General features: G+C 37.6%; 44 protein-coding genes (2 of these 44 cut by a window edge). 19 read left to right on the plus strand and 25 right to left on the minus strand.

The genetic code is table 11. The annotated features are described in order from the left end of the window. From B9T28_RS04960 to B9T28_RS04975, 4 genes are all read right to left on the minus strand, one after another. Window positions 1–307, minus strand: the 5' portion of a protein-coding gene (locus B9T28_RS04960; protein WP_086202844.1) for an acyl-CoA dehydrogenase family protein. It extends 836 nt beyond the left edge of the window; the window shows 307 of its 1,143 coding nt (coding positions 1–307); the start codon lies at window positions 305–307; its stop codon lies beyond the left edge, outside the window. A gap of 232 nt (window positions 308–539) precedes the next feature. Next, window positions 540–2,213, minus strand: a complete 1,674-nt coding sequence (locus B9T28_RS04965) for a ShlB/FhaC/HecB family hemolysin secretion/activation protein (RefSeq protein WP_086202845.1) — start codon at window positions 2,211–2,213, stop codon at window positions 540–542. 3 nt (window positions 2,214–2,216) lie between these two features. Continuing rightward, window positions 2,217–7,883: a YDG domain-containing protein gene (locus B9T28_RS04970; RefSeq protein WP_086202846.1), complete on the minus strand. Its 5,667-nt coding sequence runs from the start codon at window positions 7,881–7,883 to the stop codon at window positions 2,217–2,219. A gap of 193 nt (window positions 7,884–8,076) precedes the next feature. Further along, window positions 8,077–9,417 carry a dicarboxylate/amino acid:cation symporter gene (locus B9T28_RS04975; protein WP_086203041.1) on the minus strand — a complete coding sequence of 447 codons (1,341 nt, stop codon included), beginning with the start codon at window positions 9,415–9,417 and terminating at the stop codon, window positions 8,077–8,079. Between the two features lie 424 nt (window positions 9,418–9,841). Here B9T28_RS04975 and B9T28_RS04980 point away from each other — a divergent pair, with 424 nt between their 5' ends. After that, window positions 9,842–10,837: a glycosyl transferase family protein gene (locus B9T28_RS04980; RefSeq protein ID WP_086202847.1), complete on the plus strand. Its 996-nt coding sequence runs from the start codon at window positions 9,842–9,844 to the stop codon at window positions 10,835–10,837. Between the two features lie 122 nt (window positions 10,838–10,959). Here B9T28_RS04980 and B9T28_RS04985 read toward each other — a convergent pair whose 3' ends face one another. Both B9T28_RS04985 and B9T28_RS04990 read right to left on the minus strand, forming a co-directional pair. Beyond that, window positions 10,960–11,226, minus strand: a complete 267-nt coding sequence (locus B9T28_RS04985; protein WP_086202848.1) for a YeaC family protein — start codon at window positions 11,224–11,226, stop codon at window positions 10,960–10,962. Window positions 11,227–11,228: 2 nt separating this feature from the next. Continuing rightward, window positions 11,229–12,134, minus strand: coding sequence for an NAD(+) kinase (locus tag B9T28_RS04990; RefSeq protein ID WP_086202849.1), 906 nt, complete (start codon window positions 12,132–12,134; stop codon window positions 11,229–11,231). Between the two features lie 187 nt (window positions 12,135–12,321). On the opposite strand from B9T28_RS04990, the gene mrcB reads away from it, so the two are divergent. Both mrcB and B9T28_RS05000 read left to right on the plus strand, forming a co-directional pair. Next, on the plus strand, window positions 12,322–14,721 hold the full coding sequence (gene mrcB, locus B9T28_RS04995) for a penicillin-binding protein 1B (RefSeq protein WP_086202850.1): 2,400 nt from the start codon (window positions 12,322–12,324) through the stop codon (window positions 14,719–14,721). 23 nt (window positions 14,722–14,744) lie between these two features. Then, window positions 14,745–14,951 (plus strand): hypothetical protein, encoded by a 207-nt coding sequence (locus B9T28_RS05000; RefSeq protein WP_086202851.1) that lies wholly within the window; start codon window positions 14,745–14,747, stop codon window positions 14,949–14,951. A 124-nt stretch (window positions 14,952–15,075) separates the two neighbouring features. On the opposite strand, the gene B9T28_RS05005 is transcribed toward B9T28_RS05000, so the two are convergent. Continuing rightward, window positions 15,076–15,975: an NUDIX domain-containing protein gene (locus B9T28_RS05005; RefSeq protein ID WP_086202852.1), complete on the minus strand. Its 900-nt coding sequence runs from the start codon at window positions 15,973–15,975 to the stop codon at window positions 15,076–15,078. 138 nt (window positions 15,976–16,113) lie between these two features. Here B9T28_RS05005 and hemP point away from each other — a divergent pair, with 138 nt between their 5' ends. Continuing rightward, the gene (gene hemP / locus B9T28_RS05010; RefSeq protein WP_086202853.1) at window positions 16,114–16,284 is read left to right on the plus strand and encodes a hemin uptake protein HemP; all 171 of its coding nucleotides are present in this window, start codon (window positions 16,114–16,116) and stop codon (window positions 16,282–16,284) included. A 165-nt stretch (window positions 16,285–16,449) separates the two neighbouring features. On the opposite strand, the gene tfpB is transcribed toward hemP, so the two are convergent. Both tfpB and tsaA read right to left on the minus strand, forming a co-directional pair. Next, a complete protein-coding gene (gene tfpB / locus B9T28_RS05015; RefSeq protein ID WP_086202854.1) occupies window positions 16,450–18,207 on the minus strand; it encodes a type IV pilus assembly ATPase TfpB in 1,758 nt (585 codons plus the stop codon). Window positions 18,208–18,474: 267 nt separating this feature from the next. Further along, entirely contained in the window at window positions 18,475–19,200 is a 726-nt protein-coding gene (gene tsaA / locus B9T28_RS05020; protein WP_086203042.1) for a tRNA (N6-threonylcarbamoyladenosine(37)-N6)-methyltransferase TrmO, read from the minus strand. Between the two features lie 105 nt (window positions 19,201–19,305). Here tsaA and B9T28_RS05025 point away from each other — a divergent pair, with 105 nt between their 5' ends. Both B9T28_RS05025 and B9T28_RS05030 read left to right on the plus strand, forming a co-directional pair. Next, a complete protein-coding gene (locus tag B9T28_RS05025) occupies window positions 19,306–20,085 on the plus strand; it encodes a ferredoxin--NADP reductase (protein WP_086202855.1) in 780 nt (259 codons plus the stop codon). Between the two features lie 128 nt (window positions 20,086–20,213). Further along, window positions 20,214–21,023: a DUF2071 domain-containing protein gene (locus B9T28_RS05030; protein WP_086202856.1), complete on the plus strand. Its 810-nt coding sequence runs from the start codon at window positions 20,214–20,216 to the stop codon at window positions 21,021–21,023. Window positions 21,024–21,394: 371 nt separating this feature from the next. Here B9T28_RS05030 and B9T28_RS05035 read toward each other — a convergent pair whose 3' ends face one another. Then, window positions 21,395–21,961, minus strand: a complete 567-nt coding sequence (locus B9T28_RS05035; RefSeq protein WP_086202857.1) for a TetR/AcrR family transcriptional regulator — start codon at window positions 21,959–21,961, stop codon at window positions 21,395–21,397. Between the two features lie 256 nt (window positions 21,962–22,217). Here B9T28_RS05035 and B9T28_RS05040 point away from each other — a divergent pair, with 256 nt between their 5' ends. Then, window positions 22,218–23,057 (plus strand): hypothetical protein, encoded by an 840-nt coding sequence (locus tag B9T28_RS05040; protein ID WP_086202858.1) that lies wholly within the window; start codon window positions 22,218–22,220, stop codon window positions 23,055–23,057. A 100-nt stretch (window positions 23,058–23,157) separates the two neighbouring features. Here the strand turns inward: B9T28_RS05040 and B9T28_RS05045 are convergent, their stop codons facing one another. Then, the gene (locus B9T28_RS05045) at window positions 23,158–23,790 is read right to left on the minus strand and encodes a cation efflux transmembrane domain-containing protein (protein WP_086202859.1); all 633 of its coding nucleotides are present in this window, start codon (window positions 23,788–23,790) and stop codon (window positions 23,158–23,160) included. A gap of 89 nt (window positions 23,791–23,879) precedes the next feature. Here B9T28_RS05045 and B9T28_RS05050 point away from each other — a divergent pair, with 89 nt between their 5' ends. After that, the gene (locus tag B9T28_RS05050) at window positions 23,880–24,284 is read left to right on the plus strand and encodes a MerR family DNA-binding protein (protein ID WP_086203043.1); all 405 of its coding nucleotides are present in this window, start codon (window positions 23,880–23,882) and stop codon (window positions 24,282–24,284) included. Between the two features lie 967 nt (window positions 24,285–25,251). Here the strand turns inward: B9T28_RS05050 and ahpF are convergent. The 8 genes from ahpF to cxpE form a co-directional block, all read right to left on the minus strand. Beyond that, on the minus strand, window positions 25,252–26,817 hold the full coding sequence (gene ahpF, locus B9T28_RS05055; RefSeq protein ID WP_086202860.1) for an alkyl hydroperoxide reductase subunit F: 1,566 nt from the start codon (window positions 26,815–26,817) through the stop codon (window positions 25,252–25,254). A gap of 479 nt (window positions 26,818–27,296) precedes the next feature. Continuing rightward, window positions 27,297–28,211: a hypothetical protein gene (locus B9T28_RS05060; protein WP_086202861.1), complete on the minus strand. Its 915-nt coding sequence runs from the start codon at window positions 28,209–28,211 to the stop codon at window positions 27,297–27,299. A gap of 28 nt (window positions 28,212–28,239) precedes the next feature. Next, window positions 28,240–29,367, minus strand: coding sequence for a toxic anion resistance protein (locus tag B9T28_RS05065; RefSeq protein ID WP_086202862.1), 1,128 nt, complete (start codon window positions 29,365–29,367; stop codon window positions 28,240–28,242). Window positions 29,368–29,375: 8 nt separating this feature from the next. Further along, window positions 29,376–30,158 (minus strand): tellurium resistance protein, encoded by a 783-nt coding sequence (locus B9T28_RS05070; RefSeq protein WP_086202863.1) that lies wholly within the window; start codon window positions 30,156–30,158, stop codon window positions 29,376–29,378. Window positions 30,159–30,333: 175 nt separating this feature from the next. Further along, the gene (locus B9T28_RS05075; protein ID WP_086202864.1) at window positions 30,334–32,745 is read right to left on the minus strand and encodes a CSLREA domain-containing protein; all 2,412 of its coding nucleotides are present in this window, start codon (window positions 32,743–32,745) and stop codon (window positions 30,334–30,336) included. A 9-nt stretch (window positions 32,746–32,754) separates the two neighbouring features. Continuing rightward, on the minus strand, window positions 32,755–34,575 hold the full coding sequence (gene rbtA, locus B9T28_RS05080; RefSeq protein ID WP_086202865.1) for a rhombotarget A: 1,821 nt from the start codon (window positions 34,573–34,575) through the stop codon (window positions 32,755–32,757). A gap of 112 nt (window positions 34,576–34,687) precedes the next feature. Continuing rightward, window positions 34,688–35,395 carry a DnaA regulatory inactivator Hda gene (gene hda, locus B9T28_RS05085; RefSeq protein ID WP_086202866.1) on the minus strand — a complete coding sequence of 236 codons (708 nt, stop codon included), beginning with the start codon at window positions 35,393–35,395 and terminating at the stop codon, window positions 34,688–34,690. 16 nt (window positions 35,396–35,411) lie between these two features. Next, on the minus strand, window positions 35,412–36,614 hold the full coding sequence (gene cxpE, locus B9T28_RS05090) for a chloramphenicol efflux transporter CxpE (protein ID WP_086202867.1): 1,203 nt from the start codon (window positions 36,612–36,614) through the stop codon (window positions 35,412–35,414). Window positions 36,615–36,748: 134 nt separating this feature from the next. Between cxpE and purM the strand changes: the two genes are divergently transcribed. Continuing rightward, the gene (gene purM / locus B9T28_RS05095) at window positions 36,749–37,816 is read left to right on the plus strand and encodes a phosphoribosylformylglycinamidine cyclo-ligase (RefSeq protein WP_086202868.1); all 1,068 of its coding nucleotides are present in this window, start codon (window positions 36,749–36,751) and stop codon (window positions 37,814–37,816) included. A 10-nt stretch (window positions 37,817–37,826) separates the two neighbouring features. Continuing rightward, on the plus strand, window positions 37,827–38,459 hold the full coding sequence (gene purN / locus B9T28_RS05100) for a phosphoribosylglycinamide formyltransferase (RefSeq protein ID WP_086202869.1): 633 nt from the start codon (window positions 37,827–37,829) through the stop codon (window positions 38,457–38,459). A gap of 138 nt (window positions 38,460–38,597) precedes the next feature. Here purN and sthA read toward each other — a convergent pair whose 3' ends face one another. Continuing rightward, window positions 38,598–40,013 carry a Si-specific NAD(P)(+) transhydrogenase gene (sthA, locus tag B9T28_RS05105; RefSeq protein WP_086202870.1) on the minus strand — a complete coding sequence of 472 codons (1,416 nt, stop codon included), beginning with the start codon at window positions 40,011–40,013 and terminating at the stop codon, window positions 38,598–38,600. Between the two features lie 199 nt (window positions 40,014–40,212). On the opposite strand from sthA, the gene lipA reads away from it, so the two are divergent. Beyond that, complete coding sequence (gene lipA / locus B9T28_RS05110) at window positions 40,213–41,226, plus strand: lipoyl synthase (RefSeq protein WP_086202871.1); 1,014 nt, start codon at window positions 40,213–40,215, stop codon at window positions 41,224–41,226. Window positions 41,227–41,407: 181 nt separating this feature from the next. Further along, window positions 41,408–41,794 carry a carboxymuconolactone decarboxylase family protein gene (locus B9T28_RS05115; protein ID WP_086202872.1) on the plus strand — a complete coding sequence of 129 codons (387 nt, stop codon included), beginning with the start codon at window positions 41,408–41,410 and terminating at the stop codon, window positions 41,792–41,794. 124 nt (window positions 41,795–41,918) lie between these two features. Here the strand turns inward: B9T28_RS05115 and B9T28_RS05120 are convergent, their stop codons facing one another. Then, window positions 41,919–43,262 carry an amidohydrolase gene (locus B9T28_RS05120; RefSeq protein WP_086202873.1) on the minus strand — a complete coding sequence of 448 codons (1,344 nt, stop codon included), beginning with the start codon at window positions 43,260–43,262 and terminating at the stop codon, window positions 41,919–41,921. 249 nt (window positions 43,263–43,511) lie between these two features. Between B9T28_RS05120 and B9T28_RS05125 the strand changes: the two genes are divergently transcribed. Continuing rightward, window positions 43,512–44,021 carry a tetratricopeptide repeat protein gene (locus B9T28_RS05125; RefSeq protein WP_086202874.1) on the plus strand — a complete coding sequence of 170 codons (510 nt, stop codon included), beginning with the start codon at window positions 43,512–43,514 and terminating at the stop codon, window positions 44,019–44,021. Window positions 44,022–44,172: 151 nt separating this feature from the next. Here the strand turns inward: B9T28_RS05125 and B9T28_RS05130 are convergent, their stop codons facing one another. Continuing rightward, a complete protein-coding gene (locus B9T28_RS05130; RefSeq protein ID WP_086203044.1) occupies window positions 44,173–44,712 on the minus strand; it encodes a cysteine peptidase family C39 domain-containing protein in 540 nt (179 codons plus the stop codon). Between the two features lie 249 nt (window positions 44,713–44,961). Between B9T28_RS05130 and ahcY the strand changes: the two genes are divergently transcribed. The 5 genes from ahcY (at window position 44,962) to B9T28_RS05155 (ending at window position 52,186) form a co-directional block, all read left to right on the plus strand. Then, a complete protein-coding gene (gene ahcY / locus B9T28_RS05135) occupies window positions 44,962–46,344 on the plus strand; it encodes an adenosylhomocysteinase (RefSeq protein ID WP_086202875.1) in 1,383 nt (460 codons plus the stop codon). Window positions 46,345–46,501: 157 nt separating this feature from the next. Further along, complete coding sequence (gene metF, locus B9T28_RS05140) at window positions 46,502–47,338, plus strand: methylenetetrahydrofolate reductase [NAD(P)H] (RefSeq protein ID WP_086202876.1); 837 nt, start codon at window positions 46,502–46,504, stop codon at window positions 47,336–47,338. An 81-nt stretch (window positions 47,339–47,419) separates the two neighbouring features. Continuing rightward, window positions 47,420–48,139, plus strand: coding sequence for a 16S rRNA (uracil(1498)-N(3))-methyltransferase (locus B9T28_RS05145; protein WP_086202877.1), 720 nt, complete (start codon window positions 47,420–47,422; stop codon window positions 48,137–48,139). A 441-nt stretch (window positions 48,140–48,580) separates the two neighbouring features. Then, window positions 48,581–50,860 carry an NADP-dependent malic enzyme gene (locus B9T28_RS05150; protein ID WP_086202878.1) on the plus strand — a complete coding sequence of 760 codons (2,280 nt, stop codon included), beginning with the start codon at window positions 48,581–48,583 and terminating at the stop codon, window positions 50,858–50,860. A gap of 84 nt (window positions 50,861–50,944) precedes the next feature. Then, a complete protein-coding gene (locus B9T28_RS05155) occupies window positions 50,945–52,186 on the plus strand; it encodes a multifunctional CCA addition/repair protein (RefSeq protein WP_086202879.1) in 1,242 nt (413 codons plus the stop codon). 204 nt (window positions 52,187–52,390) lie between these two features. Here the strand turns inward: B9T28_RS05155 and B9T28_RS05160 are convergent, their stop codons facing one another. After that, window positions 52,391–53,191, minus strand: coding sequence for an alpha/beta hydrolase (locus B9T28_RS05160; protein WP_086202880.1), 801 nt, complete (start codon window positions 53,189–53,191; stop codon window positions 52,391–52,393). Window positions 53,192–53,236: 45 nt separating this feature from the next. Next, the gene (sppA, locus tag B9T28_RS05165) at window positions 53,237–54,253 is read right to left on the minus strand and encodes a signal peptide peptidase SppA (protein ID WP_086202881.1); all 1,017 of its coding nucleotides are present in this window, start codon (window positions 54,251–54,253) and stop codon (window positions 53,237–53,239) included. Window positions 54,254–54,389: 136 nt separating this feature from the next. Between sppA and B9T28_RS05170 the strand changes: the two genes are divergently transcribed. After that, window positions 54,390–55,340 (plus strand): lysophospholipid acyltransferase family protein, encoded by a 951-nt coding sequence (locus tag B9T28_RS05170; protein ID WP_086202882.1) that lies wholly within the window; start codon window positions 54,390–54,392, stop codon window positions 55,338–55,340. Here B9T28_RS05170 and B9T28_RS05175 read toward each other — a convergent pair. Then, window positions 55,329–57,671: the 3' portion of a DNA internalization-related competence protein ComEC/Rec2 gene (locus B9T28_RS05175; protein WP_086202883.1), read on the minus strand. The gene runs 105 nt beyond the window's last position; 2,343 of the gene's 2,448 nt are visible here — the last part of the coding sequence; its start codon lies beyond the right edge, outside the window; the stop codon is at window positions 55,329–55,331. The genes B9T28_RS05170 and B9T28_RS05175 overlap by 12 nt on opposite strands.

Genomic DNA, 57,671 nt, shown 5'->3' on the forward strand with positions numbered 1-57,671 from the left:
TGGCAATATGTAAAATGTATGGTGCAGCAATTTCAGAATGACATGAGATTGCAGTGGATAATGCACCATAGCCTGCGCGTGAAGATTCTTCGACCAGCATTAATGAATATTCGGTTGGAACACCATAGCCGCCATATTGTTCAGGTACATCTACACATAAATAACCATTTTCCCCTAACAGTGACCAAACCGAACGTGGCATTAAGCCTTCACGTTCCCATTGCTCATAATGTGGAGCAATATGATCATTCATAAAACGCTTAAAGTTATCGCGAAAAAGTTCTAAATCTGCATCATACGCTAGCATTATTTTCTATTCCTTGTTGCCATTGTTGTTTAATTTTAACTCTTAGCATCCTAATCATTTTTTGACCCGTTGTCATGACCGCATGTGATCACTTTTTTTTGGCAGTTAAGCCAACTCAACACTTGAATTTTCATTTTAAAAAATAAAAAAAAGGAAGCCGAAGCTTCCCATGCGTATTGATACTTTATTGTTATTATTTGGCGATACCTTACACATTCACCATTGATGCAACTTAAAAGTTTTTGCGGAGGTTTAACCAGTACTGATTGTCATCGCGATCTTTTAGCTGACTTGGAGTATTGCCAATTGGAAATGCAACTTCAGCATTGGCTTGAATATTCCAAATACTATTCCAATTAAAACCGAGTCCAGCACTACTAATTCTAGTTCGATTAGAACCACTATTCGCCTGCCATTTTTCCGCATTTAAGATCACTTCTGCCGTATCCACAAAGATTTTTGCACCCACTTGGTTTTTCGCATTACTGAATAACGATTGACGTAGTTCAGTTGTTGCATAGTATCCGCTGGATCCTGCAAATTGGCTGGCTTCATATCCACGTACATTAAATGGACCACCACTCAAGTATTGTTCAGCACTGTCGAGATTGTATGGACTATATTGTCCGTAAAGCCCAACATAAGCTTGAGTACCTTTTTTGCCTAGGTTCTGTAGGCGAGATAGATTAAGTCCGACATTGTAAAAGTCACCTTTAGTTTTTGCCGTTTGCTCATCTAAAGCCGCTGCATCCGCATTTTTAAATTTTACCCGTCCATAACTACTTGACGCACCAAATTGTGTTAAGCCACCACCTACCCATTGATCAAAGTGAGAACTATCTAAACGCGCTGTGATTAAATCAATATCACGCTGCTTGTAGTATTGATTCAGCTGAATATCATCTTCTAACTGTTTATGGTCATATTGTAGTGTGACTAAAGTTTCTGATGTATTGGTCAGCAAAGCCGGTTGTGTGATCCACACACTGGTTTGTGCTGCATGACCTTTTGCATCAAGTACTTTTAAGCCCTTACCCAACTTATAATCAAGATAGGAATAACTCGCACCTGCACGTGTCCCCATACCGTTAAAAGTAAAAGCATATCCCACTTTGCCATAATTCATATCCGAACCAGTGGTCATGCCATCCAAACTCAACTCATCACCTAAGCCAGCTAAGTTGTTTAATGCTATACCTGCACTAAAGCAGGCTTTGCCTGTGTATTCATTGCCAAAGTTATCTGCACCCACATAGCCTGTGATTAAAGCCGTATTTTTTACTTCGACATTCAATTGGCTACTGCCTGTGCTCGCTCCAGGCATAAGTACATTTCGAGTAGTAACACCACTGAGTCGATTTAGCAGTTTCAGTTGGTGTTCCATCTGCTGGCTATCAATTTGTGTCCCGACTTCCAACGGTGCAACAGTGGCATCGATTAACCAATTTCGAGTACGACTTTGGTTATTTATTTGGGTTTGATCATAACGTGCTTCAAGAATTGCGATTCTGACAACACCTTGATGTAAAGTCTGTTGCGGTAAGTAAGCACGACTATAAGAGTAACCCTTACTTTGATAATACTGGGTGATGCGTTGTACAACTTCATTGAGCTGTGTCAACGTTAAGCTTTGACCTTCTGCATCTGCAACCAATGCATGCAATTGTTCAGCACTAAAACGATGATTACCTTCAATGACCATTTTTTGTATTGGAATTTGCACATTTGAATCGGATGGATTCATCATCACTGGGCCGCTTTCAACTTCTACCGCAGTCTGTGGCAAAGGTAATACTGGAGGCTGCTGTTGTTGTAACAACTGTCCAGAATTGGGTACAGGTGCTGCTACCACAGCCATCGAGCACGCACTAATGGATAAAGCAAGTAAAGTATATTGACGTTTCATGAATTAGTGCTCCCCTGTTAATGTACGTATGCCTGTGGTATTGACACCACCATTTCTGACTTCTAGGTTGATGTTATCCATGTTCACATTAGTTGTCGGTAAGTATTGTGGACGTCTTAGTTGTATTGCTTGCAGATACGCTTCTGGGGTAACCATGCTGATAGCTGCTGTGGTTTGGGCAGTTGTATCGACCAAATAATAGTTTCCAGCATCTGTACCGCTTAAACTAAGACCAGTAATTTTCACATTTTTATTTTGTCCTGTAGCTGAACTTTCAAATTGCCCCATACTACTTTTCACCTGCAGATCATCACCCGCAAAGATGCCATTAAATTGAGCATTTGAAGTATTTAAAGTCACATTCGGGTGTCCGTTATAAATACGGTTATCCGCGGTAATACCTGTAATTGAATAAATATTGGCTTTTGTGATATCTGCTGTCGTTTGAGCAGTATTTACAACCAATTCATAATTATGTGAATCTGTTCCGCTTAAGCTAATATTGGAAATATCAACTCTTTTATCTGTACCAACATTTTTATCCGTGAATTGTCCTGTTGCAGTGGCAACACCAAGTTGATCGCCATGAATGATGCCATCAAATTGCGCCGATCCAGTATTCAATACAACATTCGTACTTGCGTCATAAACCCGATCATTGGCTGTAATGCCTGTGACTTGGTTAATTTTCGCTTTAGCAATATTGAGTGATCCATCCACGAAAGTTAAATCATAATTGGTGTCCACCCCAGATGCCTTGTTGAGATAATTACCTGCATTTTTAGCAGTGATCGATGCATTTATACCAGTAAGTACAGATTCATCTTCACCATTGACCAAACCACTTGCAGTAAAACCAGATACTGTTTGATTTTGCCCATTATAAATCGTGTTGTTACTATTTGCAGTCACTGTCGCTTTCGCTTGAGTAATGGTCGCTTGTGTAGATGTCTGAACTTGATCAAGTTGATAGTTCCCCGCATCTGTTCCTGATAGTGTAATGCCTGCAAGATTAACCTGTTTACCAGTTCCTACATTTTTATCGCTGAATGTCCCAGTAGCACCTGTTAATGTAAGATCATCCCCCGCAATTATTCCATTAAATGTTGCACCATCAGTATTTAATGTTGCAGTATTTTTTCCATCGTAGGTTTTATTATTCGCTGTAATTCCACCAATATTAAGGTTGGCTTTACTGATGTCAGCAGTACTGCTTGCTGTGCTATTCACCAGATAATTACCTGTATCTGCACCACTCAAGCTTATACCGTTGATGGTCACAGTTTTACCAGTTCCTGCATTTTTATCGCTAAATGTCCCAGTAGCACCTGTTAATGTAAGATCATCCCCTGCAATTATTCCATTAAATGTTGCACCATCAGTATTTAATGTTGCAGTATTTTTTCCATCGTAGGTTTTATTATTCGCTGTAATTCCACCAATATTAAGGTTGGCTTTACTGATGTCAGCAGTACTGCTTGCTGTGTTATTCACTAGATTATAGTTGCCTGCATCTGCACCACTCAAGCTTATACCGCTGATGGTCACGGTTTTACCAGTTCCTGCATTTTTATCGCTGAATGTCCCAGTAGCACCTGTTAATGCAAGATCATCCCCTACAATTATTCCATTAAATATTGCACCATCAGTGTTTAATGTTGCAGTATTTTTTCCATCGTAGGTTTTATTATTCGCTGTAATTCCACCAATATTAAGGTTGGCTTTACTGATGTCAGCAGTACTGCTTGCTGTGTTATTCACTAGATTATAGTTGCCTGCATCTGCACCACTCAAGCTTATACCGTTGATGGTCACAGTTTTACCAGTTCCTGCATTTTTATCGCTGAATGTCCCAGTAGCACCTGTTAATGCAAGATCATCCCCTACAATTATTCCATTAAATATTGCGCCATCAGTATTTAATGTTGCAGTATTTTTTCCATCGTAGGTTTTATTATTCGCGGTAATGCCTGTAATTGCATTAATTACAGCTTTATTAATCTTTAAAGTTGCAGTATTAGCAATTAAATCATAACCTTGCTGATTAGAATAATAATTTGCTGAGTAATCTCCCGCATTACGACCACCAGCATTTCCACTAGATACAAGTAAATTATTATTTAAACCATTGACTGTCGCCAAGGTTTGATTTTTTCCATTATATGTCGTTGTTTTATTGATTGTATTTAGATCAAGTGTTGTTAAAAAATTTCTAAGCAATGGTGCAGTTTGCCCATCGTAAATACGCCAAACTGTATTTTTTCCACCTAAATAACTATTTGCATCAATAAAGGTAAAATTTGTTCCGTCTCTCATCTCAGCAGTGGTTAATCCAACCGTATTATCAGAACCTGAATAAACCCCTTCACTTGCTCCTGTTGTCTCTTTATTCCAATATGCATTAGATACTGCTCCACCTGTTCCTAATGCTACGACTCCCCCTGCCGCTACAGAGACATCAACCACTCCAGTAGCATAGACATTATTTATAGTCCCATTATTATTACCGACCAATCCACCTGCGAATTGTGCAGATACTTCCCCTGTAGCATATCCATTGCTGATACTTCCATAATTATTATAACCAACCAATCCTCCAGCAAATTGAGTAGATAGAACTTTATTGGTCGCATAAGTATTTTCTATTTTTGCATTACTTCCCATATTTTTTCCGACCAGCCCACCCGCTGTTCCACCTGAGGACGTTGCAGATACTGTACCTGTAGCATAAGCAGAATTGATTGAGCCACTATTCAACCCTACTAGACCACCTACATACTTTCCTCCTGTGATACGCCCTCCCTCAACACCTACATTTTTGATTTGGGAATTTAAACCTGTATAACCAAACAAACCCACATAATCATTAGTACTATTATTAATAAAAATATTATTAATGCTTTGCCCCAAACCATCAAATAAACCTATAAATGCTTTGGATGTATCATTCTCTACATTATAGATTCCTGTTCCAATCGGATTAAACCCAGCCCCACTATTCCAATTCACCGTATCAGATGCATCAATATTATTTCCAAGCAGATATTTTCCACTCAGATTTTTATTCATATTCTGTAATTGATTGACATTTAAAATAGCCGTATACAAAGCAGGTCGATTCGTTGAATCTATTATTCCTGTAGGTAAATCATTTTTATTAAACACTTGGTTGTTTGCTAAACCAAGTAAGTATGGCGTCGTTTGATTATTCCCATTGCCCCAAACTGAACCAAAATCAAAACCGGAAAAATTATTTTTATCAAACATTTGAGTTGTGGTTAAACCTATAACATTTGACAATGTACCCGAATTATTACCAACAGCTTGAGTTTGACCCACAGTTTCATTATTCCAAAAGCTATTCGATATCTCTACACCACCACCACCTCCGATAATAGAACCAACTCCACTTGTTCCATTTACACCACCTGTAACATAAGAATTATTAATTTTTATAGAAAAATTATTAGAATTATAAACAGCACCTGCAATACCACCAATATAGTTGCTAACATTACTGATTCTTCCAGAAAAATAAGTATTATCAATTACAGTATTACTATTAAGAACACCAACTAGACCACCAACATAATTTGCAGTATTTCCACCATCAATTTTTGCATTTGAGAATGTATTAGTTAGTGTTATTAACGCTGATGTATTTCCATTTGAAAATTCTAAAGCACCAACAACCCCACCTATATATGAACTACCTGATTTCACACTTCCAGTTGTATAACTATTTTGTATCTTACTATTCCCATTTAAATATCCAGCTAAAACACCTGTAAAACTAGCCCCTGTAATATCGGCTTCTGTTATTCCTACATTTAAAATTTGTGCTGACGTACCACTTCCAATTAATCCTATATAATCTGAATTGGGCTTATAGATGAAGATTTTGCTTATTATATAATTTAATCCATCCAAAGTACCTGAAAAAGATGTTGTTGGTGAAGAATACCCTCCATCCCCAATCGGATTAAATCCAGCCCCACCATTCCAATTGACCGTCCCACTGGCATCAATATGATTCGCAAGAGCAAAGTTACCATTTAACTGGGTTCCCATACCTTGCACACCATAAATATCGGTCAATTTCCACGGTGTTGCAGAAGAGCCATCTCCACCTATCGCGCGGATAAAACTACCACCATTCAAACGAAAATCTTTAGCATAGAAACTTGGTAATACAGGCGCATTTTGTAGCCAGTTACCTTTATTTAAAGTGAAAGTTCCAACATTAATTGCATCCTTCGCTGAAATATTATTGGCTGCATTTAAGGTCAGACCACCACTCGTTGCTGTGATTTTTTTATTTAAAATAATGTCCTTATCGGCTTGCAAAGTCAGCGTGGAATTACTTGACCAAGCTAAATCGGCATCAACTGTGATATTACCGTCTTGAGTACCAACAGCAGTTCCACCTGTATAAACTGTTACACCTGTCGTTGCTAAAGCATTGATTAAAGTTGTTGCGTTAATAACCGTATCATCTTGGTTTGCTACAAAACCTGTACCTGTGTCTGTTGCATTGGAAATAACAACATTATGAGGATCAATGAGCCAATTTCCTGTTTTCCCACCTTCTGAAAGAGTAGATATTTTAATGTCTTTATCTATATTTACTTTTGCAGCACTGGTTTCTATAAATCCACCATTCTGACCATTTTTACCTTCAGCTTTTAATGTTCCACTAACATTAGTTTCACCATTTTGCATATCACCCAATAAGATGATTTCACCTTTGGCATTTTGAGTTGAGCGGTTGGCTTCAATGATCCCACTGTGGTTGATCACAGCTTTGCTTAGACTACCTTTGGCTTTAGCGGTTAAATACACCGCACCATTTTCAGCAATAATCGCACCGCCATTGTCCACCAAGCCTTGTAATACCCCTAAATCGACCTGATATTGGGTAAGTGAACCATTTTGTAGCGCTAAAGTGACTTGACTGGCTGATGTTAAATGGGTAGTTCCATTCGGCGTAGTAATTGTTCCTGTATTTTTGACATTAGGTGCAATCAGGGCAACTGTTCCACCTTGTAAAGTATTGATCGTACCGTGATTTTCAATTGTTGCTGTACTATTCGCATCACCCTTTAAGGTGTATTTACCCTTTTGAATATCGGCATCATTTAACTTTAAGGTTGAAGCAACCAAACCACCAACATTCACCTGAGCCGTTTTTGAAAAAACCACACCGTTCGGATTCAGTAAAAACACTTGTCCATTGGCATTGAGTCGCCCCATAATTTGAGAGGCATTACTGTCCATTACATGATTAATGGCTGTAGATGACTGGTTTGGCTGATTAAAATTGACGATGGCATCTTTGCCAATATTAAATGCATTCCAGTTGGTACTTAGATTTTGGCTATTTTGATTGATATTAAGGGTATTACCATTTTGGGAAAATTGAGCGCTACCCGAATTAATTTGAGCACCTGTGGGTAAAGTATGGTCTTGTATCGCCGCATGGATAGATAAAGGCAAAAGTGCCACACTACTAAATAAGACGACACCTACAACCTTTGAGATCAAGCTCGTTTGTTGATCCACTAATATTTTATTCTGACTGCTCCCACCACTATGGTTTTTTGCCAATTCAGAAACAGCTTGCCAGCAAGATAGTTGTGTATTCCATATCACTTTATATATTTTGTTCATTCTACTACCCAAAATTTAATGATTAAATATTAACCATTCAATCAAAAATACTTTGGAGCGTACATACCTGAAATCAGGTATTCCATTCTTTTAAAATGACTTTTTGGTGACTTATGTCACACTTTAACTCACCTTCTATCAGAAAAAATAAAAGGAAGCCGAAGCTTCCTTTATATAGGAAAGACAATATTACTTATGCAGTAACATTTTCTTCTGACATTTTACGATCCACTTCTTCTGGATTGTTTAATGCTTCATTTAATTTTTCTGTATCCAATTGGCCGACCCATTTCGCGACTACAATAGTTGCCAAAGAGTTGCCAACCAAATTGGTTAAAGCACGCGCTTCAGACATAAAGCGGTCAATTCCTAAAATAAGTGCCAAGCCAGCAACAGGAATATGACCCACTGCAGACAATGTCGCCGCCATGACAATAAAACCAGATCCTGTTACACCCGCAGCCCCTTTAGAGGATATTAATAAGACCACTAACAGTGTAATTTGATGTGAAAGATCTAACTGCGTATTGGTTGCCTGTGCAATAAAAATCGCTGCCATAGTCAAATAAATAGATGTACCATCTAAGTTAAATGAATAACCTGTTGGAATGACCAAGCCAACAACAGACTTTTCACAACCTGCAATTTCTAACTTCTTCAACATGCGCGGCAAGACCGACTCTGAAGATGATGTCCCTAATACAATTAATAATTCTTCACGAATCATACGAATCATTTTGAGAATGCTAAATCCGCAAAAACGGCTAATACTTCCTAAAATAATAAAGATAAACAGCAAACAAGTAATATAGAAACAGATAATCAGTTGTGCTAATTGCGCAAGGCTACCAATACCATATTTACCAATGGTGAATGCCATTGCACCAAATGCGCCAATAGGTGCAAGTTTCATAATCATATTTACAATGTTAAAGAACACATGTGAAATTTGATCAATAAACTTCAATACAGGTTTACCTGCATCACCTAATTTGTGCAGTGCAAAACCAAATAAAATTGCAAACAACAAAACCTGAAGAATTTCACCTTCAGCAAAGGCGCCAACGACAGTATTTGGAATAATATTCATCAAGAAATCGAGCGTAGACTGAGACTCACCTGATGCCACATATTTAGAAATCCCTGAGACATCTAAAGTTGCAGGGTCAATATTCATACCAACACCTGGTTTAGCAATGTTAATCACCAATAAACCAATCAAAAGTGCAATGGTAGAAACAATTTCAAAATACAGTAACGCAATACCGCCCGTTTTGCCCACAGACTTCATGCTTTCCATGCCTGCGATACCACTGACCACAGTACAGAAAATTACAGGTGCAATAATCATTTTGATTAAGCGAATAAAGGCATCACCTAACGGCTTTAATTGCTCACCTAGACCTGGTACATGTTTTTCAACACCATTGATCAGTTGCGTACCACTTGGGTAAAAGTGACCTACTAACACACCGGCAATAATAGCAACAATCACTTGAAAATAGAGTGACTTATATAAAGGTTTTTTAGCCATAATCATAACTTCGTCTTATATTCCTGCATGCAGAAATATCCATTTTTTTGCCTATTCTTACGAATACACAGCCCTGAATCTTTTTACGAAGTGCAAAAAGACAATGAGTTTTTGTGAAAAACCCGACTTAAGATGAAAACAAAGAAAAATTTATAAATGAAATAGCCAACTCTGCAAATAATCATTTAGAAAAAGTATTAAATACAAAATGTCAGGCTAAGGAGATCATCAAAATTTAAATAAATTCTATAAGCGGAAAGTTTACTTGAATTCAGATCAAAATTAGTTAATAAGAGTCCTTTTTGCTTATTTTTCACACAAAATCCATTCAGACATTAGTCTAATATGGATATTCTTTTTTTCTTCATTTTATTTTTATGGCATAGTGTTGAAATTCATTTTCATACGAAATACTCGAATACTCATGGATAACAAAAGAAACCTTTATAAAGACTATGAACATCCATTTGCACAATATGTTCGTATTGTCGGCAAAGGTAAAAATGGCGCGAGATCATTAACTTATAATGAGGCATACCAAGCATTCAGTATGATTTTAAAGGGTGAAGTACTAGATGTACAACTCGGTGCTTTTCTGATGTTACTCCGAGTCAAAGAAGAATCTGTAGATGAATTAACAGGATTTGTTCAAGCGACTAAAGATCAATTAAGCTTTAAAAGCCTAAATATTGATTTGGACTGGTCATCTTATGCTGGAAAAAGAAAGCACTATCCGTGGTTTTTACTCGCCGCTTTAACACTGGCGAAACAGGGTTATAAAATTATCATGCATGGGGCATCTGGTCATACCATTAATCGACTCTATACCGAACAAGTTTTAGAATATTTAGACTATAATATTTGTCAAAATGAAGATGATGTTGTAGAACAACTTAAAAAACAAAATTTTGCTTATATACCATTACAGGTGATCTCACCCATTTTAAGTGATTTAATTGCACTTCGTAATGTGATGGGTTTACGTTCGCCTATTCACACTCTAGCACGCCTGATTAATCCCTTTAATGCTAAGGCCACGATGCAAGCCATCTTCCATCCAGCATATCGTCGTTCACATCAACAAGCTGCTTTTCAACTGGGTTATCAAGACAGTGCCGTGATTAAAGGTGAAGGTGGTGAATTTGAACGAAATCCAGATGCTAAAACACTGATCTGTGGCATCAAAGATGGTGAACTATACGAACATGAATTACCTAAGTTGACGGATAATCGCAGTCCCGTAGAAGAACAACTGGATTTAGCTATATTTAAAGCGGTGTGGGAAGGTAAACAACAGCATGAATATGGAGAGATTGCCGTTACTGAAACAATGGGAATTGCTTTATATACCATGGGCGTTTGTAGCCATTATGATGATGCCATGCTAAAGGCAAGAGAGTTTTGGAAAAATCGTTTTTAATATCGAACGTCTAAGTCAGACCAAAGTTTTTTATTCTAAATAATCTATTTAGTATGGTTCGAAAAATATGGCAAGCGATCCCTGAGGATTCTTGCCATGCATCAATTAAATCTTAGTACCACTTAAACAAAACGGATCGGCTGAAACTCAGGTTCAGGTACATGTGAATCACATTCTTCCCCTTCTTCTTTATGCCCTTTATCAATATAACCCGTTCGTTCTTTCTCAGAAACATGCTGATGTTCCCAAGAAATCACTGCTTGCATGCAAATTTGACGCTGCTCTTGAGTTAATGCAACACCATTTGGCCATTTGCCAATTTCTACTGCTGTTTTTAAACGCTCCACAATATCTGCATCTAAAATAGAAAGCATTTGTTCAATATTCATGGTCAATCCTGCTGTTGAAATGAGTCAAAATCTTGGTTCCACCCCAGTTTAGTACGACATGCCATATAGAAATCATAACCGGGTGGATGCAATAAAATTAATTTAAACGGATGTTTGCGTATATGCAAACTATCGCCCACATTTAAAGAAATACTGTGTTGCCCATCGGCACTGACCATAGGTAATACACGGTTTTCACGAATTTGAATTTTAATCTCACTTTGTCCACCGACCACAATTGGACGAGAAGACAAGGTATGTGGATGCATGGGCACTAAAGCAATCGCATCCATACTCGGATGTAAAATTGGACCACCACCCGATAAAGCGTAAGCGGTTGAACCCGTAGGTGTCGAAACAATTAAGCCATCACTATGCTGACGATAGACATACTGACCATCAATATTCAACTCGAAGTCGATCATATGTACCGACTTACCCGAGTGTAACACCACATCATTTAAGGCAATCGCATCATAAATGACTTCATTATTACTGCGGACTTCCATTTCCAATAGAAACCGGCGATCAAGCTGAAACTCACCTTTCAAAACCTGGTCCAGTTTAAAAATCACTTCTGTGGGCTTAATATCGGTCAAAAAACCTAAACGACCACGATTAACCCCCAACACGGGAGTATTATGTTTGACCAGTGCCCTAGCAGCATGTAGCAGTGAACCATCCCCACCCACCACTATGACTAAATCAACAACTTCACCTAAAAGCTGACGACTCACTGTTTGAGTGTTGGTATATGGAACCAATGCAGCTGTTGCAGAATCAAATACAGGATGTAATCCCAAACCTAATAAATGATCATGAATAAGACATAAGGTATCGACTACAGATGATTTATCTGGTCGCCCAATGATCCCAATATTTCGAAATGTCTTTGGTGAAATTTGCACAGTACGCTACGGCTCCACTGTTTGATACGCTCTATAATAGCACTATCGTATTTATTTAAAAAAACATTCCTTACTGAACATCCACAAGTTTATAGCGAATATTTCGCTTAATTCACAGATTTATTATTGCAAATTAAAGAAAAGATTCGCATGATTGCCACAAACAATCAGGATCTTGTCTGAATATATGAAGTCCGAACGCGGTATTGGCATCATTGCTCTAATTTTTTGTCTATTAATCATAGCGATCTTCCTAGCTTTTAGTATTTATTTGGTCCGTTTAGATAATATTATTCGTGACAAATTTGAAGGAAATCGTTGGGATATTCCGGCTAAAGTATTCGCACGCCCATTAGAAATATATGCTAACGCTCCGATTGCACAAAATGATTTTGAACAAGAATTAAAACTACTCGGTTATAAAGGTAGTAATAGTTATACCCAGTCTGGAAATTATGTGACGCAAGGCAATAGCTTATATGTCCATACTCGTGGTTTTGACTTTGGTGACAGTGTCGATCCTGAACAAATTTTACAAGTTTCATTTAATAATGATCAAATTATTGATGTTAAAGCAACCAAGCCAACCAATACTGGTATTGCACGTTTAGAGCCAATGTTGATTGGAGGAATTTATCCGCAACATAATGAAGATCGTGTGTTGATTAAATTAGATAAAGTCCCAAAACCACTCATTGAAGCACTTATTGCAACGGAAGATCGTAATTTCTACCATCATCATGGAATTTCCTTCCGTGGTACTGCACGTGCTTTAGTCAGTAACGTAACTGGGGGGAAACGCCAAGGTGGTTCGACCTTAACCCAACAGCTGATTAAGAACTTTTATTTAACACCTGAAAAAACCTTAAAGCGTAAGGTGAATGAAGCTCTCATGTCGTTACTGTTAGAGCTACATTACAATAAAGATGAAATTTTAGAAGCTTATTTAAATGAAGTCAATTTAGGACAAAGCGGTAACTATTCAGTCAATGGTTATGGTTTAGCATCACAGTTCTATTTTGGTCAACCATTACGCGAACTCAATACCTCTCAACAAGCATTCTTAGTTGGGCTTGTACAAGGCCCAACCCTATATAATCCTTGGAAGAATCCAGAACTTGCGAAAAAACGTCGTAATGTCGTTTTAAACAACATGTTAGTCATGGGCTATTTAACTCAAGATCAATATGAACGTGAAATCGCGCGCCCTTTAAATGTAGTTGATAAACCAACTATTGGTACTGCACGCTTCCCAGATTTTCTAGATATTGTACGTCGTCAACTTAAAACAGAATACCAAGAAACAGATTTAACCAATCAGGGTTTACGTATATTCACCACCCTAGATCCAATTGCACAAACTAAAGTTCAAAATAGCTTTCGTGAAACTGTCGCTCGTCTGGCCAACTCGAATCCAAACCGATTAAAAGACTTACAAGGTGCAGTGCTCATCACCCACCCTGAAAATGGTGAATTGGTCGCAGCTGTCGGCTCTACCCAAGATTTTACCGGCTTTAACCGTACCATTGATGCAAAACGCCAAGTTGGTTCATTGCTGAAACCTGTCATTTATTTAAGTGCGATTGAATCAGGACGTTATAACTGGGCCACTAAAATTGAAGATAGCCCAATTAGTGTTCCTGTGGATGGCAAACAAACCTGGACCCCTAAAAATTATAGTGGTAGCGGAAATGGCATTGTGCCCATGGCACAGGCTTTAGCCAATTCTTATAACCTTGCGGCGGTAAGACTTGGGCAAGAATTTGGGCAAACCACTTTTAGAAATAATTTAATTAAATTTGGTGTGACATCAAGCATCCCTCAGTACCCTTCTATTTTCTTGGGTGCGGTAGATATGTCGCCAATGGAAATGCTAAGTATTTATGGAAACTTCGCCACAGGCGGTTTTAAATATCCAACCAAAGCCATTCGTTCTGTTGTGGCACCAAATGGACACTTATTAGAACGCTATGCTTTGAATGTGCAGCAAACCATTGATCCATCCTCTGCATATATTTTGAATTATGGCTTACAACAAGTCATGTCTTCAGGTACAGGTAGATCAGCCTATAATACACTTTCATCTGAACTTAAACTTGCAGGGAAATCTGGCACGACCAATGATACACGTGACTCTTGGTTTGCTGGATACTCAGGGAATCACTTGGCTGTCGTTTGGCTTGGTTTAGATGATAATAAAGTCACTGGCTTAACTGGTTCTACTGGCGCCCTCCCCGTATGGATTAACGCGATGAAACAATTACGCCAAAAACCAGTGAATTTAAGACAACCTGATGATGTACAGTGGCAATGGATTGATGTTGCAACAGGCTATGTTTCGGCACAAGGCTGTGCTGGCGCGATGTATATTCCAATGCTACGACGTACCATACCTCATCAAACTACGGCCTGTGCAACACATGATCAGGTTGAAATAGATTCTTTCCCTGATACACAAAATCCAGTATCACAAACACAGTCTGGCGATAGTATGGAAAACTATATTCGTGAAAGCGAAAACAACATGCAAGATGACAGCAACTCAAATACCAATCGCGTCATTTCCAGTGGTAGTTATCAAAACTAATGAGGCGTATAATAGGAGGTTTAATGTCGTATAAAACCATTATCTTATGTACCAGTTTATTGAGTTTAGTTGGGTGCCAAGCACGCCCAACTCAAACCAGCACCTCACTAAAAGCCTATCAAACATCAGAAACAAAACAGCAAAGCGCAGCAACACCTGATAGCGTAAAAATTACGCCTTATACACAAGCAGAAATAAAACGTGAAAAAATTCCTTTCATCACCCCTTAGTTCAAAGTTAACACTTGAATAAGGAGGTGATTCAGAGAGCATGTTTAAAACCTCGAGATGGCATTGACTGCTTAAAATGACTTTATAAAAATTAAGTAGCTATCCCTCGTTAATTTTTAAGAGATTAAAAACCACGAATCCCAGCCACACCATAAGCAAAGTTTTGCTGTGCCAATGGCAAATCTTGCGGTTTCAACCCACCCAATGCAAATACTGGAATATCACAATTTTTAGCCAGTTGCTGAAACCACTCCCAGCCCAAAATCAGTGCATCTGGATGACTTTCTGTCGCTTGCACAGGACTCAAGAAGACCGCATCACAACCTATTTTCTGAGCGTGCTGTAACGACACCGCGTCATGACATGATGCGATACAGCGCATCCCCATAGGTAATTGACCCTTCTGCATGGCTAAAATTTGGTGTTGTTTAAATTGAACTGCTCCAATTTTTTTTTGCAAAGCTTCATCTAATTGCATCCATAATTCATAATTCAGGATCAATGACTTTAATTGCGCATCAGAAAAATTTTGAAAATCTTGTATGGACAGAGTCATTGAGTCCGTACGCCAATACAATAAAGTATCTTCAGCAAGTCGATTGAGTTGGATTAAATCGGCTGAAATTTGAATCGCATGCTGCCAATATAAACGCTCAACAATGACTTGATTAGCTTTTGGAAAATTCAGATCTAATAATTTTTCACGATCATACCAATTCCATGGCTGTTGAATATCGGACAGATATTTTTCGGGAACTTGCGCATGAAAAAGATGTAAATAAACCTCGACATCATCATAAACATGATGAATCACATCAAAAATATGCCACTCTTGAATACCAATGCCTACTTCTTCAAATATTTCACGGCGACAGGCCTGTTCAGGTGTCTCCCCTTGCTCCACTTTTCCACCTGGAAATTCATGCTTATTCCCTTGATGTTGATCTGCATTACGCCAACCGACTAAAACTTTACCCCGATGAAATAGTAGTCCAATTGCTACATGCACTGTAGGCTTAAACATATTTTTAATCACCTCAAAACTTTATCTCAGTGTAAACAATTATAGTTTTTTTATAAATCTGATAAATTGCCGTTGACAACCACAATTGATAATGATTATCATTTAAATGTCCACTACACACCACGGAGCCTAACAACAATGAACGCACCATTTAGCTTATTTACACGCCACCTTGAATCTAATCACGCATTACCCATGTTGCATTCAAACAATCTTTTTTCGCTAGGTCGTGAAATTCGTATTATGCACGCTGGAGAAGAATATCGTTTACGTCTGACCCGTAATAACCGTCTAATTTTAACTAAATAATAAGAATAAAATTAACAATAAAAAAACGTGGGAACAAGCAGTATGAATCAGCGCATACTGCTTTTTAAGCCAACTAAAAATTCAATAAAAAAGGAATCTTAGTTTTAAATGGTTTATCTAGATTTTATGTTTAGAATCAAATAGCTATTTCCTACTACGATGAAACTAACTCAGTGGGACTACTCTTAATACTTCTTCAAGTGTGGTCACCCCATCTATGACTTTACGTGCACCCGCAATTCTTAAAGGCTCAATACCCTCTTTTTTTGCTTGAGTACGTAATTCATCTAATGTGGCATTGGCACTGATCTTTTGTTTGGCTTCTAAACTAATAGGCATAAACTCATACAGTCCAACTCGTCCCTTATAACCCGTTTGACGGCATTCATCGCAACCTACCGCTTTAAAGACAAATTCAGGCATTTTAATTGCGTAATCGAAGGTCAAATGTCGCCATTCTTGGTCATTAATAAAAGTTTCTTGTTTACAATGCGGGCAGAGCTGACGGACTAAGCGCTGTGCAAGCACACCAAGAATGGTCGCTGAAGTTAAAAATGGCTGTACACCCAAATCATGCAAGCGTGTCAAACTAGAAGGTGCATCATTGGTATGTAAAGTTGACAATACCAAATGCCCCGTTAAAGCCGCTTGAATCGCCATATCAGCAGTGTCTTGATCCCGAATCTCTCCCACCATAATGATATCCGGATCTTGTCGCATTAGCGCACGAACACCATCGGCAAAACTTAAATCAATCCCCAGATTCACCTGCATTTGGTTAAAACTGGGCTCAAGCATTTCTATCGGATCTTCAATCGTACAAACATTCACCTGATCCGTTGCGAGCTGTTTTAAAGATGAATATAAAGTCGTGGTTTTCCCCGAACCCGTTGGTCCTGTCACCAAAATAATACCGTGGCTATGCTGTGTTAAAGCCTGCCATTTTCCCAGCAAGTTTTCATCAAAACCCAGTTGTTGAAAACTACGCACCAAAACTTCAGGATCAAAGATACGCATCACTAACTTTTCACCAAAAGCAGTTGGTAATGTGGAAAGGCGCAATTCTGTTTCTTGTCCTTTAGGCGTTCGCGTTTTTAAACGGCCATCTTGTGGTTTACGCTTCTCAGCCACATTCATCCGGCCTAAAATTTTAATCCTTGAAATAACAGCGGTCAGGGTATTTGCAGGCATATTGTAAATTGTATGCAACACACCATCTATACGAAAGCGTACTTTGCCATTTTCTTTGCGTGGCTCAAGGTGAATATCACTTGCGCCTTGTTCAAAGGCAAACTGTAAAACCCAATCCACTAACTTCACAATATGTTGATCATTCGCATCTGGGCTCTGCGAATCACCCAATTGTAAAAGCGCCTCCATACCTTTATTTTCATTATCATAGTTGCCAGACTTTTGAGAGTGACTCACTGCGCGGCTGACTTGATAATACTCATTCAAATAACGCTGCAATTGCTCAGGATTGAGTAAAACTTGCTGAATAATTTTAGGTTTTAAACTGCGTTCTAAATTGTGTATCCAGTCTTTTGAAAAAGGTTGGCTTGACCCAATCAAAACTTTATCAGCCTGTACTTCCACTGCAAGAATTTGATTTCTTAAAGCGAATTCTTGTGACATCACATTGGTCAGTGATGCAACGTCAGCCTTTAAAGGATCAATTAAATAAAAGGGAATTTGAGATTTTTCAGCCAGCCACTGACAGAGCACCGTTAAGGTTAATCTTTTTTGCGGCTCTTTAACATCAAGTAAATTAAAATGCGCAATCCAATGTAAGGGATGCCATTTTAATTGTTCACGTTGTCGATGCGTGGTTTGAACCAATAATTTATCCCGTTCTGAAATGCGCTCATCTTTTAATAATTGTTCTAAGCACCACGTTGCATCTATTTCAAAATTAAACTGCATTTTTCTATCCCCAAAACTATGCCCACTATAGCAAATTATTTTTTTAATATTGCATTTTTTACAATGCCTGAGTCCGATCCACTCAGGCATATTTTTCTATAAAGCATCAATCACTTAATGTGATTAACATAATAAAAACTTAAGTGGAAACATTGCCTTTTGCTCGTCTGTTAAAATCATTTAACATCAAATCAGATAATCTAAAAGCTGAGAAATACTGCGGTGATTACCCTTAAAATAAACACTAACTTCACTTGAGTAAATCAATCAATTTGATATTAAGCATTCTATTTGAACAATCTTCACCCAATCACAACCCACTGTAAAACTCACATCAACATTTGCAAATTGCATTTTATAAATTCGATGCTCATCATCCTGATAGGCAGGTCTTGGATCTAAAGATAAAACCTGCTCTAGTTCGGAAATTATTTTAAGATCGACCTGATCCAATTTGATTAATTGCTCCCTGTGTTTTGCAGCCAAATCTAGCCAAAATACAGACTTTCGTAAGGGTTGTTCCTGTGCATAAGCACTCTGTGCATCAGTAATAGCATCTGAATAATGAATATAAGGTTTAATATCAAGAATAGGCGTCCCATCCAACAAATCACTTCCAGTGACATAAACACGAACCGCCTTCCCTACTTTCTCAACCCGCATCAATTGCACCACCGACAAGCCCATAGGCGCAGGACGATACATACTCCGCGTTGCAAATACACCGATTTTCTTATTACCACCTAAACGTGGCGGACGAACTTGCGGACGAAATTTAAGGTGATCCTGTTGATTTTTATTATCATGAAACTGCCAAATCAACCATAAATGACTAAATTCATCTATACCATCAAATGCCATCAAATCATTATAAGGCGCAAGCATTTCAATATAAGACTCGACTTGGACCAAGTTTGGTTGACGTGGAATACCAAACTTTTCTTTATAAGGAGATTGCATATAACCAATAATCGGCATGCTAACTTCAGTCATCATCACTTTTTCTGATAAGTTCAATTAAATATATTCAGTTTATAGAGAATGAATTTAGATTAGAATAGTAACTTGTTCTAATTTGATAATTTATTGAGACCTTTAATGGCTGCTTTCAACGTCGAAAAGATTACTCACGTACACCACTGGAATGACACATTATTCAGTTTTAAAACTACGCGTGACACAGCACTACGTTTTAAAAATGGTCAATTTGTGATGATTGGACTTGAAGTCAATGGTAAGCCTTTAATGCGTGCTTATTCAATTGCTAGTGCAAACTACGAAGAAGAATTAGAGTTTTTCTCAATCAAAGTACAAGATGGTCCTTTAACTTCTATTTTACAAAAAGTTAAAGTCGGTGATGAAATCTTAGTTTCTAAAAAACCAACAGGTACTTTAGTGCTTGATGATTTAAATCCAGGCAAAAACTTATACTTGCTTTCGTCAGGAACGGGTCTTGCACCATTTTTGGCCACAATTCGTGATCCAGAAACCTATGAACGCTTTGAAAAAGTGATTGTTGTACATGGAACTCGTTTCATTTCAGAATTAGCTTATCAAGACTTAATTCACAATGAGCTTCCAAACCATGAGTTTTTTGAAGAATTAGGGATTAAAGACAAACTTGTTTACTACCCAACCGTTACTCGCGAAGACTTTCCAAACCAAGGTCGTGTTACCACGGCAATTGAAACCGGCGAAATTTTTGAAAAAATTGGCTTAGAGCGCTTTAACCCTGAAGTTGACCGAGCAATGCTTTGTGGTAGCCCTGCATTTTTAAAAGATGTTGCTGCCCTTTTAGATCAACACGGTCTAAAAGAATCTCCTCGTATGGGACAACTTGGCGACTATGTGATTGAACGTGCCTTCGTTGAAAAATAAAATTTAAGTGTTGCACAGAAACCGAGGCCATGGCTTCGGTTTCTTTTTGAAAAAAATCATTTAGAAATGTACGTTTTACTTTTTTTCTCGTAATATTCTATGAAGAATTATAATTTAAAAAATAACAGATGAAGCATTTAAACTTTAATAGCGTACTTCACCCTCGACCACAACCCACTGGTATCGATGTGCAATGTCAATTACAACACTTTGCATTAATTAGCTATGCGATTGATCCAGAAAAACTTCATCATATTATTCCTCAACGTTTTAAGTTAGATACTATTTTTGTGCAAGGTCAAGAAAAAGTATTACTCTCCGTTGTGCCTTTTATTGATATAGATTTTACTTCTGCATGCTACCGATTCCCCAAGTTTAGTATGGGGCAAACCAATTATCGTATCTATGTAATTGATCAAGAGACACAGGAACGCTGTGTATGGTTTATCGGAACAACATTAGACTCATGGACTGTTTTTGTACCACGCTTTGCATGGTTATTGCCTTGGTATAAGGCTGAAATCCACTTTGATTGTCAACAAGATCAACAAGGTTACTACTCGTCTTATAAAATGACCACCTACAGCGAATGGGCTGCTGCTGAAGTCCATCTGACTCAATCGGCTCAAGATGAATGGCACTATGATGGCTTCCCAGATTTAGAAAGCTATTTGGTATATTTAACCCACCCACTCGCGGGTTTTTATCATCGCCGTGATGGTAAATTAGGAACCTATCGGGTTTGGCATGATCGACTGCGACCTAAACCTGCAACGCTTCTACATGCAAAATTTGAACTACTCAATCGCCTGAATTTGGTTTCTTTCCACGATCAACTTAAACCCTATAGTGTGCTTATTGAAGCAATCAATGAATTCACCATTTACTTACCACCACAGGTACTTGAGCAAAATTCAGCAAGTTATCCAATCAAATGAATTTACTTCAATTTAAATAAGTTAAGCTTTCTCTTTTATTTTCCTTACAATCATTAAGATAAATAAAATATAAATATTTTTAACTTTTTCTTTAAATAGGATTGTCTTTCACAAGGAAAATAAATATAATCAAAACCATAAACAGACAGGTCTGTATATAACAAGTTAAAGAGGTATAATTTTAGAAAAATTAAATTAGAATATCCAGAGGGCATCATTTTTAAATCAATAATCATAAGAAAATGAGTTTTAAACTCATCAACATTAATATTTTAAAATAATCGACCCCATTGATTATATTAAAATATTAAGAAGTAAAATTATTCAGACGCAGCGTGATCAATAATTATTGAATTCACGCTTTTTTTTGCTTACATTTCAGCCAATTCAAATTGAATTAAACGAGTGATTCGTTTCCAATAAGCATCTAAATTTACGGAATCTTTATCTATTTGTGCCTGCATAGTCATACCATCTAAAATGCTCACCAACATATTGGTAAGTTGTAATGGTTGTTCAATGCCTAAGCCATCTAAAGCATAACGAATACGCTCTGTAAGCCAATTTTTATATTCAATTGCTGGATATATCGTTGATGGATAAACCTTAGATACTTCTTCTACTGCTTTTTGAAACATACAACCATTAAAATCTGTACTATAAAACCATGCATGGTACCAGGTAAAAATTGATTTAATGTGACCTAAATAATCTGTTGCATTACATTTTTCGATTGCTGCATTTAAAGATTCTTGTATATTCATATTTCTTCGATTTAAACATTCTTCTATAAGTTTAGCTTTTGACGGAAAATATTTATAAAACGTCATTTTCGCTACACCAGACTCACCAATGATCCTATCAACGCCAATAGAGTTATAACTATATGAGTTAAAAAGATTAAGAGCAGTATTGATGATGTCATCTTTTTTTGACATGTTACGTGCCTATCCTACTTTTCATCATTTTTATGATTTACCCAAATTTAGTAATGTAATATTGTTCATACAATAATGAGTAATACTATATCATTATTTGTCTTTTTATAAAATATATTAAAAAGATATCTTTTAAAAAATCACATCCAAAATAGAAAAATATGTAAGAAAAAATAATTGACTGGTATTGCTCTATATATCTTATTTTTTATTTTTTCTCTACTATTCAAAGTACCAATCTAATCGTAATCGTACAATGAACAAGCTATCGTTTACCCAATCAGAAAGTGCACGTTCTGAATCACTCAATTTCATAAAAGACTCTATTCCGAAAATTCTTTGGGATAAAAACACTCAAGATATTCAAATTTTAAAAAATCTAGCCAGTCAACATCCATTATTTTCATCATCTATTTTAATGCGCTTAAATACACAACAATTAAAACTCGAGCAATTGAAAGAAATTCACATAAACTATTTTAATGCCATCGTAAAAATATTCACCGATGCTTTGAGCATGTTAATTTATCAAGCTCACCAATTAGAAAATCATAAAAATATTTTCCCAGCTAAACAGTTTCATGCAAAAATTTATGCACGCTATCTATTGTCACTGAACTTAATCGATGAGCTTGGTTTCAACACACATCATTTAGAATTAAGCTCTCCTGCGAAATCTCATCTTGTTTACTTTTTGAATCTTCTACAGCAACTTAATGTCAATCCTGAAAACCAAGAGAACATTGCACAAGAAGCATTCGACATACAAAACTTTATTAAAAAAAATCTCAATTCCTATGCCAATCTACTGCTGATTCTCGCGATTACTGAACTTCAAGTCATTAAATATAGTGAAGCCTTGAGACGTAATCTGGAAAAATTTAGTCCCGAATACACGCAAGGCTATTATGATTGCCACGGAATTGTTGAAGACAGTGAAACGCTCGCTAATGACGATAACCACGAAGATGATATTTGGGCATTGTTTACCCAAATTTTTGAAACTGAAAAATATCATCAATATGAAGCTTTGTTGAATCAATATTTGCAACTCTGGAAAAACTTCTGGAATCAACAAAATAACCTAGCACTTTAAATATTATGGAGCTTATACACTTGGAAATAGACTTCATTGAGGTAAATAATCTTTCATCGCTCGTATGACTATTTTAAATGAGGGCTCCCCAAATGCAGAATTAATATACTTGCTCGAGCTGTCTATTTTGACTACGCTCTTTTCTGGCTTTTTGAATGACTTGATAACCAGCTGTTAAACCTAAAGTCGCCATAATAACAGCAACACATAAATCTGGAATCAGACTTCCTGTTCCAAACACACCTATGGCAGCAAAGATTACGGCTACATTACCAATGGCATCATTTCGGCTACATAACCAGACGGATTGCATATTGGAATCCCCTTCTCGAAAAGCATATAAAATGACTGCAGAAATTACATTCGCAATTAAAGCCAATATACCGATAGCCCCCATCGTTATTGCTTCAGGCGGAATGCCTTGCATATAGGCATAAACAGTTTTACCAATAACAATTAAACCAAATAATGCCATAGTAAAACCTTTCAACAAAGCAACTGTTGCTCGCCAGTAAAGACTTGCACCCAAGACCATCAGTGAAACTCCATAATTTACTGCATCACCAAAGAAATCGAGTGAGTCTGCCCATAGTGCGGAAGAATGTGCATAACTACCGCCAATTAATTCGACTATAAACATCACCAGATTAATAATTAATGCAATCCATAAAGCCGTTCTAAATTTACTATTTGGTTTTGGTGCTATTGGTTCATGACTACAAGAACATGCCATTTTTTTGCCTCGTTACTTTTCATTGATTTTGTATTATTCTGATTTAAAACTATGGACTAACTCCAAGGTCAAGCGACACAATGAAAGCTATAAAAAATTATTTAATTAAAGATTTAGCTAACAAAACACAACTCAGCACAGATACGATTCGTTTTTATGAAAAAAAACAACTCATTCGCCCCAGTTTTCGTGCAGCGAATAACTATCGTTACTATGATGATGAAACACTGAAACGACTGATTTTTATTAAGCGCTGTCGTGCTTTAGACATGTCATTATTTGAAATTAGCCAACTCATCGAACTAATCAAACAACCTACGCAAGGTTGTCAGGTCATCGATCAATTAATTGAACAACACATTCAACAGGTTGAAGAAAAAATTACTGAATTACAATCTTTTCAACAACAATTGCAGAGTTTGCGCCAATCCTGCTCAAGTTCAACCACCATTGAGCAGTGCCAAATTTTAAAAAAATTAGAATTAACACAATAGGCTATTTATTCATAAACTTTAAATCATCCCAATCTATATGTGTATCAAAAAATTAGATTAAGTCTATTCGAGGCAATTAGAATTATATTTTATACTTAGGCCTCTAATACCCATCTATTATACATTTTAGAGTCACTAAAATCGGTGCCATATATATTATTGATCTGAACTTTTTTTGCCATTTTGTCTTTATCAAGCCCCACATGATTGCGTAAAATAAAGGTCAAGATGACAATTAATGAGCATTTAAAACAATAAAAACAGCTCAATTTTATATAGAATTTTTAAAATATTCAGCACCATCATGATTTCAAAAAACTTAAATCAACAATGGGATTTGTTTATTATTTGGACTGCTTTACTTATACTCAAAATCGACTCAATAAAAAGCCTTACTTCCATTTTAATAATTGAAATTTCAAGAATAATCTATAAAATTTTAAATTCATCCTAGCCTATAACGATACAACCATTAATCAACTACCTGATTAAACTGATTCATTTACAATGCTAAACGCTTACTCAGATTTATATAAATAAACTTAACAATAGCTTATAAAAATAATTTCCCGCCTTATAAACTTATCAATTCTGACTCTTTTACTAGGTTGAAACATTTTTTTATATCTCTACAATAAAGCCATAATTTTTTTATGCCTTTTAATTTATATGCGTATTTTCCACATTTCTAAGCTCTTAGCATCTACTGCTTCACTCAAGAATATGCATTTGCTATGGTGCTATCTATGCAGCTCAACCATGTTAGCACCCTAAAATAATCAAGCTTAGGCACAAATTTTGCATAAGTTTAAGGGACGCAATTTATTTTCAATATAAACATAGATAAATAACAATAAATAAAAAAGGAATTGAGTAATAAAATCTCAATTCCTAAAAGAGTCAAAACAAAAACTTTTTTGGGGACAAAAGCCAGAGTACTTGGGGATACTCTGGCTTTTTTTATTGATTATTGACCACTACGAATAATGTAATCAAATGCAGATAATGATGCTTTGGCACCCTCACCAGCAGCAATGATGATTTGCTTATAAGGTACAGTTGTACAGTCACCCGCTGCAAATACCCCTTTAACATTGGTTTCGTTACGGTCATTCACTACAATTTCATTTCGGTTTGAAAGCGCAACTGCTGTTTCCTTTAAGAAATCAGTATTTGGCAATAAACCAATTTGTACAAAAATCCCAGCCAATTCAATGATATGCTCTTGATCTGTTGCACGATCTTGGTATTTCAACGCAGTCACTTGTGAACCATCACCAATCACTTCTGTAGAAAGTGCATTCAAGATGACCGTCGTATTCGGTAAACTGTTCAATTTATCTTGCAATACCTGATCTGCACGTAGTTTTGTATCAAACTCAACTAAAGTGACATGTTCAACAATACCAGCAAGATCAATTGCAGCTTCTACACCCGAGTTACCACCACCAATGACCGCAACACGTTTGCCTTTGAACAGTGGGCCATCACAGTGTGGGCAATATGCAACACCACGCGTTTTATATTCTTTCTCACCTGGTACATTCATCTCTCTCCAACGTGCACCTGTAGATAGAATAACTGTTTTAGATTCTAATTTTGCACCATTTTCAAGTTCAACTTCGACTAAACCATTGGCTGTTTGATCGGCACCTACAATATTTTTCACGCGTTGTAAGTTCATGATGTCTACGCCGTACTCACGGACATGCGCTTCCATATCTGCACCAAACTTTGGACCTTGGGTTTTTTGTACCGAAATAAAGTTTTCAATGTCCATGGTATCCATCACCTGACCGCCAAAGCGCTCAGAGACAATACCAGTACGAATTCCTTTACGTGCTGCATAGACAGCGGAAGCTGCACCAGCAGGACCACCGCCTATGACTAACACATCGAATACGTCTTTCGCATTTAACTTTTCAGCATCTTTTGCAGCAGCATTGGTATCGAGTTTGGCAACAATTTCTTCCAAAGTCATACGACCTTGACCAATATGCTCACCATCTTGGAATAACATCGGTACCGCTAAAATTTTGCGTTCTTCCACTTCATCTTGGAAAAATGCACCATCAATCATGGTCGCTGTTGTACCCGGATTATTAATCGCGATCAAGTTCAATGCTTGCACTACATCTGGGCAGTTATGGCAACTTAAAGATACAAAGACATCGAAATTAGCTGTTAAATTTAAACCTTTAATCTGTGCCAATACATCATCAGAGACTTTTGGTGCATAACCCGATACTTGTAGTAATGCCAAAATTAAAGAAGTGAACTCATGCCCCATTGGTAAACCTGCGAAGAATACACGAGGCTGCTCTCCCGCTTTGGCAATACCAAAACTTGGTTTACGGTCATTCTGACCATCAAAACGCGCAGTAACTTGCTCAGAAAGTGCCGCAACTTCAGTCACAAGTTCTTTAATTTTATCTGACTTGTCTGAATCGTTTAAAGAAGCAACAATCTCAATTGGACTTTCTAAGCGTTCTAATAATGTTTTTAATTGTGCGGTAGTATTTTGATCTAACATAGCTCAGCTCCATAAGAGTTAAATTTCATTCATTGAGTTCATAATACAATAATTCCAAAAATAGATAAAACAGTTTGTTTTTATAAAAATAATCGGTTTTATTAATCAACTGGTTTTGATCGCAAATGCGTGCTAAAAGACAACCTTGAATTCACACCCAATAAAAATGACGATAATTCAATCATTAAATTTTCACCTACAACAGATATAAGCTCTATAGTTAAAAATTCAAATAGACTTAAAAACAAATGCTTATAATTTATACACTATTGTTTTTATCCAGATATCTAGAGCCACTGTATATATTCAATCTTTAAAATGTTATTGCGTTAAAAAGTATCATCACTCATTACCCCACAACAGAATTACACTCCACATCAAATCACTTTAAATCCTAATGGCAATTGCTCCACTTATATAAAGTGATCGCCCATAGAGTGTGCAGCGCAGAAAATCATTAATATTTATCAAACTAATACTTAAAGATCTATTTTTTGTGTCACTCGCAATAAACGCTCTTTTAAACGTAAACCGATAAAATATAAAATCAAACTAGCAATCAAACTGAAGCCTGCAATTCCTAAAAAAATAGATTGTACAACCTGCCCCCATTGATTGGCTTTTAAAACCTGCGGTTCAATATTTTTCGCTACTGGACTCAGTGCCTTACCATAGAGCTGATGCTGTAATGTCCAAATGGTTTCAGGTTTAAAACCATATTCTAAGAAATGTGGATCAGTTCTTTCCGCTTGAAGTAATTTTGAGACATAAGCAATTGCTACATCTTTATCTACTGGTCGATGTAACAGAGCCGTTTGTGCCAATAAATAATCTTGTACGACGGGCTGAGTTTCTGCACGTTGTAAATATTGGAAAATATCACTTTGCTGAATATTCTGATCATATTTTACCAATTCAGCATATGTCGTTTGTTCATCATCGCGTAAATTATATTGGACATAGCTTAAACCTGACCACAACACAATAAATGCAATGAGCCAAGTCACAATTTTTAAGCTGAATTTCCGTAATCTAATATAAAAAAACCGTATTCTTTTTAATAAGCTCACTACAAAAAAAGCACCAACAAATGCCATAACTGATTTAAGTATCAACCAAGCTAGCCATGATAATAAATTCATAAAATAATCAGATTGACTATGTTCGGTCAATAATCCAACACTAAATGGAATATGCAGTTGCTCAATCTGAGGACTTAAATCTAAGTAACTATAAATCAGATCTTGTTGGAAAAACAATATAATTACCGAAATGATAAAAAGCGTACTACCACCAAGACTTAAAAGCTTGATGTTCTTGTGACGTTGCTGTAATGCGAGCAATCGTTTTTCAAGAGGTTGTACATTCACAAGATAATCTTGCTCGGTGGTCAATCGCTTCTCCTCAATATTAAAACTTTGCTTATTGATTCGCGTTATTGGAACTCGAATCTAAAACCAGTTGTTGTAAGTTCGATTGCAACGCACGAATTCGTAGCGATGCTTCTTCACGCTTTTGCATGCCCTCTTTTTGAATCTGAATCACATCATTAACAGTTTTAATGAGGGTATTTTGCACATGTTCAAGTGTTTCAATATCAATCACCGAGCGTTGATTGGCCTTCGCAGTATCAACCGAATTTTGATGTAACAAATCTGCATTCCGCTTTAATAAATCATTGGTCGCATCATCAATAGTATTGGCAAGCTGGACACTATTTTTTTGTTCGTGTAATGAAATTGCCAAACTAATCTGATTTTTCCATGCAGGCAAAGTAATATTTTTGATGGCATAAAACTTATCAACCAACATTAGATTATTAGATTGAATAATCCGAATCATCGGTAAAGTTTGCATAGCTGATTGTTGTAATACTTGTAAATCACTCACTCGTTTTTCTAAATTATTGCCGAGATGATTTAAATCATAAATACGTTGATTGGTTTGTTGATCTTGCTCTCGTGCGGATAAGGTCGCTATCTCCTGTTGCACTTCTTGCTGCTTGATTCTTCCTGCCGCAATATAAACACCCAACTGTTTATATTCATCTTGCACACCATGAAACATTTTATCCAAGATTGCTACACGGGCTTTTAGTCCTGACTGAGAAGTTTCTATTTCCTTTACCAAACTATCAATTTGTTCTTTTGTGGTATTAAAGTGTTGATCAAAACTTTGTTTTGCACCTTTAAATTTATTTAAAATACTACCAATAAAGCCTGAACTTTTAGGCTGTGCCAGAATACTTGACGTATTCAATTGCTGTGCAACCTGTACCACTTCATTGAGCTTTTGCCCAGTTACATCTAAATCTTTATTTTTAACCAAATTCAATAATTCATCTGTATATGAAGACGTTTTGGTCGCAATATTTTTGCCATATTCTGCCACTGAACTATGACTCATTTCAGATAACTCTTTACCTGCACTCATTACCGCAGTGAAATCAGCTGCTTCCAGCCCAATTTCTTTGAGATTCATTTGTTCAAACTGTTGTAATTGTAATTCTGTCGCTGACTCAATGGGTAAATTTTGATTTAAATCGTTCATAGTTCACCTTATTTTTTCTCTAATGATTGCTTTAATGTTTGAATTAATTTATCACGACTTTGATCTAATTCAGCCAATGAATTTTGCGACTGAGTTGTACTACCTTGTTTAAGATGGTAATGCCATGCGGGAATCAGGACTTGCTGTGCTTCTTTAAAGCGATCCATTAAACCCAATGACAATTGCTGTGTCAGTTGCATTTGCGCTAATGCAATATCATTATTGGCTTGCAATGTTTGCAAGGTATTAATTTTTTTTGATAACCGTTCTCCAAAATTATCCAAAGGATGACGATTACTCACAAAATTAGGGTACTCATATAAAAACTCTTGAGCCGCAACAATATACTTTGCCATTTGCTCCCGATAACCCATTGCTTGTTGAAATCGTGACTCAGATTTTTGAATTTCAATTTTCAGCTTTTGACTGAGAATATTGGCTTCATCAATCAGTCGATCTAAATCTTTTAAATACTTAATTTTATCAGTATCAAACTCTAAATCTAAACCCAACCATTTCTGTAACCTATTAAGTTTTTTAGGTTTTAAAATATTTTTTGAATAGCTAAGTTGTTTAATCAATTCAGCAATCACTTGACTTAATTTTTGCGTTAATTGACGATCCACACCATTTAATAAAACAGATTGCGCTTGAATAATCTGATCAGCGTATAGATTCATTCGAACCTGATCATCCAATAATGGAACTAAGTCATTTCTTTTAATCGCCAATAGTTCTTCACGACTAATCTCGATGAGCTCAAGTGGAATAAGTGCTTTAAATTGCTGCATAGCCTTTTTAATCAAAGTAAATCAAATTCATAGTAATTGTTTATATAAGCTCCAATGTAGCAAATTGCAATTCAAAACGATAATTTATGTTTACTGTGCTGCGATAAGAATTTTTTATCATTTAAAAGTATTAAAAAAGCCAGCATTTAGCTGACTTTTTCTATTTTATTAAAACTTATACGCATTTACGACTTTGATATTTACGATAGCCGAATAGCCCCACAATACCAAATAAACTCAACCACCCCATTGAGCCACCACCACTCTTACGTACACTATCAGATTTCATTTCCGAATTATTTAAATACACGGTCGCCTCATTTGAAACTAGGCCATTTGCATCATATACAAAATACGTAAATTTATAGTTAAACGGATCTAATGTATTCTTAATTTGGATATGCAATTTTCCGCCATAACACGTGCTTTTTAAGTCACTTCCTGGGCATGGTCCAGTACGATCTGCGGTAATTGAAACAGGATCTGGTAATTTACCAATACGTATTGCTAACTCTTCACCTTTTTCATTCAGATAAAATTTTGATTTATTCGGATTATTCACTAACGTCGTCGTAGAACCATCACCATCATCATTGGCATATTCAAGTAAATTAACATCAACACTCTGGCTGCCACCATGTTGAATGGTATAACTCGCATCTTTTGCAATAGGTTCAATATTAGCAAAATTAGCCATGATATAAGCAGTTGAAGATTTAGCAGGATTCGATTTCATGGTTAATGTATAACTACAAAATTCAGTATCACCTGAAGGTGTAATACGGTCATCCAAACGGTACATCACAATTTGTTTCAACTCAGGATTCCACTCACATTTCAAGTGATCATCCACATTACCTTCAAACTGGTTTTGACTATTTAATTTACCTACACCTAATACTTTGACTGTAACACCATAATTATCAACATTAAGATGTTTAATTTCACGCCCACCATCAGGTAACACATTTTCATCAGGTAAATTGACAACAAATGGGTCTATAAATACAGTTCTATAATGCGGTTCATCCTTAATGATCGTTTTCCAAGTATCATACAAAGCTAATTGAACTTTATAATAGGATAAAAACTCTGGATTCGTTTGTGGATTATCGATTAAGGCTTTGAATCTACTGGATTCAGTCTGATAACGCTCTAAAAGTTTGACTTTAGACTGATTCAGCGCACCAATATTCCCAGCCGTCAGGCGCAAAACCTCTGTCGCCCCGATGTCACAGCTATTTTGACTTTCATTCTCATTAGTTGAATTCGTCGAAGAAACTCGTGTTATTCCTCGTTGATCTTGAAGACTACAACCTGTTGCCCCGACATCAACTAAGTCCGTCTTTGTCGCGTTATCTTTAGGGAAATACATATACATAAATGCTGTATATTCTGTAGGTCCCTGTAATGTACTTAATACCGTTGTGAAATCGACACCACTTAAATCAATTGTACTTTCTTTAATATCTTTCACAGTTTCAGCTGGCAAATCACATTGATCATTGCCACTTGCCAAAATCAACGCATTACTATTCAGCCTTAAATCGGTAGTTTTAACTTCAGTAACATCCCCATCTGCATAACGACAAGATTTTCCAACGCCATTGTATGCAAGTATATTATTCGTTAAAACTTTAGAACCAAAAGAGTCATATAACAGCGTTGCCCATGCTCTATTTTTGACAATGGTATTGCTTAACATTACCAAACTTGAGGAAGCACTCAAATGTGCCGTGCCTTGCGGATTCTTTGAGCTAAACTGCATAATACTACCAAAATCAAGGTTAGCATCATTATCAGCAATGGTATTAGTCGCAAAATTCACCGTAGGTTGCCCACAGAAGCCAAAAACACTTGCACTGTTCGAAGAGCCGTTCTTTAAAAAGCTTGCACCCGTAATTGCTATATTTCGCGCAGTATAAATTAAGTTATCATTACAGGTCATTGCAAGAACACTGCCTTGCACAGCATCATTTGACTGATAGTTTCCTTTGCTTATCGTCAAGTGACTATTGATATCATTTAAATAAATTGCCCCACCAACTTGAGCTTTCGAATTTAGTATCGAAACGTTACTTAATGTCGTTGCCCCCCCCACATATAAAGCCCCACCTAAAGTCGAACTAAATCCATCTTTTAAAATCAAATGATTCAAGGTAATTGAGGGTTTATTTAAATTAGTCGTATTGATAATACGAACTTTTCCTTGCCCACTGATACTCGTTTGCACCGTTATTAATGCAGGATAAGTGTTGGTTAATACATCAGTTCGACTGTAATCAGTCGGTATTTTCCCTTGAATAATCATAGATGAATTAGGTTGCAATTCTTTATTAAGCTTATATTCACCTGCTTCCAATTGAATCACACTAACTTCAGAAGCATTGGATTGTCCCGCCGAACACCCACCGTATGCCTTATGCGTCGAAGCTGCCGTAACAGCTTCGCGCAAGGAACACTTACTGGCATTTTCACCATCTTCATCAACAAAGGTATTAACATAAATTGTCTTATCATCTGCGGCCATCAACGACATTGCAGATAAAATTGTGAGGGTTAACAATCCCTTTTTATAGTGTTTCATTACATTACCCTATTTATTTTTAAATCTACGAAAACCCACTAATCCAAACAGTGAAATTAAAGTGATTAAGCCAGTACTACCACCAGATGTTTTAACTTTCTTGTTTTCAAAATTATTCTTTGGACTCTGCACAATGCGAGTTGGTATTTCTAAATAAGGGTTTTTTGAATCACTAAAACGGGTTGTCGATGTTATGACTAAAAGTTTGAACTCATCCGTACCATGCCAATTTCCATTTGGAATATAGGTCACATTACCTTCTTGATCAATCGTGGTTGTTCCTTTGGAAACAGTATTGGTTTGCACAATTTTCAAACAACCCGCTTGCCAAGGTTTACCCGTAGGATTATCACCCAATAATGCTTGACACTGATCTGCGGCAATCAACTCACCATCTTGTAACTGATCAGCAATCGACATTTTTCCTGTGCCACCATAGAAAAGGTCTGAACCAATATTCGAGCCTGTAGAGACATTAACAACTAATTCAATTGCACCAATGTCACAAAGCTCTAAGTTGGCAGGCCTAGCCTTACCACGTTGATCACTTCCTTCACAACTGATTAAATCTTTACCCAACTGCGGTCCATGATTGACAATCAGCGAGTCAGACAATTGTTTATCCGTCGACAATAATCTAGGTTTAAAATAACCGAGTGCAGTATCAGCATAATCCTTAAACGGACACAATATGCCATCCGAAGTTATGTCACATTTTCCTTCTGTTGTACTGCCTGCAATTAATTTTACAGCGCCTAAGGCTTGCGAGCCAATTCCTGTACAGCCGCTCGAATACAAGTTATTACTCATATGCGTAGCATCACCACCGGCAATCACTTTACAGTCTTCCGTCCCATTCTTAGCAAGAATACTGTTTGCAACATACCCTTGATTAAATGGTGCATTGAAAATCAACCCCATCGTATTCATAATCATGGTCACGTTATTAACTAACATCCCATCAAAAACTTTAACGATATACCCTTTATTATTAAAAATAGTACTGTTCCAGATTCCTCGAGTGAGTTTAGCACCAGTGGTTTTACTGGTTTCTTCATCAAAACCATCACGAACATCAAACAAAGCTGCCTCAGGATCAGTTACCTCATTATCCTGAACTACAGATTGAGAAACCACAAATTGAGGTATTTCACTATAAACAATCCCACCCTGACTTGCTTTATTTGCTTTGATTAACGTTCTTGTTAAAGATACTGAACTCAGTGCTTTATTTTTTTCATATAAACCCGAATTATAAATAGCACCACCTTGACGAGCACTACCATTCAATAATTGACCATATTGAATACTTAAGCCTTCTTTATTATAAATTAAACCACCCTGATCAGCACAACCACCTTGCCCGCAACCAACCAAGGATACTTCATTAAATTGCACTAAAATCAGAGCATTATTATCAACAACCGTACCATCATCATTCGTAATCGGTGGTGCTAACGTGTGGTCTAATAAGAATAAACGGTCTTTACCTACCATTTTAATGACGGCATTATTTTTACCGAGAACATTATTATCAGTTACATTAGTCTCATAACTTGATTTGATTTGAACAGTTTTATAAATTTCAATCTGTTTATTGAGTTTATACTCAGATTTTCCATTTAAAATAATAGTATTGGTTGCCTCTTTACCACCACAGCCATTATAGCCAGCTTCAGGCATACCCTGATTGACATATTCAACAGCTTCACGTAATGAGCACTGATTATCTGCCTTAACAACATCATCCGTTGTCGTAACAGTAATATTGGCACTATATACCTGTCCAGCAAAACACAATAATCCTAAGCCTATGCCCCGGTTGAGCATTACAGTCTCCTTAATTTATTTTAATTATTTCTTAATGAACCAACATAAATGTATGGTTTTAAATCCTTTTGCGTACTTTGTCACAGCTTAAAAAAATTCACAAGAATTTTAATTACTGTCGGTACTCATCTATCAAAGCAAATATTTGTTTCAATGTTGCATTTGATAACCTGGTTTTTTCACCTTTCAGTAATTTTTCAAGTTGATCCATAGATTGCAAGAGTGTACTCGTTTGATATGGACCATGTAATAGCAAATATTCCGTAATTTGCAAGTCAAAATGTACACCCCGACGTTCTAGTACAGAACAAATCAAGGCCTGACGATCGGCATACGAATGTCCACTGGGAACTTTCACACTTACTGCTTGGGTCAAGCGAGATTGTAAATCTGGTAATTCTAATTTTAATTCAATCGGTGCAACTCTTGAAGAAAACACCAATTGCCCACCACCTTCATTATTATTATTGATTAAATGAAAAACTGCCTTTTGCCAATGTGGCACACCACTTATTGACTCTATATCATCAAGTGCCACTAAATCATATCTTTCAAGTGAGGTAATCGCTTCAATCGGTGCATCCAGTAACTCTAATAAAGATACTTTAATAGCGGTTTTACCGACATCTAAATATGAATCACAAATGGCTGACAATAAATGGCTTTTGCCAGTTCCTGCTCCGCCATAAATATAGAAGCGGTTCATGAGTCCTGCATGTAATTGTCTTACTGCATCAATTACAGGCCCCCATCCTGGACCAGAAAAATCGCTAATTCTGGCATCCAACTGTGGTTCTATATTCAATTGCAATTGACGCATAATTCACTCTTCAGCCCTATAATGGATCTTTATCAGTTTTGACTGATTCTTCAGTATCTTGCGTGTTTTTAAATTCAATATCAAGATTCACATGATCATTGACCATCGAAACTGTAGTGGTATCACCATGATTTTGCAGCCCAACGATTGAAGTATTGGATTGATAAAATTGACTTTGCTCATACCATCCCTTGGCATGCTTTAATAAAACGACAATGATCGCCGCCACTGGAAGTGCAATTAACATCCCCATAAATCCGCCTAGTTGCGCGCCTGCAAGTACGGCAAAGACAACAGCGACTGGTGATAAACCAATTTTATCGCCCAATAAAAAGGGTTGTAAAACATAGCCTTCAAGTAGTTGACCAATTCCAAAAACCACAGCAACTAAAGCCAAATGTGTCCAATCTAGTCCAAACTGGAAGAATGTTGCAATGACTGCCGAAATAATCCCGACACCAAAACCTAAATAAGGAATAATACTGGCTAAACCTGCCACCATTCCAATGATTAAACCAACTTCTAGCCCAATCAATTGCAAACCAACAGCATAAACAATGCCAAGCAAAACCATGACTAAAAACTGGCCTTTGACAAATGCCCCCAAGACACTGTGACATTCTCCAACTATTTCTAAGGTGCTGTGTTCGTATTTCAGTGGGATTAAGGCTTTTAAATTTTGCAACATCCGATTCCAATCGAGTAAAAAATAAAATGCAATAATTGGAATTAAAACAATAGTCCCGCCAATCTGAATAAAACTTAAGCCAGATTGAGCAATTTTTAAGGCCATTGCCTGAATGCTATCCGCACTATAATTGGTCTGCACATAATCCATGACCACTTTGGAAATTTGTTCAGTATCAATTTCCATCGGGGCAACATTAAATTGATGTGAAACCCATGGTAAAAAAGTTGCATTAATCCAATGAATACCTTCAGGAATACTATCTCGTGCATAGATAAGTTGCTTCCATACCAATGGAACAACAAACCACATCGCCCATGTCACGCCGACACAAATGACAATAAAAACGATCGCAATGGCAAGCCATCTTGGTAAAAAACGATGCAGTTTCTCAACCAGTGGGCTAAATAAATAGGCAATTAAAAAAGCTGCAACAAAAGGGATCACTACAGGCTTTAATAAGTACAAAACCCATAAAATTAATGCAATACCCGCAAGAATAAAAATTCGTTTTAATGTCTGATCGTGCATGTAATCACGCCTTATTCATATTTAATCGTTATAAAAAGAAAAATATTTCAGTAAAGATAGCATTTTGGCACATAAATAACATAAGAGTTTCGTATATTCAGGTATAATCGCCGCGCGAATGCGGAGACTTCATTATGAGCAACTCAACTTCCCCAAACACTGGTTTAAGCTACAAAGATGCAGGTGTCGACATTGAAGCGGGAGACGCTCTCGTCGACCGAATCAAATCTGTCGCTAAGCGCACATCACGTCCTGAAGTTATGGGCGGATTAGGCGGCTTCGGCGCTCTTTGTAAAATCCCTAAAGGTTATGAAGAACCTGTTCTCGTATCTGGCACAGATGGTGTTGGTACAAAATTACGTTTAGCACTCAATTTGAACCGTCATGACACGATTGGTCAAGATTTGGTTGCAATGTGCGTAAACGATCTTCTTGTATGTGGTGCTGAACCATTATTCTTCCTTGACTACTATGCAACTGGTCACTTAAATGTCGATGTTGCTGCCAATGTAGTCACAGGTATTGGTGCGGGTTGTGAGCTTGCAGGCTGTGCATTGGTTGGCGGTGAAACTGCTGAAATGCCAGGTATGTATGAAGGCGAAGACTATGATCTTGCAGGTTTCTGCGTAGGTGTGGTTGAGCAAAGCAAAATTATTGATGGTACCAAAGTAAAAGCTGGTGACGTATTGATTGGTGTTGCATCAAGCGGTGCACACTCAAATGGTTATTCTTTACTTCGTAAAATTATAGATGTTAAAAACCTTGATTTAACCCAAATCGTTGATGGTCGCCCACTTGCAGATGTAGCAATGGAACCGACACGTATTTATGTCAAATCACTGCTTCAACTTTGCAAAGAAGTTGATGTTCACGCGATGGCACACATTACGGGTGGCGGTTTACCGGGTAACTTACCTCGTGTACTTCCAAACGGTGCTCAAGCAGTAGTGAATGAGTCATCTTGGGAATGGCCAGAATTGTTCAAACTTCTTCAACGTGAAGGTGGTGTTGAACAGTTTGAAATGTACCGCACATTCAACTGTGGTGTTGGTATGGTTATCGTAGTTGATGCGGCTGATGCTGACAAAACTATTGAATTATTGACAAGCCTTGGTGAAAAAGCTTGGGCAATGGGCCAAATTCAAGAAAATGCGGAATCCGTTGATGGTGCTGACGAAAAAATTCGCGTAATTTTTGCATAAAGAGCGACGCATGATCAAAATTGCTGTCCTCGTTTCAGGCAGTGGAAGTAACTTACAAGCCCTGATAGATGCCAATCTGTCAGGTCAAATTATTGGAGTTATTTCCAATAAGCCAGGAGCTTATGCTTTAGAACGTGCAAAAAATGCGGGTATTGCAACTGCAATTATTGAACATAAACAATATCCAAATCGTGAAGCTTTTGATGATGTCATGCATCAGCAATTGCTCGATTGGGATGTTGACCTCGTCGTTCTGGCTGGCTTTATGCGCATTTTAAGTGCCAAATTTGTAAAAGCTTGGGAAGGGAAAATGGTGAATATCCACCCTTCTCTATTGCCGCAATACAAAGGTATGCATACCCACCAACGTGTACTCAATACAGGTGATGTCATACATGGCTGTACCGTGCATTATGTCACGGCGGAATTAGATGCAGGCCAAGCACTGACGCAAGGTGTAATGAAAGTTCGTGTGCAAGATGATGCTATTTCTTTGGCAAATCGAGTTCATGTATTGGAGCATATCATCTATCCTCAAGCGGTAGAGTGGATTTGTAATGGTACACTGCAACATACTTCGCAAGGCCAAGTCCTATACAAAGGTCAGCCCTTAGTTGAGCCCATTCAGTTCTGTAAGCTTTAATTTTTGAAAATGAAATAGTCAGACTTAAAAGCCAGTTATGTAAATAGCTGGCTTTTTCTTATTTTTAAATAGCAATATTCAGGTATAAAAAATCCGCAAGTCATCACTTACGGATTTAATTGATAAAATTGTTAAATATTAGAACAAACGATTCATACCATTTAATGTTGCTACACGATATGCTTCCGCCATCGTTGGATAGTTAAAAGTCGTTTCAACAAAATACTTAATGGTGTTATTACCACTTTGCATTACTGCCTGACCAATATGAATAATCTCTGCAGCATTATTACCAAAACAATGCACACCCAGTAATTCTAAAGTATCACGATGGAACAAAATTTTAAGTTCACCAGTGGTATCACCCGTAATTTGCGCACGCGCCAAATGACGGAAAGAGGCTTGTCCAACTTCATAGGGAATTTTTTCAGCAGTCAACTGGCTTTCTGTTTTACCAAAGAATGATATTTCAGGAATAGTATAAATTCCTGTCGGAATATCTTTTACAGGTTTAACATCTTTCTCGCCACTCATATTTGAACCCGCACAACGACCTTGGTCATATGCCGCAGATGCCAAAGATGGCCAACCAATCACATCACCCGCAGCATAAACATTTTCAACTTCAGTCTGATATTGATCATTGACTGCAAGCTGACCACGGCTATTTGGTGTAATACCAACATTTTCCAAACCTAACCCATCAGTATTACCTGAACGACCGTTACACCACAAAATTGCATCTGCTTTAATTTTTTTGCCACTTTGTAAATGCATTACCACGTGATCATCAAATGTTTCCAAACGCTCAATTTGTTCATTATGACGAATTAACACACCCTGCTCACGTAAGTGATATGACAAGGCATCTGCAATTTCATCATCCAAATAACTGAGTAATTGATGTTGGGTATTAATCAAATCAACTTTATGATCAAGCCCAATGAAAATTGATGCATATTCACAACCAATCACCCCTGCACCATAAATAATAATCTTATGAATTGGGAAATCTAGATCTAATATTTTATCTGAATCGAATACACGTGGATGATTAAAGTCTAAACCTTGTGGGTGATATGGACGACTACCCGTAGCTAACACTAATTGTTTAAAACTGAGTGTTTCTTTAATACCATCATCACTAAAAATGAGTACTGTACTTTTATCTTGGATATAAGCACGACCATGAAATACATCAATATTATTTCGGTCATAAAAACGTGAATGTGTATCTACTTGTTGTTGAATGACTTTATGGGCATTACGTAACACTTGTTTCATGGTGAATTGCTTCCAATCCCCCACTTTCTTAAACATTGGATCACGTTGATATCGAATAATGCTAGAAACTGTTTGACGTAATGCTTTACTTGGAATTGTGCCAACATGGGTACAATTTCCACCCAGTTGTTCACGAATATCAACTATTGCAACACGCTTACCAGATTTAGCAAGCTTCATTGCCGCGCCTTCACCAGCAGGTCCTGAACCAATTACGACAGCATCGTATTTTGAAAAATTCCCACTAACGACTTCTTTTTTACGTGGCATTCAAAGCTCCTTATACTCAAATTCTGTATATATCTTATCTATATTATGACCTAATCTTTACCATTTTTCTGTATTTACCTAGCATATATTATGTGATGACCACATTTAGGAAATGAATAGTGTTTTTACCCTATCATTTTTCAATTCCGCTATAATATAAATAAATATCCCCCGTCAAAAAACAGTGGAAAAGTTGAATATGTCAGAGAACCGTAAACCTGAACAGGGTGTTAAGCTACGTGGTGCAGAAAAAGTTGCCCGTATTCCTGTAAAAGTTATCCCAACGGTTGAAACGCCTCGAAAGCCAGATTGGATTCGGGTAAAAATGGCTGCGCCTGATGAAGTTCAACGCATAAAAACAACATTACGTGCGCAAAAACTCCATACCGTTTGTGAAGAAGCAGCCTGTCCAAACCTCCCAGAATGTTTCGGTGGTGGTACTGCAACCTTTATGATTATGGGTGATATTTGTACCCGCCGTTGCCCATTTTGCGACGTGGCGCATGGCCGACCAAATGCACTCGATGCCGATGAACCTCGTCATATGGCTGAAACCATTTCGAATCTTGGTTTAAAATACGCAGTGATTACCTCTGTAGACCGTGATGATCTTTTAGATGGCGGCGCTCAACACTTTGTCGATTGTATTAAAGAAGCTCGCGCTTTAAGCCCAAAAACATTATTAGAAATTCTAGTGCCTGACTTCCGTGGTCGTATGGATGTTGCTTTACGCATCATGACTGAATGCCCACCTGATGTGTTTAACCACAATATTGAAACTGTACCGCGTTTGTATAAAGCAATGCGTCCAGGTTCAGATTATCAACATTCTTTAAATCTGTTGAAAATGTTTAAAGAATATTGCCCTGATGTACCAACTAAATGCGGCTTGATGGTAGGACTCGGTGAAACCGAAGAAGAAGTGCTAGCTTTATTAGATGATCTTCGTGCACATAATGTAGATTACATTACGATTGGTCAATACTTACAGCCATCTAAACAACATGCTCCGCTTGACCGCTTTGTTACCCCTGAAGAATTTGAACGTTATACCGCACACGGTCAAAAGTTAGGATTTAAAAATATTTGGGCAGCGCCAATGGTACGTTCAAGTTATTTTGCAGATCGTCAATATTATGGTGAGCCTGTTCCAGCAGTACGTCGTAAAACTGATCCTGCTAAAAAAATTACCGTACAAACCATTGAAGCATAAGTTTTATTCAGAACATTAAACACAAGAAAAGCTCTCATTGATTGAGGGCTTTTTTATTGAATTTAAGAATAATGTAGTTAATCAAAGTTCTCTCTTTAGCTTTGAAACTTTACGACCAATCGCCAATGGTTTTAAAAATTGAATATTTTATGCTGTGAATACTTCAAAAAGAGAAAACACAATGTCACAACAAGATTATAAAAATGGCTTAAAAGTTCGTACAGAAGTTATGGGCAAAAGTTTTGTTCAACGTGCGCAAGACAATACAGTACCCTTTACCCAACCGTTACAAGACTGGATTAATGAACATGCTTGGGGTTCAACTTGGCAACGTGAAGGCGTATTACCACGCAAGTATCGCTCACTGATCACTATTGCTTTTTTAACTGCACTAAAAAGTCCAACAGAACTAAAAGGCCATGTCCGCGGCGCTTTAAATAATGGGGCGACTGTCGAAGAGATTCAGGAAGTTCTGTTACATAGCCTATCTTACTGTGGTGCGCCTGCAACTCAAGAAGCCTTCCGTGCTGCACTGGAAGTGATTAATGAGTATCAACAAACCGAATGATTGATCTCATCATCTTTGCTTTTAAAGATGATGAGATAAAAAGAACTGATACTAGAATAAGGATCAGTTCTTTTAAGCTATTTTCATTCAGTTCATAAAAAACAATTGAAAACCCCACTTAGCTTTAGTTTTTTGCTTTCCAAGCTGCCTGAACTTTTTCAGCAACTGCTGGATAATCCAAAATAAAACGTACATGAGCCTCTACACCCGTTTTTAAAGTTGCATCATCAACAATAAAAAGTGGATTATGATTTGGGGCTGCTTTAGCTAAGTCTTGATTAAGCGGTGTCGCGCCAAGAAAAATAAATAACGATGGCATCAACTTTCCATAATAAGCAAAATCCTCACTCGGACTGGCATTATGTTCTAAAAGATGCAGTTTTGAATCACCAACAACCGACTTCCATGTAGGTGTCATCAGTGCTGTTAAAGTTTTGTCATTATCAGTCACAGGTGCATAGGAGGATAACTCCACTTTCGCGGTGACATCATTTGCAAGTGCAACATGTTCAACCATCACAGGTAACTGTTTCAGCATACTTTGACGAATACCCTCATGGTTGGAACGCATACTTCCCACCATGGTGACTTGCTCAGGAATAATATTGCCTGCTGTACCACCGTGAATATTCCCAATACTCACAGCTCCCATACCTTTACTCAAATCCACCCGACGACTAATTAAGGTTTGTAGGTTATTAATGACTTCAGCAGCGGCAACAATAGGGTCACGCCCTAACCATGGTGTAGAACCATGTACTTGTTGACCATTTAAAGTGATCCGAACTGAATCGGCACTATTTAAAATAACACCATCTTTATAAAAAATATTTCCGCTTGGCATGCCAGCCATGACGTGCATCCCTAACATGACTTCAGGCTTAGGATGATTTAAAGCACCATCACTTATCATTTTACGAGAACCGATCTGATCCCCCTGTGTAAAGTTATCTATATCTGCGCCACCTTCTTCAGCAGGTTGAAACACAAAGATGACCGTTCCTTTAATTTTATCTTTATTAGCCGCCAATATTTTGGCAGCACTTAATAACATGGCCGTATGTGCATCATGACCACAGGCATGCATGACGGATGTTTCTTTCCCTTGATAAATAGCTTTGACTTGACTCGCAAAAGCTAAGCCAGTTTTTTCTGGCATTGGCAAAGCATCCATATCTGCCCGTAAAGCCATTACAGGCCCATCTTGCGAGCCTTTTAAAATTCCAATAACACCCGTTTTTGCAAAACCAGTCTTAACTTCAATACCGTACGATTTAAGCTCTCGCTGCACTAACTCAGAAGTCTTAAACTCCATATTACCCAATTCAGGATTAGCATGAATATGCTGGCGGATTTGAATGGTTTGCTGTTCAACCTTTTGTACAGAATCTTTCACCCAATCTGCAAAACTTAAGCTACTGATACTCAACAATGCTGCTGTTACGCAAATTTGACCATTCATCTTCATGATTTTATGACTTCCCTATAAATATTCACGATGCAATTCATTGCGCAATAAGCATAAATATTAATGAGAATTAAAGGCGAACCTTAGAAGTATATTTTTATATTTATACAATATAGGTTTATAAGATGAAGAGCAGCATTGCCATTGACTAAAAACTTAAGAAACTAAACCCAATAATGAACAGATCAATTGGCTTTTTTCCGCTAAACATTTTAGGCTATAGCAAATATTTTTTTCTTTGGATTTTTTATGTCTAAACTCTCTATCCCAACCGACTTATTCAATCGTGCTGTTGCAGGTAATGCCGAAGCACAATTTGATCTTGCCGAGCTTTATATGCAAAGCGAAGATGAAGATGATAACGAACATGCTGAAGAATGGGCACTTAAAGCTGCACAACTGGGTCATGTTGAAGCTATGTACTGGTTAGGTGAAGGTTATGCTTTTTATGCAAAAGACATGCTAGAAGAAGATCCTGACGAGGCAAAAATCTATTTTGAACATGCTTACCGTTGGCTAGAACAAGCCAGTAAGTTTAAACATCCTGCTGCGATTTTAGAATTGGCTAATTTTTACCGTCGTGGTGATGTCGTTAAGAAAGATGTGGCTAAATCGATTGAACTCGTTCAACAAGCAGCCGAACTAGGTGATGTTCAAGCCATGCGTGATTTGGCTTGTATCTATGAACATGGTTTAGGTCTGCCAGTAGATGAAGCAAAAGCTGAGCTTTGGAACAATAAAGCCAAAGATGCCGAATAAAAAAATAGCCCATTGAATGATGGGCTATTTTTCAATGAAAATAATGCACAAATACTCTAAGTAAATAATTCAATTTCGGTCATCAAATGAAACCCTGATTAAAAGTCATTAAATCATGAAACATCATCGTCGTTAACACATAAAAAACGGATTAATGTAGCGTGCTTGAATGTAAATTAAAATTTTGATCATCAATCACAATTACTTGCTGACAAATTCCATCGACGTTCCTTTGCTGCTCAAACACCTGTGCTGGCATCGCTTCAAATGAATCAAAGAAACAAATTTCATGTTCATCAATAGAATACACTAGCGACTGATTGCCTATACCATCCAAAGTGTCATAGTAAACAATCACTAATTTACCACTCTCAACTGCCTGTTGAATCTGTTGATAACTTAAAGCTGCATGAATGTGAACACCCTGAACTTGGGCATTTTCATAAAAAATAATTTCGTCGGGATCAATATTTGGATCTGGGTCTGTGTAAAAAGACACATTAAAACCAAATTTTTTAAGTGCAAACGCCAATGCAATAGTAAATGTTCCATCGACCCGATCATGTTTGGACGCTTGAATCAATTCTTCAATATTCTTTTCAATACCATGCTGTTGAAAGATCATCCATAACGCAAAAACTCCACAGTTTGATTCAAGATTTAACAACGATTCAGGAATATTTAAAGCCATAAGTTCCATCCCAAAATATGATTGCGCTGATAATAAGCAAAACGACATTGGAACTACAACAATTTCCAAGTACAATATGCGACTCGTCGAGGGGTGCTGCGACTTTTTCACAGGCTGATTTTCAAAAACAGTAATGTGAAATCGCTAGGCTCGACGATTCGGTCAAAACTTCTGTGCAATACTGGTTTTGATCAACAACGGCATCCGCGAACATAACGATCCAATCTATTTTTTATCTAGGAGATCCAGATGAACGCGGTTACTGCTTCATTTACAGATTACAAAGTTGCTGATATCACTCTTGCTGATTACGGCCGTAAAGAAATCAAACTTGCTGAAGCAGAAATGCCAGCATTAATGGGTTTACGTCGTCGCTATGCTGCTGCAAAACCACTTGCTGGCGCAAAAATCCTCGGCTGTATCCACATGACCATTCAAACTGCGGTTCTAATTGAAACCCTAGTTGAATTAGGCGCAGAAGTTCGTTGGACTTCTTGTAACATCTTCTCGACTCAAGACCATGCTGCTGCTGCCATTGCTGCTTCAGGTGTTCCTGTATTTGCTTGGAAAGGCGAAACTGAAGAAGAATACATGTGGTGTCTTGAACAACAAATTAATGTAAATAGCACACCTTGGGATGCCAACATGATTTTGGATGATGGCGGTGATTTAACTGCTGTTGTACATGACAAATACCCTGCTCTCATTGCTAAAATCCACGGTATCACTGAAGAAACCACGACAGGTGTTCAACGTCTTCTAGAAATGTGGAAAGACGGTTCACTTAAAGTTCCTGCAATCAACGTAAATGATTCAGTAACTAAATCTAAAAATGACAACAAATACGGTTGCCGTCACTCTCTAAATGATGCCATCAAACGCGGTACTGACATGCTCATGTCTGGTCGTCGTGCATTAGTTATTGGTTACGGTGATGTAGGTAAAGGTTCTGCGCAATCACTTCGTCAAGAAGGCATGATTGTACGTGTAACTGAAGTCGACCCAATCTGTGCAATGCAAGCATGTATGGACGGCTACGAAGTTGTTTCTCCATACAAAAATGGCGTTCAAACGGGTAAGAAAGAAGACGTAAATGCAGATCTTCTTCAAAATACTGATTTGATCGTAACTACGACGGGTAACTACCACGTATGTGACGCTGCAATGCTGGATACTTTAAAAGCTGGTGCTGTGGTGTGTAACATCGGTCACTTTGACACTGAAATTGATACTAACTATTTACGTGGCTACAAGTGGGTTGAAGTTAAACCTCAAGTACACCAAGTGTATCGTACAGAAAACGAGAACGATTACTTAATCCTTCTTTCAGAAGGTCGTTTGGTCAATCTTGGTAATGCAACAGGTCACCCATCACGTATTATGGATGGTTCTTTTGCCAACCAAGTATTGGGTCAAATGCATTTGTTCGCTGAAAAATTTGCTGATCTTGCTGAAGATCAGAAAAAAGCTGCGATTCGTGTAGAACTGCTTCCTAAGAAATTAGATGAAGAAGTTGCTGCGGCAATGGTTGCTGGTTTTGGCGGCGTATTGACTCAATTAACTCAAGTACAAGCAGACTATTTGCGCGTTCCAGTTGAAGGTCCATTTAAATCTGACTCTTATAAATACTAAGTTTTTAATCCCCCTCTCTTAACTCTCCGTTAGGAGGGGAAATTCCTTCTCTTGCGCTGTGCTAAGTCCAACTTCAGAGCAGTTCAAGCAGAAGGTAAAATGAGGGTCATAACAATAAAAAACCGAAGTATTTACGAATTAAAAAAGGATTTGAAAAATGACTAAACGTATTCCAGTTTCGTTTGAATTTTTTCCAACCAAAACTGATGTGGGCGCAGAAAAACTTCGTGTTGTTCATCAAGAATTACAATTGCTTAATCCTGAGTTCTTTTCTGTAACTTATGGTGCGGGCGGTTCAACGCGTGAACGTACACTTGCAGCAATCAACGATTTTAATGGTAAAGGTACACCTGTTGCCCCTCACCTGTCGTGTATTGGTGATGATAAAGCACGTATCGCTGAATTACTTGATTTGTATAAATCACAAGGTATTGACCGTATTGTGGCACTGCGTGGCGACTTACCTTCGGGTCAAGTGGGCTTGGGCGAACTGCCTTATGCATCTGACCTTGTGGCATTCATTCGTCAACACTCAGGTGATCACTTTCATATTGAAGTTGCAGCTTATCCTGAAATGCATCCGCAAGCAGAAAGCTTTGATAAAGACATTCAAAACTTTATCACCAAAGCACGTGCTGGTGCCAATTCAGCCTTAACCCAATTCTTTTTTAATCCAGATGCCTATTTCTATTTTGTCGATCGCTTACAAAAAGAAGGCATTGATATTCCTGTCGCGCCTGGCATTATGCCCATTACCAACGCCAGCAATTTAATTCGCTTTGCGGATGGTACCGGTGCTGAAATCCCACGTTGGATTCGTAAGCAATTGGCTACCTATGGTGATGACAGCGCAAGTATTAAAGCTTTTGGTCATGAAGTCGTGGTTAAACTGTGTGAACGCCTGATTGCAGGTGGTGCACCAAGTTTGCACTTCTATACCATGAATCACGTTGAGCCAAACCGTCAATTGGTCTTGGATCTTGGTTTAGCTTAATTTATACATTTCAAATTTAGCTCAATACAATATTGGGCTAAATCTAATCTTCTTTTCACCGATTTTTGAGAGTAATACCACATGCCGCGTTTTTTTATTGAAGCTGATTTAGCTGTTGATACGCATGTTGAGTTAACGGAAACCGTTTTCCACCATTGGGTGAAAGTATTACGCGCCAAAGTCGGTGAAAGTGCCACTTTGTTTAATGGACAAGGTGGCGAATATGAAGTTACTTTAGCTGATATCCAAAAAAAATCAGCCACAGTTTTAGTGAATAACTTTAATCCAGATGATCGCACCCCTGCTTTTAGCACTTTACTCGGACAAGTGATGAGTAAAGGCGACCGCATGGATTATGCGATTCAAAAAGCAGTCGAATTGGGTGTTTCTAAGATTCAGCTTTTAACATCTGAACGTTGCGAAATGCGTTTAAAGTACGACCGTGACCAAAAGAAAATCGATCATTGGCAAGGCATTGCCATTGCAGCGTGTGAACAATGTGGTATGAATAAAGTGCCAGAAGTTTTAGCACCACTGACATTAGCCGACTGGCTTGCAACTGAATTACCGACCACTAAACTGGTACTTGCACCAAATAAAGACCAAATCAATGTACTGGAAAATGCAAGCAAAGACATTGCACTGCTGATTGGCCCTGAAGGTGGCTTAAGTGAAATAGAAATTGAATCTGCCAACAAAGTAGGTTTTCAAAATTGGTGTATTGGTGAACGTGTATTGCGTACTGAAACAGCACCTGTTGTCGCATTATCAATACTTTTATATCATTCCAGTCTCAAATAAATCCATTGAAAAGGATAACAAACTCATTTTATCTGACTTAAGAGTAATGAGCACACATCCTAAATGCCTTAAAACTTTTCTTTAAGGCATCGTTAATAAAGTTAAATTAGCATCATAAAATACAGGATAGATTCGGTAATCGCTTCAATACGTGCAATTTTAACTATGCGAATCAGCCAATAAATAAAAATGAAAAGATAGATCTAATCGCTCTATTCTATAAAGCTTCAACTCTTGAAAAAATACACAATACAAAAAGAGACTGTAATTTAAAACAACAGAAAAAAGTTACTTTCTTCCTCCCTAAAAATGATTTTCGGGCTTTATTTTGCACGAAATATCAACTTTTTGACTGTCCGTAATGCTCAACAAATGATATATTCGATCAAATTTAGCCAAAACTACCAGCCTCGCTGGAACAGCGTAATAATCGAGATTCAGATGGATGATCAATCTTTAAAACAGCAAGCCCTTTACTATCACGAATTTCCAACACCGGGAAAAATCAGCGTTACACCAAGTAAGCAACTGATCAATCAACATGATTTAGCACTTGCTTACTCTCCGGGTGTTGCTGCACCGTGTCTTGAAATTCAAAGAGACCCTTCTAAAGCGGCACTATATACAGCTCGTGGCAATTTGGTTGCAGTTATTACAAATGGTACAGCAGTTTTAGGTCTGGGTAATATCGGTCCATTGGCATCAAAACCTGTAATGGAAGGTAAAGGCGTACTCTTTAAAAAGTTCGCGGGTGTTGATGTTTTTGATATCGAGATTGCCGAAAATGATCCTGATAAAATTGTCGATATCGTTGCCGCATTAGAGCCTACTTTTGGTGGGATTAACCTCGAAGATATCAAAGCACCAGAATGTTTCTATATTGAGCAGAAACTTCGTGAACGCATGAATATTCCAGTATTCCATGACGATCAACATGGTACGTCGATTATTGTTGGTTCTGCGCTTCTCAATGCATTGCAATTGAATGGCAAAAAAATTGATGAAATCAAAATTGTTGCTTCAGGCGCTGGTGCAGCTGCCCTTTCTTGCCTAGATTTACTCTGTGCAATTGGTGCAAAAAAAGAAAATATTATCGTAGCTGATTCACGTGGCTTACTCACGACAAAACGTGAAGGCTTAGATGCTTCTAAGCAACGTTATGTTCAGGATATTGATAGCACCCAACTTGCAGATGTCATTGCAGATGCCGATATGTTCTTGGGACTGTCTGCCGCAGGAATTTTAACCAAAGAAATGGTTAAAAAAATGGCTGTTGATCCAATTATTTTTGCATTAGCCAATCCAGATCCTGAAATTTTACCTGAACATGCGCATGAAGTTCGTCCAGATGTGATTATGGCGACGGGTCGTTCAGACTATCCAAACCAAGTTAATAATGCACTTTGTTTCCCTTATATTTTCCGTGGTGCACTAGATGTTGGCGCTACGACGATTAATGAAGAAATGAAAATTGCCTGTGTCCATGCCATTGCACGTATGGCACATGTTGAAGCGGATGCAGCAACGTATGGTGAAAAATCTGCATCATTTGGTCGTGATTATTTAATTCCACGTCCACTTGATCAACGTTTGATCTTAGAAATTGCACCTGCTATTGCTCAAGCAGCAATGGACTCTGGTGTTGCAACGCGTCCTATTGAAGATTTTTCAGCGTATCGTCAACGTTTGTCTGAGTTTGTCTATAACTCTGCATTCATGATGAAACCAATCTTTGCTCAAGCAAAATCGAACCCTAAACGTATCGCTTATGCTGAAGGTGAAGATTTACGTGTTCTTCGTGCTGTGCAAATTGCAGTGGATGAAGGCTTAGCCTTACCAATTTTAATTGGTCGTACTGCCGTCATTGAAGCAAACATTAAAAAATTAGGTTTACGTCTTGAAAATGGAACCAATATCGAAATCGTCGATCAGGAAAAAAACCCTGATTACGAAATGTTTGCAGATGACTACTACACCATCATGCAGCGTAAAGGTGTAACACCTGAATATGCACAACGTGAATCACGTCGTCGCTCAACTTTAATTGCAGCAATGTTAGTTAAATTTGGTAAAGCTGATGGTATGTTGTGTGGTACTTATTCTAGCTATGACATCCATTTAGACTTTGTTAAAAATGTTATTGGTTTAAAAGAAGGTCGTAGTAACTTCTTTACCCTGAATGCATTAATGTTAGAAGATCGTAATCTTTTCATTGCTGATACTTATGTCAATACCAATCCAACTGCTGAACAATTAGCGGAAATGACTATTTTAGCAGCTGAAGAAGTTCGTCGTTTTGGTATGACACCTCGTGTTGCTTTACTTTCACATTCGAGCTTTGGTTCGGATCAGAATGATTCAAGTGCACAAAAAATGCGTCAAGTCTTCAACATTTTAACTGAAATTGCACCTGAGCTTGAAGTTGAAGGCGAAATGCATGGTGATGCAGCATTGGATGAAAATATCCGTCACTTTGCATTCCCAAATTCGCGCTTCAAAGGTTCTGCTAATTTATTGATTATGCCGAATTTGGATGCTGCAAATATTTCATTTAATCTATTGAAAGCAACATCTGGTAACAATGTAACGATTGGCCCGATCTTACTTGGTGCAGCAAAACCTGTACATATTTTAACGCCAACAGCGACCACACGTCGTGTTGTAAATATGACAGCTTTGACGGTTGCTGAGATTCAACAGGCTGAACAAGACGCAATGTAATGAATCTTTAGTCAAAGCTAAAGTTCTTTACTTGAGAAAACCTCTATTCTGTAGCATGATTGCTTGAAGAATAGAGGTTTTTTCATGCAAGTTTATTTAGTAGGCGGTGCCGTCAGAGATCATTTACTCGGACACCCCTATCACGAAAAAGATTATGTTGTTGTCGGGGCAACGCCTGAACAGCTCCTTACACAAGGCTATCAAGCTGTGGGTAAAGATTTTCCTGTTTTTTTGCACCCCGAAACAAAAGAAGAATATGCCCTCGCAAGAACAGAGCGTAAATCAGGTCAGGGGTATCACGGTTTTGAATTTTTTACTGATCCCAATGTCACATTGGAAGAAGATTTAATTCGCCGTGATCTCACCATTAATGCCATGGCTATGGATGATGCTGGCCAAATTTATGACCCCTACCATGGGCAAGCTGATTTAAACAATAAAATTTTACGTCATGTCTCCGATGCTTTTGCTGAAGATCCGTTACGTGTACTGCGTGTTGCACGTTTTGCTGCACGCTATACACAATATGGTTTCACCATTGCAAATGAAACACTGGCATTCATGCAACAATTAGCAGAATCAGGCGAATTACAAGCTTTAACACCTGAACGAGTATGGAAAGAAACAGCACGCGCGCTCATGGAAAATCATGCCGATGTTTACTTTGAAGTATTACGCCAGTGTGGTGCTTTAAAGGTTTTATTCCCTGAAATTGATGCCCTGTTTGGAGTCCCTCAACGCCCAGAATATCATCCTGAGGTTGACTGTGGTATTCATACACTGATGTCATTACAGCAAGCGTGTAAAGCCAATTACTCTTTAGATGTCCGTTATGCTGTTTTAGTGCATGACCTAGGCAAGGCACTTACCCCAAAAGAAGAATTACCACGGCATATCATGCATGAAGAACGTGGAATTCAGCCCGTTATGATCATATCCGATCGTTTAAAGGTTCCGACACAAACCAAACAACTGGCCTTAGCTGTCTGCAAAGAACATTTAAAATGTCATCAGGCATTCACCTTAAAAGCAGGCACATTGTGGCGTTTATTACAACGATTAGATGTATTACGTCGTCCTGAGCGGGTTGAAGCATTTGTACAAGCGTGTGAATGTGATGCTAGAGGTCGCTTAGGCCTAGAAGATCGCGATTATCCTCAAGCACAATATCTGCTAGAAATTATGCAGACTGTACGCGCGATTAAAGCAGCTGATTTACCCACTGAAATTCAAGGTCCAGATATTGGGGAAATGTTGATTCAAAAACGTATCGAAGCGATTGCCGAATTTAAACAACGACTCGGAAATACCTCACATCCCGTTTAGTACTTTGCTTTAAACATTAAAATTTAATGAATTTTAAATAGCAGATCAGATGATCAATTTAAAAAAACTAAAAACCAACGCAATTGCGTTGGTTTTTAAAATGACCTGTTGGCTACACTGTTATACAAATTAATTTGCTTGCTGCCTCATTGAATCAAGCTCAAAATATTTAAACTATGACCCAAATATCTTGAACTTAAAAAATCATTTTTTGAGTTTGGTCTTAATTAATTGTGCCACCGCATGTGGATGCTCCAATGGGAACATATGTCCGCCTTTGGTAACCATAAATGGAATTCCAAGTTTCTTTTGTGTAATTTGCGGAAACTTTTTCTTTAAGAAAGGACTTTCATCCCCCACAACCAAATGAATCGGTAACTTAGGCTTCGACATGGGTAACCACCACTTCGAAGGTGTCGTTCTAAAAATTGCAACTTCATCTGCCTTAGAAATGGTGAGTGTCACCCCACCACGCTCTAAATCATCAATCAATGCATAATCAATATAGGCTTGAAAACAGTCCTCATCAAACTGTTGGTACAATCCTTTTGAACGTAACAAATCATAGGCATGTTGACGAGAATCCCAATGATCACGGCGACGAGCACTCAAACCTGCTGGAGTAATTTTATCCACCATCTTAGGATAAAAAATCTTAGTCAGATGAAATAGAAATGACGCTTTACCCATGATTAAAGGTGGATCAAGCATAATCACTTGCTCAAACAAATCTGGCCGTCGATAAGAAGCTATAAATGTTAAAACTGAACCCAATGAGTGCCCCAAACCAATAACTTTTCGACCTTGCGCATGTTGCTCAATATTATTAATAAGTTGATCAACTAAATACGACCAATGGTTATTAATAGGATAACGTTTATCCGCACCAATGACCGGTACGTCAATAATATCGTAGTCATCTTTTAAATATTCAAAGAGTTTTTGATAAACCTTTGAAGGTACACCATTAGCATGTGCAAAGTGTATTAGTGGTTTAGTACTCATAACATCCTTTTAAAACATTTCAATCATTCAGTATTAGACATTCAATTACTGCATTTTGGTATCTTGATGCATACTTAGCTGCTGACTAAATGCTTCGCCTAAGCTTTGCCCCATTTCTGCGCCTACACGACCTAGAATAGAATCAATTGGACTATGTTCAACCGTATAATTCACTGTTTTATTGACTTTAAGCTCACGCTTTAACGTTTCAATATTACCTGCTTTATCGGCAATCCCTAACTTAATGGCTTGATCGCCAGTCCAAAATAATCCAGAGAAAATTGCAGGATCTTGCGATTTTAATTTAGCACCACGACCTTGTTTCACCGCGTTAATGAAATGCGAATGAACATTATCCAACAACGCCTGAATATGTGCTTTTTGTTCAGGTTTAATTGGTTTCGTCATACTTAAGATGTCTTTATTCTCACCCGAAGTCATGGTGCGATCTTCTACACCTAACTTTTGTGCTAAACCGCTAACACCGTAGTTTGGCATAATCACGCCAATTGACCCGACCAAACTGGATGGATTCACCCAAATTTCATCTGCCGCAGATGCAATATAATATGCACCTGAAGCACCCATGTCCCCAATTAGGGCATAGACTTTCTTTTCAGGGTGCTGTTTTTTCAGATATTGAATCTCTTGCCAAATATCATCAGACTGCACAGGTGAACCACCTGGTGAGTTGATATTTAACACCACAGCTTTATTCGATTTTGCTTCAAAAGCACGCTTTAACGATTTAATCGTATCAGCACTGTTTACACCTTTACTGCTGGCATCAATCGTACCAATGACATCCACAACAGCCAAATGCGAGTCAGTCGTGATGATTTCATCACTTGCTGTTATTGAGCAACTTTTACCCATCAACACCAATACAATAAAGATATATAAGAATGTTAAAATTTTAAAGAAAATCCCCCAACGACGACTACGGCGTTGTTCCTCAACTGAAGCAAGCACCGCTTTTTCTAAAAGCTGCCACTCCTTTCCAGTCGATTGAGCATTGGCATTTGTATTTTCATTTTGTGGTTTAGGTGGCCAATCGGACATAAATACCATCCAAATTAATTTTTAAGGCTTCATTATATACACTGAAAGCAGTTAAACTGTTTAAACATTGAGATTTAACTGATAATATTTTTAAATCACAACATTCACTCACCTCAGCATTTTATTTTGAAGAACGATGACTGAAAGACAAAATACTATTACGACTCGTGCTTTAAATTTTTTTAGTCGACGGCCAATTCTTTTTGCACGTTTTTTTGCAAAAATTCTTGCAGCAATCGTAAATTTAATGCGAATCACCAAAACCTCAAAAACGATTCATTTAAATATCGAAATTTGTTTACCTCAACTCACAAAAAGCCGCAGAGCACAGATTAGCCGTGCCGCAATACGGAATGAATTACAATCCTATATGGAGTTTTTCAGTATTTGGGGAAGCAGCAACGCAAAAAATATATCTCGAATTCACCACATAGAAGGTGAACATTTTTTTCATGAAGCCATGGCTGCGAAAAAAGGTTTAGTGCTGATTGCACCGCATTTTGGGACTTGGGAGATTATGAATGCATGGTTTGCTCAACATACCCAAATGACGATTCTATATAAACCAATCAAGAATGCCGAAGCAGATGAATTTGTCCGTTCTGCTCGTAGTCGTGAACAGGCACATCTGGTACCAACTGATGAATCAGGTGTCCGCCAAATCTTCAAAGCATTAAAACAAGGTGGCACAACCGTTATATTACCTGATCACACCCCACGAGTTGGCGGAGACATGGTTAACTATTTTGGCATTCCTTTAGCATCAAGCAGCTTAAGCTCTAAATTAATTCAAAAGACTAAAGCCAAAACTCTTCTCATCTATGCTATTCGCAATGAAAATTCGAATTTTGATATGTTCATTGAACCTATTGATGAGCGTATTTATGATGGTACTGCAATAGAAGGTACGCGTATCATTCATGCCGCGATTGAAAATTTAATTGATCGATATCCTGAACATTATCATTGGAGTTATAAACGCTTTAAAGCAAATCCTGCAATAGATGAAATTTATGATATCCCTCATCAAGAGGCCATAAAAAAAATTGAATCCGTACGTGCGGCGTCAACTGACTTAACGTTGTAACCATTTTCGTGCATGACGATATGATTCAATCTGCATCTGCCCTTGTGCTAATAATGAAAATTTTATACTTCCCTGTTGAATGGTTGTATACACAGGAATGGAAAGTGCTTTTAATCTTTCCAATACGATCGAATGTGGATGTCCATAGCGATTATTAAACCCTGCCGAAGCAATCGCTAATTTCGGATGTAAGCGTTTTAAAAATTCAAATGATGAACTATGCTGACTACCGTGATGTCCTAAGATTAAAACATCCACTTTTAAATCAGGATACTGCTGTAAAAGCTGATATTCAGCTTCCCATCCTGCATCCCCCATAATAAGAAAATTTTGATAGTTCACCGCCTGAGAAATATGAATATATACGACACAGGACAATTCATTTTGATTGTTTTTCACATCACTCAGACTATTTTCAAGCGGTGATAAAATTTCCACTGTAATTTGATCAAACTGCCATTTTTGTCCAGCATAGCAATAATTAAAGTTGGTAGAGTCAAAGCGTTGATCTTTTTCATTCGAATACACCTGATTGCTTTTAATCACGGCATTGATCGCCTCAAATGCACCACTATGATCTTGATCTAAATGCGATAATAAAACGCGATCTAATTGTGCAATTCCTTGCTGCATCAAATAAGGAATCAGGACTTGCTTACCCATACTAAATTTAGTTTCATCATAATAACCACCGGTATCAATCAGCATTTTTTGCTTCGGTAGGTTTAAAAATATCGCTTGTCCCTGCCCCACATCGAGGACGGTAAGTTCAAACTCATGCTGTGCCTTAGCTGCAAAAAAAATGGGGAAAACACAGACCAAAGCCCATGTTTTTGGGACAATACCACGCGGTAAAAACACAATGACTACTGCTATCGCCAGACACACCAGCATCCATGGCGTAAAAGCCATCCATTCTAATTTGAGGCTAACGTTCTGATCGATAAAATTAAGCATACTCACTAAAAATTGAATTACCCAATCTGCGATATGAAAGAAAAATAAACCCAAAGGTTCAATAAATACGCTCATCATTGCCCCCATGACTTCTAATGGCACAATGATTGCGCCAATCAATGGGATTGCAATTAAATTGGTGACAGGTGAAATCCAAGAGACTTGTTGAAAAATTAAGATCACTAAAGGAAATAATGCAATAAAAACTTTCCATTGTGATTCAATCAGCACCCGAATGAAGCGTCTAACTTTCAATTGCCATGATGAAACTTGTTCTAATGCATCATCTTGTAGCGTTTGATAGACTCGAATTAAAATAAAACATGCACCATACGACAACCAAAATGCTGCTGATAAGATACTAAAAGGATCAAAGAGCAATAAAATACTGGCACTACATAACAACAACTTTAGCGCTTGGATCTTTTGATTCAAAAGTAAAACCGCACTGACGAGCATGACCGTAAACAGGGTTCTGAGTGCCGGAATTTCAAAACCCACAAATGCGGTATACAACCACACACAGATTAAAAAGGGAAAAACCACCAAATGAGGTTTGGGATAACGTAAATAAAGATGAGGTTTAAAATACTGAATCAATTGCGCTAAGACAAAACAAAAGATCACGGCGAAGATCAATACATGCGGCCCCGAAATGGCCAAAAGATGTGAAATACCGAGCCGTTTAAATAAATCTTGCGTCTGTTTCGACAGCAAACTTTCATCACCCGTTAATAACGCCAAAAGTAGGCCTTTATGCATTAAAGGTTGCTGTTCTATAAAATTCCTAAAATAAAGTCGTTGCCGTTCTATTGATAATCTTATTTTTGCAAGCCAACGATCCTGAGCATGTACAAATGCAGTATATCCTATTTGACTTACTTCATTTTTTGACAAGGGCTGAATGAATTTAATGTTCATCATTCCCATAATATTATCTTGTAAATACCATTGTTCTACGTCAAAGACGCCAGCAACAGCATAACTATGTGCCGGTTTTATCGTTCCACTAACTTTGTAATACTGCCCTAATTCAAACTGAGGTTGCAGACGATTAAATGATGTCGTTAGCAATAACTGTATCGGCTGAGGGGATGAATTAACCCCTGATATATGCAGTACCAGCGCACTTTGTTTTAATCTTTGCCCATTTTCATCTGCTGTGAGTTGATTTATTTTCGCAATATAAACAATAGCTTCTGTTTCGGAAACATCAGAAACTCTACTTACTAACCGTTGCTGCAAGGCATGATCCGCATAACTAACAGCCAAAACAAAACTGGTCAAAGTAAAGGTTATTATTTTAACAAATTGAAATAGCCGATGCTGACTAAGACTACGTTTTAGCCATAAAAGAACAATTATAAGGCTGCT

Origin of the sequence: Acinetobacter silvestris (assembly GCF_002135235.1) — a bacterium.
Classification (GTDB): Bacteria; Pseudomonadota; Gammaproteobacteria; order Pseudomonadales; family Moraxellaceae; genus Acinetobacter; species Acinetobacter silvestris.

What these genes read in the sequence shown, in the direction of transcription:
- B9T28_RS04965 (WP_086202845.1), bottom strand. Translation starts at nt 2,213, where the DNA reads ATGAAACGTCAATATACTTTACTTGCTTTATCCATTAGTGCGTGCTCG.
- B9T28_RS04970 (WP_086202846.1), bottom strand. Translation starts at nt 7,883, where the DNA reads ATGAACAAAATATATAAAGTGATATGGAATACACAACTATCTTGCTGG.
- B9T28_RS04975 (WP_086203041.1), bottom strand. Translation starts at nt 9,417, where the DNA reads ATGGCTAAAAAACCTTTATATAAGTCACTCTATTTTCAAGTGATTGTT.
- B9T28_RS04980 (WP_086202847.1), top strand. Translation starts at nt 9,842, where the DNA reads ATGGATAACAAAAGAAACCTTTATAAAGACTATGAACATCCATTTGCA.
- B9T28_RS04985 (WP_086202848.1), bottom strand. Translation starts at nt 11,226, where the DNA reads ATGAATATTGAACAAATGCTTTCTATTTTAGATGCAGATATTGTGGAG.
- mrcB (WP_086202850.1), top strand. Translation starts at nt 12,322, where the DNA reads ATGAAGTCCGAACGCGGTATTGGCATCATTGCTCTAATTTTTTGTCTA.
- B9T28_RS05000 (WP_086202851.1), top strand. Translation starts at nt 14,745, where the DNA reads ATGTCGTATAAAACCATTATCTTATGTACCAGTTTATTGAGTTTAGTT.
- B9T28_RS05005 (WP_086202852.1), bottom strand. Translation starts at nt 15,975, where the DNA reads ATGTTTAAGCCTACAGTGCATGTAGCAATTGGACTACTATTTCATCGG.
- hemP (WP_086202853.1), top strand. Translation starts at nt 16,114, where the DNA reads ATGAACGCACCATTTAGCTTATTTACACGCCACCTTGAATCTAATCAC.
- tfpB (WP_086202854.1), bottom strand. Translation starts at nt 18,207, where the DNA reads ATGCAGTTTAATTTTGAAATAGATGCAACGTGGTGCTTAGAACAATTA.
- tsaA (WP_086203042.1), bottom strand. Translation starts at nt 19,200, where the DNA reads ATGACTGAAGTTAGCATGCCGATTATTGGTTATATGCAATCTCCTTAT.
- B9T28_RS05025 (WP_086202855.1), top strand. Translation starts at nt 19,306, where the DNA reads ATGGCTGCTTTCAACGTCGAAAAGATTACTCACGTACACCACTGGAAT.
- B9T28_RS05030 (WP_086202856.1), top strand. Translation starts at nt 20,214, where the DNA reads ATGAAGCATTTAAACTTTAATAGCGTACTTCACCCTCGACCACAACCC.
- B9T28_RS05035 (WP_086202857.1), bottom strand. Translation starts at nt 21,961, where the DNA reads ATGTCAAAAAAAGATGACATCATCAATACTGCTCTTAATCTTTTTAAC.
- B9T28_RS05040 (WP_086202858.1), top strand. Translation starts at nt 22,218, where the DNA reads ATGAACAAGCTATCGTTTACCCAATCAGAAAGTGCACGTTCTGAATCA.
- B9T28_RS05045 (WP_086202859.1), bottom strand. Translation starts at nt 23,790, where the DNA reads ATGGCATGTTCTTGTAGTCATGAACCAATAGCACCAAAACCAAATAGT.
- ahpF (WP_086202860.1), bottom strand. Translation starts at nt 26,817, where the DNA reads ATGTTAGATCAAAATACTACCGCACAATTAAAAACATTATTAGAACGC.
- B9T28_RS05065 (WP_086202862.1), bottom strand. Translation starts at nt 29,367, where the DNA reads ATGAACGATTTAAATCAAAATTTACCCATTGAGTCAGCGACAGAATTA.
- B9T28_RS05070 (WP_086202863.1), bottom strand. Translation starts at nt 30,158, where the DNA reads ATGCAGCAATTTAAAGCACTTATTCCACTTGAGCTCATCGAGATTAGT.
- B9T28_RS05075 (WP_086202864.1), bottom strand. Translation starts at nt 32,745, where the DNA reads ATGAAACACTATAAAAAGGGATTGTTAACCCTCACAATTTTATCTGCA.
- rbtA (WP_086202865.1), bottom strand. Translation starts at nt 34,575, where the DNA reads ATGCTCAACCGGGGCATAGGCTTAGGATTATTGTGTTTTGCTGGACAG.
- hda (WP_086202866.1), bottom strand. Translation starts at nt 35,395, where the DNA reads ATGCGTCAATTGCAATTGAATATAGAACCACAGTTGGATGCCAGAATT.
- cxpE (WP_086202867.1), bottom strand. Translation starts at nt 36,614, where the DNA reads ATGCACGATCAGACATTAAAACGAATTTTTATTCTTGCGGGTATTGCA.
- purM (WP_086202868.1), top strand. Translation starts at nt 36,749, where the DNA reads ATGAGCAACTCAACTTCCCCAAACACTGGTTTAAGCTACAAAGATGCA.
- purN (WP_086202869.1), top strand. Translation starts at nt 37,827, where the DNA reads ATGATCAAAATTGCTGTCCTCGTTTCAGGCAGTGGAAGTAACTTACAA.
- sthA (WP_086202870.1), bottom strand. Translation starts at nt 40,013, where the DNA reads ATGCCACGTAAAAAAGAAGTCGTTAGTGGGAATTTTTCAAAATACGAT.
- lipA (WP_086202871.1), top strand. Translation starts at nt 40,213, where the DNA reads ATGTCAGAGAACCGTAAACCTGAACAGGGTGTTAAGCTACGTGGTGCA.
- B9T28_RS05115 (WP_086202872.1), top strand. Translation starts at nt 41,408, where the DNA reads ATGTCACAACAAGATTATAAAAATGGCTTAAAAGTTCGTACAGAAGTT.
- B9T28_RS05120 (WP_086202873.1), bottom strand. Translation starts at nt 43,262, where the DNA reads ATGAAGATGAATGGTCAAATTTGCGTAACAGCAGCATTGTTGAGTATC.
- B9T28_RS05125 (WP_086202874.1), top strand. Translation starts at nt 43,512, where the DNA reads ATGTCTAAACTCTCTATCCCAACCGACTTATTCAATCGTGCTGTTGCA.
- B9T28_RS05130 (WP_086203044.1), bottom strand. Translation starts at nt 44,712, where the DNA reads ATGGCTTTAAATATTCCTGAATCGTTGTTAAATCTTGAATCAAACTGT.
- ahcY (WP_086202875.1), top strand. Translation starts at nt 44,962, where the DNA reads ATGAACGCGGTTACTGCTTCATTTACAGATTACAAAGTTGCTGATATC.
- metF (WP_086202876.1), top strand. Translation starts at nt 46,502, where the DNA reads ATGACTAAACGTATTCCAGTTTCGTTTGAATTTTTTCCAACCAAAACT.
- B9T28_RS05145 (WP_086202877.1), top strand. Translation starts at nt 47,420, where the DNA reads ATGCCGCGTTTTTTTATTGAAGCTGATTTAGCTGTTGATACGCATGTT.
- B9T28_RS05150 (WP_086202878.1), top strand. Translation starts at nt 48,581, where the DNA reads ATGGATGATCAATCTTTAAAACAGCAAGCCCTTTACTATCACGAATTT.
- B9T28_RS05155 (WP_086202879.1), top strand. Translation starts at nt 50,945, where the DNA reads ATGCAAGTTTATTTAGTAGGCGGTGCCGTCAGAGATCATTTACTCGGA.
- B9T28_RS05160 (WP_086202880.1), bottom strand. Translation starts at nt 53,191, where the DNA reads ATGAGTACTAAACCACTAATACACTTTGCACATGCTAATGGTGTACCT.
- sppA (WP_086202881.1), bottom strand. Translation starts at nt 54,253, where the DNA reads ATGTCCGATTGGCCACCTAAACCACAAAATGAAAATACAAATGCCAAT.
- B9T28_RS05170 (WP_086202882.1), top strand. Translation starts at nt 54,390, where the DNA reads ATGACTGAAAGACAAAATACTATTACGACTCGTGCTTTAAATTTTTTT.